At 67.0% G+C, this 41,254-nt stretch carries 49 protein-coding genes and 1 tRNA gene (1 of these 50 running past the window's edge); 47 read left to right on the forward strand and 3 right to left on the reverse strand.

Annotated elements, in window-relative coordinates; all coding sequences use genetic code 11:
- A protein-coding gene (locus JYK17_RS09675) for an NAD(P)-dependent oxidoreductase (RefSeq protein ID WP_222810185.1) crosses the window boundary here: on the reverse strand, positions 1–337 show its 5' portion. 296 nt of this gene lie to the left of the window's left edge; only the first 337 of its 633 coding nucleotides appear in the window; the start codon lies at positions 335–337; its stop codon lies off the left edge, out of view.
- Positions 338–443: 106 nt separating this feature from the next.
- On the opposite strand from JYK17_RS09675, the gene JYK17_RS09680 reads away from it, so the two are divergent.
- Together JYK17_RS09680 and JYK17_RS09685 are read left to right on the forward strand one after the other, a co-directional pair.
- Complete coding sequence (locus tag JYK17_RS09680) at positions 444–1,055, forward strand: TetR/AcrR family transcriptional regulator (RefSeq protein ID WP_222810186.1); 612 nt, start codon at positions 444–446, stop codon at positions 1,053–1,055.
- A gap of 591 nt (positions 1,056–1,646) precedes the next feature.
- Positions 1,647–2,378: a hypothetical protein gene (locus tag JYK17_RS09685; protein WP_234547952.1), complete on the forward strand. Its 732-nt coding sequence runs from the start codon at positions 1,647–1,649 to the stop codon at positions 2,376–2,378.
- Here the strand turns inward: JYK17_RS09685 and JYK17_RS09690 are convergent.
- Together JYK17_RS09690 and JYK17_RS09695 are read right to left on the reverse strand one after the other, a co-directional pair.
- The gene (locus JYK17_RS09690) at positions 2,359–3,399 is read right to left on the reverse strand and encodes an adenosine deaminase (protein ID WP_108014580.1); all 1,041 of its coding nucleotides are present in this window, start codon (positions 3,397–3,399) and stop codon (positions 2,359–2,361) included. The two genes, JYK17_RS09685 and JYK17_RS09690, sit on opposite strands and share 20 nt — an antisense overlap.
- Positions 3,400–3,514: 115 nt before the next feature.
- On the reverse strand, positions 3,515–4,741 hold the full coding sequence (locus JYK17_RS09695; protein WP_222810187.1) for a pyridoxal phosphate-dependent aminotransferase: 1,227 nt from the start codon (positions 4,739–4,741) through the stop codon (positions 3,515–3,517).
- Positions 4,742–5,023: 282 nt separating this feature from the next.
- Here JYK17_RS09695 and JYK17_RS09700 point away from each other — a divergent pair.
- From JYK17_RS09700 to rpsK, 45 genes are all read left to right on the forward strand, one after another.
- Positions 5,024–5,096: transfer RNA gene (locus tag JYK17_RS09700), tRNA-Trp, on the forward strand.
- A 103-nt stretch (positions 5,097–5,199) separates the two neighbouring features.
- Positions 5,200–5,484 carry a preprotein translocase subunit SecE gene (gene secE / locus JYK17_RS09705; protein WP_108014582.1) on the forward strand — a complete coding sequence of 95 codons (285 nt, stop codon included), beginning with the start codon at positions 5,200–5,202 and terminating at the stop codon, positions 5,482–5,484.
- An 80-nt stretch (positions 5,485–5,564) separates the two neighbouring features.
- Entirely contained in the window at positions 5,565–6,410 is an 846-nt protein-coding gene (gene nusG / locus JYK17_RS09710) for a transcription termination/antitermination protein NusG (protein ID WP_108014583.1), read from the forward strand.
- 186 nt (positions 6,411–6,596) lie between these two features.
- Positions 6,597–7,031, forward strand: a complete 435-nt coding sequence (gene rplK, locus JYK17_RS09715; RefSeq protein ID WP_108014584.1) for a 50S ribosomal protein L11 — start codon at positions 6,597–6,599, stop codon at positions 7,029–7,031.
- Between the two features lie 83 nt (positions 7,032–7,114).
- Complete coding sequence (gene rplA / locus JYK17_RS09720) at positions 7,115–7,840, forward strand: 50S ribosomal protein L1 (protein WP_108014585.1); 726 nt, start codon at positions 7,115–7,117, stop codon at positions 7,838–7,840.
- A gap of 142 nt (positions 7,841–7,982) precedes the next feature.
- On the forward strand, positions 7,983–8,891 hold the full coding sequence (locus tag JYK17_RS09725; RefSeq protein ID WP_108014586.1) for an SCO4651 family lipoprotein: 909 nt from the start codon (positions 7,983–7,985) through the stop codon (positions 8,889–8,891).
- A 110-nt stretch (positions 8,892–9,001) separates the two neighbouring features.
- Positions 9,002–9,862 (forward strand): SCO4651 family lipoprotein, encoded by an 861-nt coding sequence (locus tag JYK17_RS09730; protein ID WP_222810188.1) that lies wholly within the window; start codon positions 9,002–9,004, stop codon positions 9,860–9,862.
- Between the two features lie 279 nt (positions 9,863–10,141).
- Positions 10,142–10,672: a 50S ribosomal protein L10 gene (rplJ, locus tag JYK17_RS09735; protein WP_108014588.1), complete on the forward strand. Its 531-nt coding sequence runs from the start codon at positions 10,142–10,144 to the stop codon at positions 10,670–10,672.
- A 123-nt stretch (positions 10,673–10,795) separates the two neighbouring features.
- Positions 10,796–11,182 (forward strand): 50S ribosomal protein L7/L12, encoded by a 387-nt coding sequence (rplL, locus tag JYK17_RS09740; protein ID WP_108014624.1) that lies wholly within the window; start codon positions 10,796–10,798, stop codon positions 11,180–11,182.
- Positions 11,183–11,747: 565 nt separating this feature from the next.
- Entirely contained in the window at positions 11,748–15,233 is a 3,486-nt protein-coding gene (rpoB, locus tag JYK17_RS09745) for a DNA-directed RNA polymerase subunit beta (protein WP_108014589.1), read from the forward strand.
- Between the two features lie 96 nt (positions 15,234–15,329).
- Positions 15,330–19,229: a DNA-directed RNA polymerase subunit beta' gene (locus tag JYK17_RS09750; protein ID WP_108014590.1), complete on the forward strand. Its 3,900-nt coding sequence runs from the start codon at positions 15,330–15,332 to the stop codon at positions 19,227–19,229.
- A gap of 372 nt (positions 19,230–19,601) precedes the next feature.
- Positions 19,602–20,063, forward strand: a complete 462-nt coding sequence (locus tag JYK17_RS09755; protein WP_108014625.1) for a DUF1707 and DUF4190 domain-containing protein — start codon at positions 19,602–19,604, stop codon at positions 20,061–20,063.
- 347 nt (positions 20,064–20,410) lie between these two features.
- Positions 20,411–20,782 (forward strand): 30S ribosomal protein S12, encoded by a 372-nt coding sequence (gene rpsL, locus JYK17_RS09760; protein ID WP_003948652.1) that lies wholly within the window; start codon positions 20,411–20,413, stop codon positions 20,780–20,782.
- A gap of 2 nt (positions 20,783–20,784) precedes the next feature.
- A complete protein-coding gene (gene rpsG / locus JYK17_RS09765) occupies positions 20,785–21,255 on the forward strand; it encodes a 30S ribosomal protein S7 (RefSeq protein WP_003992340.1) in 471 nt (156 codons plus the stop codon).
- A 39-nt stretch (positions 21,256–21,294) separates the two neighbouring features.
- Complete coding sequence (fusA, locus tag JYK17_RS09770) at positions 21,295–23,421, forward strand: elongation factor G (protein WP_108014591.1); 2,127 nt, start codon at positions 21,295–21,297, stop codon at positions 23,419–23,421.
- A 169-nt stretch (positions 23,422–23,590) separates the two neighbouring features.
- Entirely contained in the window at positions 23,591–24,784 is a 1,194-nt protein-coding gene (gene tuf, locus JYK17_RS09775; protein ID WP_030839706.1) for an elongation factor Tu, read from the forward strand.
- Positions 24,785–24,986: 202 nt separating this feature from the next.
- Positions 24,987–26,123, forward strand: coding sequence for an acyltransferase family protein (locus tag JYK17_RS09780; protein ID WP_108014592.1), 1,137 nt, complete (start codon positions 24,987–24,989; stop codon positions 26,121–26,123).
- Positions 26,124–26,507: 384 nt separating this feature from the next.
- Positions 26,508–26,816, forward strand: a complete 309-nt coding sequence (gene rpsJ, locus JYK17_RS09785) for a 30S ribosomal protein S10 (RefSeq protein WP_003948644.1) — start codon at positions 26,508–26,510, stop codon at positions 26,814–26,816.
- A 17-nt stretch (positions 26,817–26,833) separates the two neighbouring features.
- Positions 26,834–27,478, forward strand: a complete 645-nt coding sequence (gene rplC / locus JYK17_RS09790) for a 50S ribosomal protein L3 (protein WP_046732368.1) — start codon at positions 26,834–26,836, stop codon at positions 27,476–27,478.
- Positions 27,479–27,486: 8 nt separating this feature from the next.
- A complete protein-coding gene (gene rplD / locus JYK17_RS09795) occupies positions 27,487–28,143 on the forward strand; it encodes a 50S ribosomal protein L4 (protein ID WP_108014593.1) in 657 nt (218 codons plus the stop codon).
- A complete protein-coding gene (gene rplW, locus JYK17_RS09800; RefSeq protein WP_108014594.1) occupies positions 28,143–28,562 on the forward strand; it encodes a 50S ribosomal protein L23 in 420 nt (139 codons plus the stop codon). Before rplD ends, rplW begins: the two co-directional genes overlap by 1 nt.
- A gap of 38 nt (positions 28,563–28,600) precedes the next feature.
- Positions 28,601–29,437, forward strand: a complete 837-nt coding sequence (rplB, locus tag JYK17_RS09805; protein ID WP_016434624.1) for a 50S ribosomal protein L2 — start codon at positions 28,601–28,603, stop codon at positions 29,435–29,437.
- A gap of 12 nt (positions 29,438–29,449) precedes the next feature.
- Positions 29,450–29,731 carry a 30S ribosomal protein S19 gene (gene rpsS / locus JYK17_RS09810; RefSeq protein WP_016434625.1) on the forward strand — a complete coding sequence of 94 codons (282 nt, stop codon included), beginning with the start codon at positions 29,450–29,452 and terminating at the stop codon, positions 29,729–29,731.
- A gap of 44 nt (positions 29,732–29,775) precedes the next feature.
- Positions 29,776–30,123, forward strand: a complete 348-nt coding sequence (gene rplV, locus JYK17_RS09815) for a 50S ribosomal protein L22 (protein WP_003974262.1) — start codon at positions 29,776–29,778, stop codon at positions 30,121–30,123.
- Positions 30,123–30,962, forward strand: coding sequence for a 30S ribosomal protein S3 (rpsC, locus tag JYK17_RS09820; protein ID WP_108014595.1), 840 nt, complete (start codon positions 30,123–30,125; stop codon positions 30,960–30,962). Before rplV ends, rpsC begins: the two co-directional genes overlap by 1 nt.
- A gap of 5 nt (positions 30,963–30,967) precedes the next feature.
- Complete coding sequence (gene rplP / locus JYK17_RS09825) at positions 30,968–31,387, forward strand: 50S ribosomal protein L16 (protein WP_009327094.1); 420 nt, start codon at positions 30,968–30,970, stop codon at positions 31,385–31,387.
- On the forward strand, positions 31,387–31,611 hold the full coding sequence (rpmC, locus tag JYK17_RS09830) for a 50S ribosomal protein L29 (protein WP_007494763.1): 225 nt from the start codon (positions 31,387–31,389) through the stop codon (positions 31,609–31,611). Before rplP ends, rpmC begins: the two co-directional genes overlap by 1 nt.
- The gene (gene rpsQ / locus JYK17_RS09835; RefSeq protein ID WP_016434628.1) at positions 31,611–31,898 is read left to right on the forward strand and encodes a 30S ribosomal protein S17; all 288 of its coding nucleotides are present in this window, start codon (positions 31,611–31,613) and stop codon (positions 31,896–31,898) included. Before rpmC ends, rpsQ begins: the two co-directional genes overlap by 1 nt.
- A gap of 125 nt (positions 31,899–32,023) precedes the next feature.
- On the forward strand, positions 32,024–32,392 hold the full coding sequence (gene rplN, locus JYK17_RS09840) for a 50S ribosomal protein L14 (protein WP_003998823.1): 369 nt from the start codon (positions 32,024–32,026) through the stop codon (positions 32,390–32,392).
- Positions 32,393–32,394: 2 nt separating this feature from the next.
- Positions 32,395–32,718: a 50S ribosomal protein L24 gene (gene rplX / locus JYK17_RS09845; RefSeq protein ID WP_053674523.1), complete on the forward strand. Its 324-nt coding sequence runs from the start codon at positions 32,395–32,397 to the stop codon at positions 32,716–32,718.
- The gene (gene rplE, locus JYK17_RS09850) at positions 32,718–33,275 is read left to right on the forward strand and encodes a 50S ribosomal protein L5 (protein ID WP_016434630.1); all 558 of its coding nucleotides are present in this window, start codon (positions 32,718–32,720) and stop codon (positions 33,273–33,275) included. Before rplX ends, rplE begins: the two co-directional genes overlap by 1 nt.
- Positions 33,276–33,280: 5 nt before the next feature.
- Complete coding sequence (locus tag JYK17_RS09855) at positions 33,281–33,466, forward strand: type Z 30S ribosomal protein S14 (RefSeq protein ID WP_003948630.1); 186 nt, start codon at positions 33,281–33,283, stop codon at positions 33,464–33,466.
- A gap of 209 nt (positions 33,467–33,675) precedes the next feature.
- The gene (rpsH, locus tag JYK17_RS09860; RefSeq protein ID WP_007384075.1) at positions 33,676–34,074 is read left to right on the forward strand and encodes a 30S ribosomal protein S8; all 399 of its coding nucleotides are present in this window, start codon (positions 33,676–33,678) and stop codon (positions 34,072–34,074) included.
- Between the two features lie 24 nt (positions 34,075–34,098).
- Positions 34,099–34,638 carry a 50S ribosomal protein L6 gene (gene rplF, locus JYK17_RS09865; RefSeq protein ID WP_108014596.1) on the forward strand — a complete coding sequence of 180 codons (540 nt, stop codon included), beginning with the start codon at positions 34,099–34,101 and terminating at the stop codon, positions 34,636–34,638.
- A 3-nt stretch (positions 34,639–34,641) separates the two neighbouring features.
- Positions 34,642–35,025, forward strand: a complete 384-nt coding sequence (gene rplR, locus JYK17_RS09870; RefSeq protein ID WP_108014597.1) for a 50S ribosomal protein L18 — start codon at positions 34,642–34,644, stop codon at positions 35,023–35,025.
- A gap of 36 nt (positions 35,026–35,061) precedes the next feature.
- On the forward strand, positions 35,062–35,667 hold the full coding sequence (gene rpsE / locus JYK17_RS09875; RefSeq protein WP_108014598.1) for a 30S ribosomal protein S5: 606 nt from the start codon (positions 35,062–35,064) through the stop codon (positions 35,665–35,667).
- A 2-nt stretch (positions 35,668–35,669) separates the two neighbouring features.
- The gene (gene rpmD, locus JYK17_RS09880; protein WP_016434634.1) at positions 35,670–35,852 is read left to right on the forward strand and encodes a 50S ribosomal protein L30; all 183 of its coding nucleotides are present in this window, start codon (positions 35,670–35,672) and stop codon (positions 35,850–35,852) included.
- 2 nt (positions 35,853–35,854) lie between these two features.
- A complete protein-coding gene (rplO, locus tag JYK17_RS09885) occupies positions 35,855–36,310 on the forward strand; it encodes a 50S ribosomal protein L15 (protein WP_003974249.1) in 456 nt (151 codons plus the stop codon).
- Positions 36,311–36,500: 190 nt separating this feature from the next.
- Positions 36,501–37,814 carry a preprotein translocase subunit SecY gene (secY, locus tag JYK17_RS09890; protein ID WP_108014599.1) on the forward strand — a complete coding sequence of 438 codons (1,314 nt, stop codon included), beginning with the start codon at positions 36,501–36,503 and terminating at the stop codon, positions 37,812–37,814.
- On the forward strand, positions 37,814–38,476 hold the full coding sequence (locus tag JYK17_RS09895; protein WP_108014600.1) for an adenylate kinase: 663 nt from the start codon (positions 37,814–37,816) through the stop codon (positions 38,474–38,476). The genes secY and JYK17_RS09895 overlap by 1 nt, the downstream gene beginning before the upstream one ends.
- A 97-nt stretch (positions 38,477–38,573) precedes the next feature.
- Positions 38,574–39,410: a type I methionyl aminopeptidase gene (map, locus tag JYK17_RS09900; protein WP_108014601.1), complete on the forward strand. Its 837-nt coding sequence runs from the start codon at positions 38,574–38,576 to the stop codon at positions 39,408–39,410.
- Between the two features lie 179 nt (positions 39,411–39,589).
- Positions 39,590–39,811, forward strand: a complete 222-nt coding sequence (gene infA / locus JYK17_RS09905; RefSeq protein WP_003948620.1) for a translation initiation factor IF-1 — start codon at positions 39,590–39,592, stop codon at positions 39,809–39,811.
- A gap of 59 nt (positions 39,812–39,870) precedes the next feature.
- The gene (rpmJ, locus tag JYK17_RS09910; protein ID WP_003998809.1) at positions 39,871–39,984 is read left to right on the forward strand and encodes a 50S ribosomal protein L36; all 114 of its coding nucleotides are present in this window, start codon (positions 39,871–39,873) and stop codon (positions 39,982–39,984) included.
- A gap of 194 nt (positions 39,985–40,178) precedes the next feature.
- Entirely contained in the window at positions 40,179–40,559 is a 381-nt protein-coding gene (gene rpsM, locus JYK17_RS09915) for a 30S ribosomal protein S13 (protein WP_108014602.1), read from the forward strand.
- Positions 40,560–40,629: 70 nt separating this feature from the next.
- Positions 40,630–41,034 carry a 30S ribosomal protein S11 gene (gene rpsK, locus JYK17_RS09920; protein WP_003956432.1) on the forward strand — a complete coding sequence of 135 codons (405 nt, stop codon included), beginning with the start codon at positions 40,630–40,632 and terminating at the stop codon, positions 41,032–41,034.
- Positions 41,035–41,254 lie beyond the last annotated feature (220 nt).

Raw genomic sequence — 41,254 nt, forward strand, 5'->3', positions numbered from 1 at the left:
GCGCGGGCCCGACCGGCGCGGCGCTCACCACGAGCAGCCGCCGCACCCCCTCGGCCTCCATGGCGCCCAGGACCGTACGCGTGAGCCGGGCCGCGACGCCCGCGTCCTTGCGGCTGCGCGCGCCGAGCCCGGACAGGACCACGTCCCGCCCGGCCACCGCGGGACGCACCGACGCCGGGTCGGCCAGGTCGTCGCGGACCACCTGAAGACGCTCGCCCGTCGCGGACAGCCGTGCGGGATCCCGTACGACCGCCGTGACCTCGTGCCCGGCCTCCAGGGCCTGGCGCACGATCTCCCGGCCGATGCCGCCGGTGGCGCCGAAAACGGTGAGTTTCATGGTTACTCCCGTGCTCGCAGTTGGTGGGTGAGTATTCACTCACCCCTGCCTCCCACTAGAGTGGGTAAGTACTCACCCACCCGTCAAGTCCGAACGGATGTATGCCATGGAGACGAAGCCCGCCCGGGTCCGCATCCTCGATGCCGCCCACGAGCTGATGCTCACCGTCGGGCTGGCCCGCACCACCACCAAGGAGATCGCCAGGGCGGCGGGCTGCTCCGAGGCGGCGCTCTACAAGTACTTCGCGAGCAAGGAGGAGCTGTTCATCCGGGTCCTGACGGAGCGACTGCCCCGCCTGACACCCCTGCTCAGCAGCCTCGCCGCCGAGCCCGGCCAGGGCACCCCGGAGGAGAACCTCACCGAGATCGCCCGCCAGGCCGCCCTCTTCTACGAGCAGAGCTTCCCGATCGCCGCCTCCCTGCACGCCGAGACCCAGCTCAAGCGGCGGCACGACGACGCGATGCGGCAGATGGGAACGGGCCCGCACAAGCCGATCCAGGGACTGGACGCCTATCTGCGGGCCGAACAGGAACTCGGCCGCATCCGCGCCGACGCCGACACCTTCGCCGCCGCCTCCCTGCTCCTGGGCGCCTGCGCCCAGCGCGCGTTCGCCTACGAGGCGACGGAGACCGGCGAGCTGCCGCCCGTCGACGACTTCGCCCGCCGCCTCGCCCGGACCCTGACCGCCGGAATCTGCGCTGCCGACGGCCCGGCGTGACCGCGAGGCTGGGGGCATGACACACCACGCCTCGCCGGACGGCCATATCGCTCAACCCGCCGCATGCGCCTGAGACTTCACGAGTTCCGTCGGCGATCTGCCGCCCGTCGAGGTTCGCCCGCCGCCTCGCCCGGACCCTGACCGCCGGAATCCGCGTTGCCGACGGCCCGGCGTGACCGCGAGGCTGGGCGCATGACACACCACGCCGCGCCGGACGGCCGTACCGCTCAACCCGCCGCATGCGCCTGAGCCTTCACGAGTTCCGTCGGCGATCTGCCGCCCGTCGAGGTTCGCCCGCCGCCGCGCCCGGACCCTGACCGCCGGAATCTGCGTTGCCGACGGCCCGGCGTGACGGCGAGGCTGGGGGCATGACACACCACGCCTCGCCGGACGGCCGTACCGCTCAACCCGCCGCATGCGCCTGAGACTTCACGAGTTCCGTCGGCGATCTGCCGCCCGTCGAGGTTCGCCCGCCGCCTCGCCCGGACCCTGACCGCCGGAATCCGCGTTGCCGACGGCCCGGCGTGACCGCGAGGCTGGGGGCATGACACACCACGCCTCGCCGGACGGCCGTACCGCTCAACCCGCCGCATGCGCCTGAGACTTCACGAGTTCCGCCCCCGCCTCGGCCCCCACGAACACCGCGTGGTCCAGCCCCGCCCGCCCCTGCGCCACACCTCGCTGACCGCCCCCGACCCGATCGGCCTGCTGCTGGGCGACCACGACGGACTGAGCCGGCTCTCGGGCCTGTTCTCCTTCGCCGCCCGCTCCCGCCGCACGATCGTGCATGTGCCGCTGCGCGACGGGGTCCCGCCCGACGAGGGATGCGGCGAACGGGTCGACCTCGTCCTGGCCCATCACACGAGCGGCCTGCGCCCCGGCATGTGGCCCGAACTGCGCCGCCGGCTGCGGCAGGAGACCCCCCTGACGGTCCGCACCGACGAGGCGCGCACCGCCCGCGACGCCGAGGCGTGGCGCGTGCGGTTCGGGCGGGCGGACTTCCGGGACGAGCTGCGGCACGCCACACACGCCCGGACCCTCTTCCTGTTCGGCAGCCGGGGCGTCTTCGCCGAGACCGCCACGAGCCTGGCCCACGCTGCGGGCTGGGGACCGCACCAGAAGCACGTCCACGCCGGGCACTCGGCACTGATGGCGGCCCTCCCGGCGCTGGTGCAGCCGCCCGGCGGCGGACACGACGTCGAGGTGCTGATCTGCTTCAAGCCCCACCCGCCCTACGCCCAATTCCAGCGGCACATCGAGCAGCACTTCGAGCGGGACCTCAAGCGGGACTTCCAGCGAACCCTCAATCCACCGGAGCGCTGAGCCAGTCGTCGACGCCCGACAGCAGCTTCGCCTTCACGTCCTCCGGCGCCGCCGAGGCGCGTACCGACTGGCGGGCCACTTCCGCCAGCTCCGCGTCGGTGAAGTTGTGGTGGTGCCGTGCGATCTCGTACTGGGCGGCCAGCCGCGAGCCGAACAGCAGCGGGTCGTCGGCGCCCAGGGCCATCGGGACGCCGGCGTCGAGGAAGGTCCGCAGCGGCACGTCCTCCGGCTTCTCGTACACACCCAGGGCCACGTTCGAGGCCGGGCACACCTCGCACGTCACGCCCCTGCGCGCGAGGCGCTCCATCAGCCGTGGGTCCTCCGCCGCCCGCACACCGTGCCCGATGCGGTGGGCGTCCAGGTCGTCCAGGCAGGCACGCACCGAGGCCGGACCCGTCAGCTCGCCGCCGTGCGGGGCCGACAGCAGCCCGCCCTCCCGCGCGATCGCGAACGCCCGGTCGAAGTCCCGCGCCATGCCCCGACGCTCGTCGTTGGACAGACCGAAGCCGACCACGCCCCGCTCCGCGTACCGCACGGCCAGCCGGGCCAGCGTGCGGGCGTCCAGCGGGTGCTTCATACGGTTCGCGGCGACCAGCACCCGCATCCCGAGGCCCGTCTCCCGCATCGTCGTCTCCACCGCGTCCAGGATGATCTCCAGCGCCGGGATCAGACCGCCCAGACGGGGCGCGTACGACGTCGGGTCCACCTGGATCTCCAGCCAGCCCGAGCCGTCCTTCAGGTCCTCCTCGGCGGCTTCGCGCACCAGGCGCCGGATGTCCTCGGGCTGCCGCAGGCACGAGCGGGCGGCGTCGTAGAGCCGCTGGAAGCGGAACCAGCCCCGCTCGTCCGTCGCCCGCAGTTTCGGCGGCTCCCCGCTGGTCAGTGCCTCGGTCAGCGTCTCGGGCAGCCGTACGCCGTACTTGTCGGCCAGCTCCAGGACGGTGGCGGGCCGCATCGACCCGGTGAAATGCAGATGCAGATGGGCCTTCGGCAGCTCAGAGACATCACGTACACGCTCCATCCCAGGATCCTGCCGTACGTCCCGGCCGTCCCGGTAGCCGATTCCCCGTACGTGGTCTTGCTCGCACGAAAAAACGGGCCACCCCGTGCGAGGTGGCCCGTCCAATGCGGCGGCGTCAGTCCCGCGCCTCCGCCAGCAGCTTCTGGATGCGGCTGACACCCTCGACGAGGTCCTCGTCACCCAGGGCGTACGACAGCCGCAGATAGCCCGGCGTGCCGAAGGCCTCGCCCGGGACGACCGCGACCTCGGCCTCCTCCAGGATCAGCGCGGCCAGCTCGACCGTGTCCTGCGGGCGCTTGCCGCGGATCTCCTTGCCGAGCAGGGCCTTGACCGACGGGTAGGCGTAGAAGGCGCCCTCGGGCTCGGGGCACAGCACGCCGTCGATCTCGTTGAGCATCCGCACGATGGTCTTGCGGCGCCGGTCGAAGGCCTCGCGCATCTTTGCCACGGCCTCCAGGTCACCGGAGACGGCGGCCTGGGCGGCGACCTGCGCGACGTTCGACACGTTCGACGTGGCGTGCGACTGCAGGTTGGTGGCCGCCTTGACGACGTCCTTGGGGCCGATGACCCAGCCCACGCGCCAGCCCGTCATCGCGTACGTCTTCGCCACGCCGTTGACGACGATGCACTTGTCGCGCAGCTCGGGCAGCAGCGCCGGAAGCGACACGGAGACGGCGTCGCCGTACACCAGGTGCTCGTAGATCTCGTCGGTCAGCACCCACAGGCCGTGCTCGACGGCCCAGCGGCCGATCGCCTCGGTCTCGGCCTCGGTGTGGACCGCGCCGGTCGGGTTGGAGGGGGAGACGAAGAGGACGACCTTCGTCTTCTCCGTGCGCGCCGCCTCCAGCTGCTCCACACTCACGCGGTAGCCGGTCGTCTCGTCCGCGACGACCTCCACCGGCACACCGCCGGCCAGCCGGATCGACTCCGGGTACGTCGTCCAGTACGGCGCCGGCACGATGACCTCGTCGCCCGGGTCGAGGATCGCGGCGAACGCCTCGTAGATGGCCTGCTTGCCGCCGTTGGTGACGAGGATCTGCGAGACGTCCGGCTCGTAGCCCGAGTCGCGCAGCGTCTTCGCGGCGATCGCGGCCTTGAGCTCGGGCAGACCGCCGGCCGGGGTGTACCGGTGGTACTTCGGGTTCGAGCAGGCCTCGATCGCGGCCTGCACGATGTAGTCCGGGGTCGGGAAGTCGGGTTCACCGGCGCCGAAGCCGATCACCGGACGCCCGGCGGCCTTGAGGGCCTTGGCCTTGGCGTCCACGGCGAGGGTGGCGGACTCGGAGATCGCGCCGACTCGGGCGGAGACCCGGCGCTCGGTGGGAGGGGTTGCAGCGCTCATGGGGCCCATCGTTTCAGACCGGAAACCCGCGCGGCACGCGGGTTTCACAGACTGAACATCCACGGGTCGGCCGTTGAACACCCGTCCGGAATCCACGCTCGGCCTGGGTGATCTTCCGTCCGCCGCCCGGAGCTCCTCCTGCCCCAAGGCCCCTACGGGCGCTTTCTGTTCGACGGGGCGCGTCGGACCACGTACACTCTCACCTCGTTGGCCATCAGCTGCCGCGCACGGACGGTGCACACCGAGCACTCGTCCGGATGCGGTACGTTGGGGGACACACAAAGGGTCGTAGCTCAATTGGTAGAGCACCGGTCTCCAAAACCGGCGGTTGGGGGTTCAAGTCCCTCCGGCCCTGCTACACACACCTTCGCCAGGTGTGCGCGTACGTACAGCAATGCACAGCCGTGCGGCTCAGACCGGGCGCGGCACGGCCACGACCCGGGAACAGGTGAGGACGAATGGCGGACGCCGTGGGCTCCATCGACACGCCTGATGCCCAGGACGAGGCACAGGAGCCCAAGAAGGCCCGCAAGGGCGGCAAGCGGGCCAAGAAGGGTCCGTTCAAGAGGCTTGCCCTCTTCTACCGCCAGGTGGTCGCCGAACTCCGCAAGGTCGTCTGGCCCACGCGCAACCAGCTGACGACGTACACCAGCGTGGTGATTGTCTTCGTCGTCATCATGATCGGCCTGGTGACCGTGATTGACTATGGGCTCAACCACGCGGCCAAGTACGTCTTCGGCTGAGCCGAGAGCGAAGGGCGCCGAGGTACCCGGCGCCCCTTTCGCGTGTTCCACCCCTATGTATCCAGGAAGAAGCAGCCACCGTGTCTGACACGAACCTGAACGACGACGCCATCGAGCCGAACGAGTCCGTGGACGACGAGCTCGACATCGTCGAGGGCGCGGACGAGCAGGACGAGTTCGAGGCTGCCGAGGCCGAGGCGGGCGCGCCCGCCGAGGAGGCCGCTGTGCAGGTCGTGGACGACGAGGAGGGTGCGGACGAGCAGTCCGCGCAGGAGCCCGTCGAGGAAGAGACCGAGCCGGCCGAACCGGTCGACCCGGTCGCGGCCCTCCGCGAGGAACTGCGCACGCTGCCCGGCGAGTGGTACGTCATCCACACCTACGCCGGCTACGAGAACCGCGTGAAGACCAACCTCGAACAGCGCGCCGTCTCGCTGAACGTCGAGGACTACATCTTCCAGGCCGAGGTGCCGCAGGAAGAGGTCGTCCAGATCAAGAACGGCGACCGCAAGACCATCAAGCAGAACAAGCTCCCGGGCTACGTCCTGGTCCGCATGGACCTGACGAACGAGTCCTGGGGCGTCGTGCGCAACACCCCCGGCGTCACCGGCTTCGTGGGCAACGCCTACGACCCGTACCCGCTGACCCTGGACGAGATCGTCAAGATGCTCGCCCCGGAGGCCGAGGAGAAGGCCGCCCGCGAGGCCGCCGAGGCCGAGGGCAAGCCCGCTCCGCAGCGCAAGGTCGAGGTCCAGGTGCTGGACTTCGAGGTCGGCGACTCGGTCACCGTCACCGACGGCCCGTTCGCCACGCTGCAGGCGACCATCAACGAGATCAACCCCGACTCGAAGAAGGTCAAGGGCCTGGTGGAGATCTTCGGCCGCGAGACGCCGGTCGAGCTCTCCTTCGACCAGATCCAGAAGAACTAGCTTCTTCCGCACTGAGCTTCACCGAGCTTCACAGAGCTTCCGACCAGGTCAGGCGAGCGCTCGATGCTTGTCTGACCTGCTCGGTTTTTGGCCGCGCATCCATACCCGTTATCGTTGTGCGGTATGCCTGCGTTCGGGTGGTCCCCGTAGGCAGGCAGGACCCGAACCGAAAGGACCCGGAGAGCAATGCCTCCCAAGAAGAAGAAGGTCACGGGGCTCATCAAGCTCCAGATCCAGGCCGGCGCCGCCAACCCGGCCCCGCCGGTCGGCCCCGCGCTGGGTCAGCACGGCGTCAACATCATGGAGTTCTGCAAGGCGTACAACGCCGCGACCGAGTCGCAGCGTGGCTGGGTGATCCCGGTGGAGATCACGGTCTACGAGGACCGTTCCTTCACCTTCATCACCAAGACGCCGCCGGCCGCCAAGATGATCCTCAAGGCCGCGGGCGTGGAGAAGGGCTCCGGCGAGCCGCACAAGACCAAGGTCGCCAAGATCACCCAGGCGCAGGTCCGCGAGATCGCCACCACCAAGATGGCCGACCTGAACGCCAACGACCTGGACGCCGCCGCGAAGATCATCGCCGGCACCGCGCGTTCCATGGGCGTCACGGTCGAGGGCTGAGCCCCAACCCCCCCGTACATCAGCAGAAGTGGCGGGGCCTGCTCGGCCCGGACCACGACTCCTAAGACTCACCAGGAGAAGCAGTGAGCAAGCGCAGCAAGTCTCTCCGCGCTGCGGACGAGAAGATCGACCGGGACAAGCTCTACGCCCCGCTCGAGGCCGTCCGTCTCGCCAAGGAGACCTCCACGACCAAGTTCGACGGCACCGTCGAGGTCGCCTTCCGTCTGGGTGTCGACCCGCGCAAGGCCGACCAGATGGTCCGTGGCACCGTGAACCTTCCGCACGGCACCGGTAAGACCGCCCGGGTCCTGGTCTTCGCGACCGGTGACCGTGCCGAGGCCGCGCGTGCCGCGGGCGCCGACATCGTCGGTGCCGACGAGCTGATCGACGAGGTGTCGAAGGGGCGTCTGGACTTCGACGCCGTCGTCGCCACCCCGGACCTCATGGGCAAGGTCGGCCGCCTCGGCCGCGTGCTCGGTCCCCGTGGTCTGATGCCGAACCCCAAGACCGGCACCGTGACCCCGGACACCGCCAAGGCCGTCACCGAGATCAAGGGCGGCAAGATCGAGTTCCGCGTCGACAAGCACTCGAACCTGCACTTCATCATCGGCAAGACGTCCTTCGAGGACGACAAGCTGGTGGAGAACTACGGCGCGGCCCTGGAGGAGATCCTCCGTCTGAAGCCGTCCGCCGCCAAGGGCCGCTACATCAAGAAGGCCGCGGTCAGCACCACCATGGGCCCCGGTATCCCGGTCGACCCGAACCGCACCCGCAACCTCCTCGTCGAGGAGGACCCGGCCGCCGTCTGATCCTGACGGCAGTCGCGCCTACGCGTGCTCGACGCGGGCCCCGCAACCTTCCGAGGTGCGGGGCCCGTCGCATTTCCCCGTACGGCTGTCGGTGCGCTGCGTTAGCGTGCAGGCACAGCAATCGCACAGGGGTGGGGGACGAATGAACAGCACGAGCGTGCGCCGGATCGGTCTCTTCGTCGCGGCGGTCGCCGCGCTGTCGGGGGCGACCGCCTGCTCCTCGGGCTCCTCGGGGGGCTCCGGCAAGGACGACAAGGCATCCGGCGGGGGCGCCTCGCATCTCAGCCCCATGGCGGCGCTGCGCACCGCGGAGAAGTCCACCGACGGCGCCGACTCCGCCAAGGTCGAGTCCACCACCACGATGGGCTCCCTGATGGCGATGAAGGCCGACGGCGCCCTCGGCTGGTCCGACGGCCTCACCGGCAACCTCACCATCACGTACACCGGCGGCACCATGGCCGACACCATGCGCCAGCTCGGCACCACGTCCATGCAGGCCCGCTATCTGCCCGACGCCTACTACGCCAGGATGGGCGAGAAGTTCGCCCAGCAGGCGGGCGGCAAGCACTGGATCCGGTACGGCTACGACGACCTCGCCGACCTCGGCGGCAACTCCGGCGCCTACCTCAAGGACCAGATGCAGAACACGACGCCCAACCAATCGGTGAAGCTCCTGCTGGCCTCCGGGGACGTCAAGAAGGTCGGCGCCGAGAAGGTGCGCGGGGTGAACACCACGCACTATGCGGGCACGGTGGACGTCGCCGACCTCGCCGGCAAGAACTCCAACCTCACGGCGAGCCAGCTGGCCGGCCTGAAGAAGCAGCTCACCCAGGCCGGAGTCACCACCGAGACCGTCGACATCTGGATCGACGACCAGGACCTGCTGGTCAAGAAGACCGAGAAGGGCCAGATGTCGGCCGGTGAGTACAGCCAGACCGCGTTCTACAGCGACTACGGCGTGAAGGTCGCCGCCCAGCAGCCCCCGGCGGGCGACACCGAGGACTTCAAGGCACTGCTGAAGAAGCAGGGCGGCGCCACCGCGACCCCCTGAGCCCGGAGTTGCTCCTGGTGAGCACGGGAATCGAGAAGACTTCCGAGGCGGGTGAGGTTAAGCTCACGGCTCACCTGTGAATTTGCCATGTGTTTCCTTGGGGGGAATCAATGCAGTCTCCCGTACGTGGTTCCGTGCGCCGCCACGCGACCGGCGCCGGCCTCGCCGCCCTGCTGCTCGCCGCGGGCGCCGTCGGCTGCCAGAAGGGCGACGACGCCGGCGCGGACAAGTCGCCGGCGATGACGCCCGCCGCGGCCGTCGCCAAGGCCGCGAAGAACAGCGAGAACATCACGTCCCTGCACTACCGCATGACGGGGAAGGTCCCGGAGGAGGGGCAGGTCACCGGCGAGGCCTCGATGAGCATGAAACCGCTCGCGATGAGCATGAAGATGAACGCGAAGGGCCAGGGCCCGGTCGAGATCCGGCTCGTCGACAACGCCATGTACATCGGCGGCAGCGCCGAGATGTCCAAGGAGATGGACGGCAAGAGCTGGATCAAGTTCGACATGTCCGCGGCCGGCGCCGACAAGGCGCTGAACACCGACGAGCTGGGCGCCGGCCAGACAGGCAAGAACCCGGCGAGCGACTCCACTTTCCTCACCGGCTCAAAGGACGTGAAGAAGGTCGGCACCGAGACCGTCGAGGGCGTGAAGACCACCCACTACAAGGGCACGGTCACGCTCGCCGACCTCAAGTCCTCCTTCAAGGACGACAGCAAGGCGGTCCGCGAGCAGCGCGAGAAGAGCCTTCAGGAGTACGAGAAGATGGGCATCGACTCGATGACCATGGACATGTGGATCGACGGCGCCGACCACACCAAGCAGTTCCGGATGCGCGGCGACGCCGACAAGGGCCCGATGGACGTGACCATCACGTTCCTCGACTACAACAAGCCGGTGACCGTCACGGCCCCGCCCGCCAAGGACACCGCCGACCTGGCCGAGATGATGAAGGGCGCCCAGAGCGGCTGAGTCCCGTAGGACCGGATTTGCCTGACGGCGATCCGGTCACGTACTCTCCTGAAGAAGCCAAAGACCGCTGGTCGTTGCTGTGCGCTCACAAGAGGGCTCGGTGGCCGAAGGATCCGCTGAACTGCGGACGACCCGCGCAGGTGACTGTGGAAGTGCTCCCGGCAAGCCCCTGTCCAAGGGGATTCCGGTCGAGCTACGCCCCGAGCGCCTGCGCCGGGGCGTTTCGTTTTCCCCAGCCCCTTCCGAGCGGTCTCATCACCCGGAAGGAGGCCGACGCTTATGGCAAGGCCCGACAAGGCTGCCGCGGTGGCCGAGCTGACGGAGCAGTTCCGCAGCTCGAACGCCGCCGTGCTGACCGAGTACCGGGGTCTCACCGTGGCGCAGCTCAAGACGCTGCGTCGTTCGCTCGGTGAGAACGCCCAGTACGCCGTGGTGAAGAACACGCTGACCAAGATTGCGGCCAACGAGGCCGGGATCTCTACGCTCGACGACCTGTTCAACGGTCCGACGGCGGTCGCCTTCGTCACCGGTGACCCGGTGGAGTCGGCGAAGGGTCTTCGTGACTTCGCCAAGGACAACCCGAATCTCGTCATCAAGGGCGGTGTCCTTGACGGCAAGGCGATGTCCGCCGACGAGATCAAGAAGCTTGCGGACCTCGAGTCCCGCGAGGTTCTGCTCGCCAAGCTGGCGGGCGCCATGAAGGGCAAGCAGACGCAGGCTGCTCAGGTCTTCCAGGCGCTCCCGTCGAAGCTCGTCCGCACCGTGGACGCTCTTCGCGCCAAGCAGGACGAGCAGGGCGGTGCCGAGTAACTCGGCTCGCGAAATGACCGCCGCCTGAAGGCTTCGGCCCCGAGGCAGCGGTCGTAGCGGGCCGACAGTACGCCCGCCATACATGTACATCCGGCACCAGCCGAATTGAATGGAAGGAAAGCCATCGTGGCTCTCACCCAGGACGAACTGCTCGCCGAGTTCGAGGGCATGACCCTCATCCAGCTCTCCGAGTTCGTGAAGGCGTTCGAGGAGAAGTTCGACGTCACCGCCGCCGCCGCGGCCGTCGCCGTTGCCGCCCCCACCGGTGGTGGCGCTGCCGCCGAGGCCGTCGAGGAGAAGGACGAGTTCGACGTCATCCTCACCGGCGCCGGCGACAAGAAGATCCAGGTCATCAAGGTCGTGCGTGAGCTGACCTCCCTCGGCCTGAAGGAGGCCAAGGACCTGGTGGACGGCGCCCCGAAGCCCGTCCTCGAGAAGGTTGCCAAGGACGCCGCCGACAAGGCGAAGGAGTCCCTCGAGGGCGCCGGCGCCTCGGTCGAGGTCAAGTAAGACCTCACGGCTCCACCGGGCGTGTAACGCCTGAGCATTGAAGAGCGATCATCCATCCGGGTGGTCGCTCTTCGGCGTTCCGGGGCGTCGGGCGGCGGCTGCCTTGCGGCGAACGGTGCGCGGAGTATGGTGATCTTCGTCGTGCCGCAGAATGCCAAGGCCCCCCAGTTGACATGTGGTTTGGGCCATGGGGGCCTTGACGAACCGCACGCAGCGCGCAATTCTCAGGACGCGTCGTCACAACGATCCGAATCCGAGGCATGGATCGGCGACGAAGAGGGCAGTATCAACGTGCATCGAGGGCAGGCATGCCGAGGGCGTTGAGGACAACGAGGGTCACAGAAAATCGGGGCTGGACATCAGTGTGCCAAGTGGCTACACTGACCCTTTGCGCTGCCTGTTAGCTGTCCCCTGCCCGTCACCAGGGGTCTGCCCTCGCCCCAGCACCGACGATCAGACCGTCCCTGACCTGGCCCAAAAGCCGTCTCAGGGAAATCTGTCCTCGTGCGCTGGATGAGGGACCGGTACGCGCGTAGTGAGTCCGAGCCCTCGGAAGGACCCCCTCTTGGCCGCCTCGCGCAATGCCTCGACCGCGAATACGAACAACGGCGCCAGCACCGCCCCGCTGCGCATCTCTTTTGCAAAGATCAAGGAGCCTCTCGAGGTTCCCAACCTGCTCGCGCTGCAGACCGAGAGCTTTGACTGGCTGCTCGGCAACACCGCCTGGCAGAGTCGGGTCGAGGAGGCTCTGGAATCCGGTCAGGATGTCCCCACCAAGTCCGGCCTCGAAGAGATCTTCGAGGAGATCTCCCCGATCGAGGACTTCTCCGGGTCGATGTCGCTGACGTTCCGCGACCACCGTTTCGAGCCGCCGAAGAACTCGATCGACGAGTGCAAGGAGCGCGACTTCACGTACGCGGCTCCGCTCTTCGTCACGGCCGAGTTCACCAACAACGAGACCGGCGAGATCAAGTCCCAGACGGTCTTCATGGGCGACTTCCCGCTCATGACCAACAAGGGCACCTTCGTCATCAACGGCACCGAGCGTGTCGTGGTGTCGCAGCTGGTCCGTTCGCCGGGTGTCTACTTCGACTCCTCCATCGACAAGACGTCCGACAAGGACATCTTCTCCGCGAAGATCATCCCGTCCCGGGGTGCCTGGCTGGAGATGGAGATCGACAAGCGCGACATGGTCGGTGTCCGCATCGACCGCAAGCGCAAGCAGTCCGTCACCGTGCTCCTGAAGGCTCTCGGTTGGACGACCGAGCAGATCCTCGAGGAGTTCGGCGAGTACGAGTCGATGCGCGCCACCCTGGAGAAGGACCACACCCAGGGCCAGGACGACGCGCTGCTCGACATCTACCGCAAGCTGCGTCCGGGCGAGCCCCCCACGCGTGAGGCCGCGCAGACGCTGCTCGAGAACCTCTACTTCAACCCCAAGCGCTACGACCTCGCCAAGGTCGGCCGCTACAAGGTCAACAAGAAGCTGGGTGCGGACGCTCCGCTGGACGCGGGCATCCTGACCGTCGAGGACATCATCTCGACGATCAAGTACCTGGTGAAGCTGCACGCCGGCGAGATCGAGACGACCGCCGACAACGGCCAGACGATCGTCGTCGAGACCGACGACATCGACCACTTCGGCAACCGCCGTCTGCGCAGCGTCGGCGAGCTCATCCAGAACCAGGTCCGTACGGGCCTGGCGCGTATGGAGCGAGTCGTCCGCGAGCGCATGACGACCCAGGACGTCGAGGCGATCACGCCGCAGACCCTGATCAACATCCGGCCGGTCGTCGCCTCCATCAAGGAGTTCTTCGGCACCAGCCAGCTGTCGCAGTTCATGGACCAGAACAACCCGCTGTCGGGTCTCACCCACAAGCGCCGCCTGTCGGCTCTTGGCCCGGGTGGTCTCTCCCGTGAGCGGGCCGGCTTCGAGGTCCGTGACGTGCACCCCTCGCACTACGGCCGCATGTGCCCGATCGAGACGCCCGAAGGCCCGAACATCGGTCTGATCGGCTCGCTCGCCTCCTACGGCCGGGTCAACGCGTTCGGTTTCGTCGAGACGCCGTACCGCAAGGTCGTCGACGGCCAGGTCACCGACGAGGTCGACTACCTGACCGCCGACGAGGAGGACCGCTTCGTCATCGCGCAGGCCAACGCCACGCTGACGGACGACCTGCGCTTCGCCGAGAACCGCGTCCTGGTCCGCCGCCGTGGCGGCGAGGTCGACTACGTCGCCGGTGACGACGTGGACTACATGGACGTCTCCCCGCGCCAGATGGTGTCGGTCGCGACCGCCATGATCCCGTTCCTGGAGCACGACGACGCCAACCGTGCCCTGATGGGCGCGAACATGATGCGTCAGGCCGTGCCGCTCATCAAGAGCGAGGCCCCGCTCGTCGGCACCGGCATGGAGTACCGCTCCGCGGTCGACGCCGGCGACGTGGTCAAGGCCGAGAAGGCGGGTGTGGTCCAGGAGGTCTCCGCGGACTACATCACCACCGCCAACGACGACGGCACGTACATCACGTACCGCCTGGCCAAGTTCGCCCGCTCCAACCAGGGCACCTCGGTCAACCAGAAGGTCATCGTCAGCGAGGGCGACCGCCTCGTCGAGGGCCAGGTCCTCGCCGACGGTCCCGCCACGCAGGAGGGCGAGATGGCCCTCGGCAAGAACCTGCTGGTCGCGTTCATGCCGTGGGAGGGTCACAACTACGAGGACGCGATCATCCTGTCGCAGCGCCTCGTGCAGGACGACGTCCTCTCCTCGATCCACATCGAGGAGCACGAGGTCGACGCCCGTGACACCAAGCTCGGCCCCGAGGAGATCACCCGGGACATCCCGAACGTCTCCGAGGAGGTCCTCGCCGACCTCGACGAGCGCGGCATCATCCGCATCGGTGCCGAGGTCATCGCCGGCGACATCCTCGTCGGCAAGGTGACCCCCAAGGGCGAGACCGAGCTGACCCCCGAGGAGCGCCTGCTGCGCGCGATCTTCGGTGAGAAGGCCCGTGAGGTCCGTGACACCTCGCTGAAGGTGCCGCACGGCGAGACCGGCAAGGTCATCGGTGTGCGCGTCTTCGACCGCGAGGAGGGCGACGAGCTTCCACCCGGTGTGAACCAGCTGGTGCGCGTGTACGTGGCGCAGAAGCGCAAGATCACCGACGGTGACAAGCTCGCCGGCCGGCACGGCAACAAGGGCGTCATCTCCAAGATCCTGCCGATCGAGGACATGCCGTTCCTGGAGGACGGCACCCCGGTCGACATCATCCTCAACCCGCTGGGTGTCCCGTCCCGAATGAACCCGGGACAGGTCCTGGAGATCCACCTCGGCTGGCTCGCCAGCCGCGGCTGGGACGTCTCCGGCCTCAGCGAGGAGTGGGCGCAGCGCCTGCAGGCGATCGGCGCCGACCAGGTCGACCCGGGCACGAACGTCGCGACCCCCGTCTTCGACGGTGCGCGCGAGGACGAGCTCGCGGGTCTGCTGCAGCACACCATCCCGAACCGGGACGGCGAGCGCATGGTGCTCCCGTCCGGCAAGGCGCGGCTGTTCGACGGCCGCAGCGGTGAGCCGTTCCCGGAGCCGATCTCGGTCGGCTACATGTACATCCTCAAGCTCCACCACCTTGTCGACGACAAGCTGCACGCCCGCTCCACCGGTCCGTACTCGATGATCACCCAGCAGCCGCTGGGTGGTAAGGCCCAGTTCGGCGGCCAGCGGTTCGGCGAGATGGAGGTGTGGGCGCTGGAGGCCTACGGCGCCGCCTACGCCCTCCAGGAGCTGCTGACCATCAAGTCCGACGACGTGACCGGCCGCGTGAAGGTGTACGAGGCCATCGTCAAGGGCGAGAACATCCCCGAGCCCGGCATCCCCGAGTCCTTCAAGGTGCTCATCAAGGAGATGCAGTCGCTCTGCCTGAACGTGGAGGTGCTGTCCAGCGACGGTATGTCCATCGAGATGCGTGACACCGACGAGGACGTCTTCCGCGCTGCGGAGGAGCTCGGCATCGACCTGTCCCGGCGCGAGCCGAGCAGCGTCGAAGAGGTCTGACGGGAGTCCGGCGGGCCCTGACCGACCAGGGCCCGCCGACCCCCAGGCCCCCGTTTCAGACCACAGACTCACGACCCTGAGAGGGATTGACGCATAGTGCTCGACGTCAACTTCTTCGACGAGCTCCGGATCGGCCTGGCCACCGCTGACGACATCCGTCAGTGGAGCCACGGCGAGGTCAAGAAGCCCGAGACCATCAACTACCGCACCCTCAAGCCCGAGAAGGACGGACTCTTCTGCGAGAAGATCTTCGGTCCGACCCGGGACTGGGAGTGCTACTGCGGCAAGTACAAGCGTGTCCGCTTCAAGGGCATCATCTGTGAGCGCTGCGGCGTCGAGGTGACCCGCGCCAAGGTGCGCCGTGAGCGGATGGGCCACATCGAACTGGCCGCGCCCGTCACGCACATCTGGTACTTCAAGGGCGTCCCGTCGCGGCTGGGCTACCTGCTCGACCTGGCTCCCAAGGACCTCGAGAAGGTCATCTACTTCGCGGCGTACATGATCACGTACGTCGACGAGGAGCGCCGTACCCGCGACCTGCCCTCCCTGGAGGCGCACGTCTCCGTGGAGCGTCAGCAGGTGGAGAACCGCCGGGACGCCGACCTGGAGGCCCGCGCCAAGAAGCTCGAGACCGACCTGGCCGAGCTGGAGGCCGAGGGCGCCAAGGCCGACGTGCGCCGCAAGGTGCGCGAGGGTGCCGAGCGCGAGATGAAGCAGCTGCGCGACCGTGCGCAGCGCGAGATCGACCGTCTCGACGAGGTGTGGACCCGGTTCAAGAACCTCAAGGTCCAGGACCTCGAGGGCGACGAGCTGCTCTACCGCGAGCTGCGCGACCGCTTCGGCACGTACTTCGACGGTTCGATGGGTGCCGCGGCGCTGCAGAAGCGCCTGGAGTCCTTCGACCTCGAGGAGGAGGCCGAGAAGCTCCGCGAGATCATCCGCACCGGCAAGGGCCAGAAGAAGACCCGCGCCCTGAAGCGGCTGAAGGTGGTGTCCGCGTTCCTGCAGACCTCCAACAGCCCCAAGGGCATGGTTCTCGACTGCGTCCCGGTCATCCCGCCGGACCTCCGCCCGATGGTGCAGCTGGACGGTGGCCGCTTCGCGACCTCCGACCTGAACGACCTGTACCGCCGTGTGATCAACCGCAACAACCGCCTCAAGCGCCTTCTCGACCTCGGTGCGCCCGAGATCATCGTGAACAACGAGAAGCGCATGCTCCAGGAGGCCGTCGACGCGCTCTTCGACAACGGCCGCCGCGGCCGCCCGGTCACGGGCCCCGGCAACCGTCCGCTGAAGTCGCTGTCCGACATGCTCAAGGGCAAGCAGGGCCGCTTCCGCCAGAACCTGCTCGGCAAGCGCGTGGACTACTCCGCGCGTTCCGTCATCGTCGTCGGCCCGCAGCTGAAGCTGCACCAGTGCGGTCTGCCGAAGGCGATGGCGCTGGAGCTGTTCAAGCCGTTCGTGATGAAGCGGCTCGTGGACCTCAACCACGCGCAGAACATCAAGTCCGCCAAGCGCATGGTCGAGCGCGGCCGCACCGTCGTGTACGACGTCCTCGAAGAGGTCATCGCCGAGCACCCGGTGCTGCTCAACCGTGCTCCCACCCTGCACCGCCTCGGCATCCAGGCCTTCGAGCCGCAGCTGGTCGAGGGCAAGGCCATCCAGATCCACCCGCTCGTGTGCACCGCGTTCAACGCGGACTTCGACGGTGACCAGATGGCCGTGCACCTGCCGCTGTCCGCGGAGGCGCAGGCCGAGGCCCGCATCCTGATGCTGTCCTCGAACAACATCCTCAAGCCGGCCGACGGCCGTCCGGTGACGATGCCGACCCAGGACATGGTCCTCGGTCTGTTCTTCCTCACCACCGACGGCGAGATGCGGAACGTGAAGGGCGAGGACCGCTCCTTCGCGTCCGTGGCCGAGGCGATCATGGCGTTCGACGCCGGCGACCTCTCGCTGCAGTCGAAGGTGGACATCCGCTTCCCGGTGGGCACCATCCCGCCGCGCGGCTGGACGCCTCCGGCGCAGGAGGAGGGCGAGCCCGAGTGGCAGCAGGGTGACACCTTCCGGCTGAAGACCACGCTGGGCCGCGCGCTCTTCAACGAGCTGCTGCCCGAGGACTACCCGTTCGTCGACTACGAGGTCGGCAAGAAGCAGCTCTCCGAGATCGTCAACGACCTCGCCGAGCGCTACCCCAAGGTCATCGTGGCGGCGACGCTCGACAACCTGAAGGCGGCCGGCTTCTTCTGGGCGACCCGTTCCGGCGTCACCGTGGCCATCTCCGACGTCGTCGTTCCCGAGGCGAAGAAGGAGATCGTCAAGGGTTACGAGGCGCAGGACGAGAAGGTCCAGAAGCAGTACGAGCGCGGTCTGATCACCAAGGACGAGCGCACGCAGGAGCTCATCGCGATCTGGACCAAGGCGACCAACGAGGTCGCCGAGGCGATGAACGACAACTTCCCGAAGACCAACCCGATCTTCATGATGGTGAACTCGGGTGCACGAGGCAACATGATGCAGATGCGTCAGATCGCCGGTATGCGTGGTCTGGTGTCGAACGCGAAGAACGAGACGATCCCGCGTCCGATCAAGGCGTCGTTCCGCGAGGGCCTGTCCGTGCTGGAGTACTTCATCTCCACGCACGGTGCCCGTAAGGGTCTGGCGGACACCGCCCTGCGTACCGCCGACTCCGGTTACCTCACCCGTCGTCTGGTCGACGTCTCCCAGGACGTCATCATTCGCGAGGAGGACTGCGGTACCGACCGCGGTCTGCGCCTCAAGATCGCCGACCGGGGCGCCGACGGCGTCCTGCGCAAGGCGGACGACGTCGAGACCAGCGTGTACGCGCGCTGCCTCGCCGAGGACATCGTGGTCGACGGCAAGGTGCTCGCCCCGGCGGGCGTCGACCTCGGTGACGTGCTCATCGACCAGCTGGTCGCCAACGGCATCGAAGAGGTCAAGACCCGCTCGATCCTGACCTGCGAGTCCCAGGTCGGCACCTGCGCCATGTGCTACGGCCGCTCGCTGGCCACCGGCAAGCTGGTCGACATCGGTGAGGCGGTCGGCATCATCGCCGCCCAGTCCATCGGTGAGCCCGGCACCCAGCTGACGATGCGTACCTTCCACACCGGTGGTGTGGCCGGTGACGACATCACCCAGGGTCTGCCGCGTGTCGTCGAGCTCTTCGAGGCCCGTACGCCCAAGGGTGTCGCCCCGATCTCCGAGGCCTCCGGCCGCATCCGGATCGAGGAGACCGAGAAGACCAAGAAGATCGTCGTCACCCCGGACGACGGCAGCGACGAGACGGCGTTCCCGATCTCGAAGCGCGCCCGTCTCCTGGTCAGCGAGGGCGAGCACGTCGAGGTGGGCCAGAAGCTCACCGTGGGTGCCACCAACCCGCACGACGTGCTGCGCATCCTGGGCCAGCGTGCCGTCCAGGTCCACCTGGTCGGCGAGGTCCAGAAGGTCTACAACTCGCAGGGTGTGTCGATCCACGACAAGCACATCGAGATCATCATCCGGCAGATGCTGCGCCGTGTGACGATCATCGAGTCCGGCGACGCCGAGCTGCTGCCCGGCGAGCTGGTCGAGCGCTCGAAGTTCGAGACCGAGAACCGTCGTGTGGTCCAGGAGGGCGGTCACCCGGCCTCCGGCCGGCCGCAGCTCATGGGCATCACCAAGGCCTCGCTGGCCACGGAGTCCTGGCTGTCGGCGGCGTCCTTCCAGGAGACGACGCGAGTCCTCACGGACGCGGCGATCAACGCCAAGTCCGACTCGCTCATCGGCCTCAAGGAGAACGTCATCATCGGTAAGCTCATCCCGGCCGGTACGGGCCTGTCCCGCTACCGCAACATCCGGGTCGAGCCGACCGAGGAGGCCAAGGCCGCGATGTACTCGGCCGTCGGCTACGACGACATCGACTACTCGCCGTTCGGCACCGGCTCCGGCCAGGCCGTCCCGCTGGAGGACTACGACTACGGTCCGTACAACCAGTAAGCGAGCAGCTTGAGCGGTCGAAGGGCGGTCACCCCGTGGGGTGGCCGCCCTTCGGCGTCCGTACGGGTACGCACAGCGGATCAGGGTGGATCGGGGGGTGACGCGCCCTGTGCCGGAAATGCCGGTTCGGCGCATCATGGAAGGACTCGGGGGTTCGGGGAGGTACTCGTGTCCAATCCGTCATGGCAACCCTGGCAGCCGGAGCAGAGCGAACCACAGCGGGCGCAGGACGTCCCGCGGTCGGGGCAGGACGCGCCGCGGCCCTGGCAGAAGACCTCGCGCCACGGCGAGCAGCTCCCGCGGCCCTGGGACGGCGCCGTGCCCGCTGGGCGGGACCTCGGGCAGCCCTGGCAGGCGCAGGGCGTCCCGGCCATGCTCGCCTCGCACGCGGACCGTGAGCGGGCGGTGGACGTGCTCAGGGCGGGGTACGGGGAAGGGCGGCTGGAGCACGCCGAGTTCGAGAAGCGGGTCGAGCGGGCCTATGCGGCGCGGACCGTGGGGGAGCTGGCCCTGCTCGTCGCCGACCTGCCGCAGGGTCCGGTACCCGTCACCCGGCTCGTCGCGCCCGTCCCGGCGACCTTCCTGCCGGCCCCCGCGCCCACGAACGGCAAGGCGGTCGGCTCCATGGTGTGCGGGCTGCTCACCCTCTTCACCGTCGGCCTGACCGGCATCCCCGCGGTCATCCTCGGCCACACCGCGCGCACCGAGATGCAGCGCACCGGCGAGCGGGGCGAGGGCTTCGCGGTGACCGGGCTGGTGCTCGGCTGGCTGTCGGTCGCGGGCTGGGCGCTCGTCATCACGATCCTCATCGCGGCGGGGCTGGCGACCTCATGAGATGAGCACGGGACGAGCTGCGGCGACGTGGCCACCGGCGGGGTCTGAACGTGAATTCGAAGATCATGTACGGCGTAGGGTCTTGACATCCTGTGCGGTCCGGTGCGGGTGCGGCCCATTTGTTTTGACCACAGCGAATGAGGTAGGTACGCTCAGACCTTGTGCCTGGGGTGTGCCCTGGCTCTCGTGCGTGCCTTCAACCGCATCGCGAGCTGTAAGCGGCCACCGTGATCTGTGCTCTTTCCTGCCTAGCGGCGGGGGTCCACCGGATTCGACACACCCGACCGCGTGGGTCGGCGACGTTCCAGGTTAGCTTCACCATTCGGCACACAGAAACCGGAGAAGTAGTGCCTACGATCCAGCAGCTGGTCCGCAAGGGCCGGCAGGACAAGGTCGAGAAGAACAAGACGCCCGCACTCGAGGGTTCCCCTCAGCGTCGCGGCGTCTGCACGCGTGTGTTCACGACCACCCCGAAGAAGCCGAACTCGGCCCTGCGTAAGGTCGCGCGTGTGCGTCTGACCAGCGGGATCGAGGTCACCGCTTACATTCCGGGTGAGGGACACAACCTGCAGGAGCACTCCATCGTGCTCGTGCGCGGCGGCCGTGTGAAGGACCTGCCGGGTGTTCGCTACAAGATCATCCGTGGTTCGCTCGACACCCAGGGTGTCAAGAACCGCAAGCAGGCCCGCAGCCGCTACGGCGCCAAGAAGGAGAAGTAAGAATGCCTCGTAAGGGCCCCGCCCCGAAGCGCCCGGTCATCATCGACCCGGTCTACGGTTCTCCTCTGGTGACCTCCCTCATCAACAAGGTGCTGCTCAACGGCAAGCGCTCCACCGCCGAGCGCATCGTCTACGGCGCCATGGAGGGTCTGCGTGAGAAGACGGGCAACGACCCGATCATCACGCTGAAGCGCGCGCTGGAGAACATCAAGCCGACCCTCGAGGTCAAGTCCCGCCGTGTCGGTGGTGCGACGTACCAGGTTCCGATCGAGGTCAAGCCCGGTCGCGCCAACACGCTCGCGCTGCGCTGGCTGGTCGGTTACTCGCGCGCCCGTCGCGAGAAGACCATGACCGAGCGTCTGCTCAACGAGCTTCTCGACGCCTCCAACGGCCTCGGTGCCGCTGTGAAGAAGCGCGAGGACACCCACAAGATGGCCGAGTCCAACAAGGCCTTCGCGCACTACCGCTGGTAGTCGCTTCCCCTATCGAGACCGAGAGAAGACTGAAGCCTTATGGCTACCACTTCACTTGACCTGGCCAGGGTCCGCAACATCGGGATCATGGCCCACATCGACGCGGGCAAGACGACCACCACCGAGCGGATCCTCTTCTACACCGGCGTCAGCTACAAGATCGGTGAAGTCCACGACGGTGCCGCCACCATGGACTGGATGGAGCAGGAGCAGGAGCGTGGCATCACGATCACCTCTGCTGCCACCACCTGTCACTGGCCGCTCGAGGACAACGACTACACGATCAACATCATCGACACCCCCGGGCACGTCGACTTCACGGTCGAGGTGGAGCGTTCGCTCCGCGTCCTCGACGGTGCCGTCACGGTGTTCGACGGTGTCGCCGGTGTCGAGCCGCAGTCCGAGACGGTGTGGCGTCAGGCCGACCGTTACGGCGTGCCGCGCATCTGCTTCGTGAACAAGCTGGACCGTACCGGCGCCGAGTTCCACCGCTGCGTGGACATGATCTCGGACCGCCTGGGCGCCCAGCCGCTCGTCATGCAGCTCCCGATCGGCGCCGAGGCCGACTTCAAGGGCGTCGTGGACCTGGTCCGCATGAAGGCGCTCGTGTGGTCCGCCGAGGCCGCCAAGGGCGAGATGTACGACGTCGTCGACATCCCGGCCACGCACACCGAGGCCGCCGAGGAGTGGCGCGGCAAGCTGGTCGAGGCCGTCGCGGAGAACGACGAAGAGATCATGGAGCTGTACCTGGAGGGCCAGGAGCCCACCGAGGAGCAGCTGTACGCCGCGATCCGTCGCATCACCATCGCGTCCGGCAAGTCCAGCGACACCACGGTCACCCCGGTGTTCTGCGGTACCGCGTTCAAGAACAAGGGCGTTCAGCCCCTGCTCGACGCGGTCGTGCGCTACCTGCCGACCCCGCTCGACGTCGAGGCCATCGAGGGCCACGACGTCAAGGACCCCGAGGTCGTCGTCAAGCGCAAGCCGTCCGACGACGAGCCGCTGTCCGCGCTGGCGTTCAAGATCATGAGCGACCCGCACCTCGGCAAGCTCACCTTCGTCCGGGTCTACTCGGGCCGCCTGGAGTCCGGCACCGCCGTGCTGAACTCCGTCAAGGGCAAGAAGGAGCGCATCGGCAAGATCTACCGCATGCACGCGAACAAGCGTGAGGAGATCGACTCGGTGGGCGCCGGCGACATCATCGCCGTCATGGGCCTGAAGCAGACCACCACCGGTGAGACGCTGTCCGACGACAAGAACCCGGTGATCCTGGAGTCCATGGACTTCCCGGCGCCGGTCATTCAGGTCGCCATCGAGCCCAAGTCCAAGGGTGACCAGGAGAAGCTGGGTGTCGCCATCCAGCGTCTCGCGGAGGAGGACCCCTCCTTCCAGGTTCACTCGGACGAGGAGACCGGCCAGACCATCATCGGCGGCATGGGCGAACTGCACCTCGAGGTGCTGGTCGACCGCATGCGCCGTGAGTTCAAGGTCGAGGCGAACGTCGGCAAGCCGCAGGTCGCCTACCGCGAGACGATCCGCAAGGCCGTCGAGCGCGTGGACTACACCCACAAGAAGCAGACCGGTGGTACCGGTCAGTTCGCCAAGGTGCAGATCGCGATCGAGCCCATCGAGGGCGGCGACGCCTCGTACGAGTTCGTGAACAAGGTGACCGGTGGCCGTATCCCGAAGGAGTACATCCCTTCGGTCGACGCCGGTGCGCAGGAGGCCATGCAGTTCGGCATCCTCGCGGGCTACGAGATGACGGGCGTGCGCGTCACGCTCATCGACGGTGGCTACCACGAGGTCGACTCCTCCGAGCTCGCCTTCAAGATCGCCGGCTCGCAGGCCTTCAAGGAGGCCGCCCGCAAGGCCAGCCCCGTGCTGCTCGAGCCGATGATGGCCGTCGAGGTCACCACGCCCGAGGACTACATGGGCGAGGTCATCGGCGACATCAACTCCCGCCGTGGCCAGATCCAGGCCATGGAGGAGCGGGCCGGTGCCCGCGTCGTGAAGGGCCTCGTGCCCCTCTCGGAGATGTTCGGTTACGTCGGCGACCTGCGCAGCAAGACGTCCGGCCGCGCCAGCTACTCCATGCAGTTCGACTCCTACGCCGAGGTTCCGCGGAACGTCGCCGAGGAGATCATCGCGAAGGCCAAGGGCGAGTAACGCACTGCGTTAACGCACTGCGTCCACACGCCTTAGGCTTGACTCCGGAGCCTGCCGGGGCATTCCTCCCCATTCGTGGGGGAGTGCCCCGGGGCCCGGGCCATGACAGCAAAGATCACCTGGCGCCGATGAAGTAAGGCGTACCAGAACCACTCCCAGGAGGACCCCAGTGGCGAAGGCGAAGTTCGAGCGGACTAAGCCGCACGTCAACATCGGCACCATCGGTCACATCGACCACGGTAAGACGACCCTCACGGCCGCCATTACCAAGGTGCTGCACGACGCGTACCCGGACCTGAACGAGGCCTCGGCGTTCGACCAGATCGACAAGGCTCCCGAAGAGCGCCAGCGCGGTATCACCATCTCCATCGCGCACGTCGAGTACCAGACTGAGACGCGTCACTACGCCCACGTCGACTGCCCCGGTCACGCGGACTACATCAAGAACATGATCACGGGTGCGGCGCAGATGGACGGCGCCATCCTCGTGGTCGCCGCCACCGACGGCCCGATGCCGCAGACCAAGGAGCACGTGCTCCTGGCCCGCCAGGTCGGCGTTCCGTACATCGTCGTCGCCCTGAACAAGGCCGACATGGTGGACGACGAGGAGATCCTGGAGCTCGTCGAGCTCGAGGTCCGTGAGCTGCTCTCCGAGTACGAGTTCCCGGGCGACGACCTGCCGGTCGTCAAGGTCTCCGCGCTCAAGGCCCTCGAGGGCGACAAGGAGTGGGGCAACTCCGTCCTCGAGCTGATGAAGGCCGTGGACGAGAACATCCCGCAGCCCGAGCGCGACGTCGACAAGCCGTTCCTGATGCCGATCGAGGACGTCTTCACGATCACCGGTCGCGGTACGGTCGTCACCGGCCGTATCGAGCGTGGTGTCCTCAAGGTCAACGAGACCGTCGACATCGTGGGCATCAAGCAGGAGAAGACCACCACCACGGTCACCGGCATCGAGATGTTCCGCAAGCTGCTCGACGAGGGCCAGGCCGGTGAGAACGTCGGTCTGCTCCTCCGTGGCATCAAGCGCGAGGACGTCGAGCGCGGCCAGGTCATCATCAAGCCCGGTTCGGTCACGCCGCACACCGAGTTCGAGGCCCAGGCCTACATCCTGTCGAAGGACGAGGGTGGCCGTCACACCCCCTTCTTCAACAACTACCGCCCGCAGTTCTACTTCCGCACGACGGACGTGACCGGCGTGGTGACCCTCCCCGAGGGCACCGAGATGGTCATGCCGGGTGACAACACCGAGATGAAGGTGGAGCTCATCCAGCCCGTCGCCATGGAAGAGGGCCTGAAGTTCGCCATCCGTGAGGGTGGCCGGACGGTCGGCGCCGGCCAGGTCACCAAGATCAACAAGTGATCTTGGCCCGCAAGGGCTGACCAGGCAGGTTTGGGAAGGGCCCGTACGACTCCGGTCGTACGGGCCCTTTCGCACGTCCGGTGAAGGCTGGGCGAACTCTGCGGGACGCGCTGTCCGGAGCATTCCTGTATGTCCACTTCGGGGCTGAAGTGACGCCCTAGCGTGAGGGAGTTCCGAGCAGCCAGACAGGGGATGATCCTTGATGTCCGTGATGGTCGACCGGCCGACGCGGCAGTTGCGAACGGTGCGGGTCCACCGTCCCCCACGCCGCCCCGAGCGCCCGCGGCTGTACGCCATCGACGGACTGCGCCTGCTCGCCGCCCTGATGGTGGCCGTGCACCACTACGCGGGCAGTTGGCGCGTCGACCAGCCGGGCAACGCGGTCTGGGGCCGGCCGGTCTCCGAGACCATGCCGACGGTGTTCCGTCTCGCCGCCTACGGCTGGATCGGCGTCGAGGTCTTCTTCGTGATCAGCGGCTTCGTCATCTGCATGTCGTGCTGGGGGCGCACTCCGCGGCAGTTCTTCGTCTCGCGGGTCATCCGGCTCTATCCGGCGTACTGGTTCGGCATCGTGTTCACCACCGTCTTCGTGGTGGCGATGCCCGGCGTCTGGCAGCGGCTGAAGGTGCGCGACATCCTGCTCAACCTCACGATGCTGCAGTCCGGTTCGGGCGTGGACAGCGTCGACGGCGTGTACTGGACACTCTGGTCGGAGCTGCGCTTCTACCTGCTCTTCATGGCCGTGGTCGCCACCGGACTGACGTACCGCAAGGTGGTCGTCTTCTGCTGCGTCTGGGGCGCGGCGGCCATGCTCGCCCCCGTGGCGGACTTCCGGCTGCTGACGCTGGCCGCGAACCCGGACGGCGCCTGGTTCTTCATCGCCGGCCTCGCCCTCCACCTCATGCACCGCTTCGGGCAGGACCTGCTGCTGTGGGGCATTCTCGCGCTGGCCTGGCTGATGGGGCAGCGCCAACTGGGCGTCAGGATCGACGACTTCGAGCATGTCTCCGGCTGGCGGGGCTGCACGGCGCTCTTCACCGTCTTCCTGCTCGCCCTGGTCGCGATCGCGCTCGGCGCCACGGACCGCGTCCGCTGGAGGTGGCTGGTCACCGCCGGCAGCCTGACCTATCCGCTGTATCTGATCCACTACGTGGCCGGTACGACGCTGATCAACCGGCTCGACGGCACCATGGACCCGCGGCTGCTGGTGGCCCTGGTGATCGCCGGCTTCCTGGCCCTGAGTTGGCTGGTGCACCGGTTCGTGGAACGGCCGGTGGCGCGGCTGCTGAAACGGGGCCTGGACGCGTCGTTCGCGCGGCTGCGGAACGCGGAGGCGTAGGGCGGGTGTTTGACCTGCGTCACCTTCGGGGTATTCTCTCCGGCTCGATTGGCCAGGCCCCTGCCCCATATGGCAGACTGTCGGAGTTGCTCGGTCGAGTGTTGATGCTGCGCGCCTCCCGCCGGGAGGACTGGAAGCGAGTCCCACAGTACTCGTCGCCCTAACTGCCGTAAGGCAGCGCTGGGGCGGACGTACGGGAATCTTCCGGGAAGTGCGGTGCGGCACTGGCCAGGCACCCGGTGAATCTCTTTCTCTGACAAGGGATGTTCGAACAAGGGACATCTGTGTCAGCGAAAGCGCGACACGCCCGACCGCGTGGGTCGGAGGTGGAGCGCATGGAAACCGGGTCCAGAGCGTGAACAGACAAGGGACTACTGAGTAGCCATGGCGGGACAGAAGATCCGCATCCGGCTCAAGGCCTACGACCACGAGGTCATCGACTCCTCGGCGAAGAAGATCGTCGAGACGGTGACGCGTACTGGTGCGTCGGTCGCGGGCCCGGTGCCGCTGCCCACTGAGAAGAACGTGTACTGCGTCATCAAGTCGCCGCACAAGTACAAGGACTCGCGCGAGCACTTCGAGATGCGTACCCACAAGCGCCTGATCGACATCCTCGACCCGACGCCCAAGACCGTTGACTCTCTGATGCGACTCGACCTCCCGGCCGGTGTCGACATCGAGATCAAGCTCTGAGGGCCGGTGATCTGAGAATGGCTAAGCAGATCAAGGGCATCCTGGGCGAGAAGCTCGGCATGACGCAGGTGTGGGACGAGAACAACCGTGTTGTTCCGGTCACCGTCGTCAAGGCCGGCCCCAACGTCGTCACCCAGGTCCGTACGAACGACGTCGACGGCTACGAGTCGGTCCAGATCGCCTTCGGCGAGATCGACCCGCGCAAGGTGAACAAGCCCCTCAAGGGCCACTTCGCCAAGGCCGACGTCACCCCGCGCCGTCACCTCGTCGAGATCCGTACCGCTGACGCCGCCGAGTACACGCTCGGCCAGGAAGTCACGGCCGAGGTCTTCGAGGCGGGCGTGAAGGTCGACGTCACCGGCAAGAGCAAGGGCAAGGGCTTCGCCGGCGTCATGAAGCGTCACAACTTCAAGGGCCTCGGCGCCGGTCACGGCACCCAGCGCAAGCACCGCTCGCCCGGTTCCATCGGTGGCTGCGCCACCCCGGGCCGTGTGTTCAAGGGCCTCCGCATGGCGGGTCGCATGGGCAACGAGCGGGTCACCACCCAGAACCTGACCGTCCACGCCGTTGACGCGGAGAAGGGTCTGCTGCTCATCAAGGGCGCGGTTCCCGGTCCGAACGGCGGCCTCGTCCTGGTCCGCACCGCGGCCAAGGGGGCCTGAGGTAACCGATGAGCACTGTTGACATCCTTTCGCCTGCCGGCGACAAGGCCGGTTCCGTCGAGCTCCCCGCGGAGATCTTCGACGTCGAAAAGGTCAGCATCCCGCTGATCCACCAGGTCGTCGTCGCCCAGCTGGCCGCTGCCCGTCAGGGCACGCACAAGACCAAGACCCGTGGCGAGGTCCGCGGTGGCGGCAAGAAGCCGTACCGCCAGAAGGGCACCGGCCGCGCCCGTCAGGGCTCGACCCGCGCCCCGCAGTTCGCCGGCGGTGGCGTCGTCCACGGCCCGCAGCCGCGTGACTACTCGCAGCGGACCCCGAAGAAGATGAAGGCTGCCGCTCTGCGTCACGCCCTCACCGACCGGGCCCGTCACAACCGCATCCACGTCGTCTCCGGCGTGGTCGAGGGCGAGACCCCCAGCACCAAGGCCGCCAAGGGCCTGTTCGGCAAGATCAGCGAGCGCAAGAACCTGCTCCTGGTCGTCGAGCGCGCCGACGAGGCCGCGTGGCTGTCCGCCCGCAACCTGCCCCAGGTCCACATCCTGGAGCCGGGCCAGCTGAACACGTACGACGTTCTCGTCTCGGACGACGTGGTCTTCACCCAGGCCGCTTTCGAGTCCTTCGTGTCCGGCCCGAAGGCCAATGACACCGAAGGGAGCGAGGCCTGATGGCTACGCGTCACCCGAGCATCGCCTCCAAGGCTGCGAAGGCCGCCAAGGCCGCGCGCGTCGCCAAGGCGCGCCGCCACGAGGCCGAGGGCAAGAACACCGTCGAGACCCCGCTCAGCAAGTCGTACACGGACCCCCGTGACGTCCTGCTGAAGCCGGTCGTCTCCGAGAAGAGCTACGCGCTCCTCGACGAGAACAAGTACACGTTCGTCGTCGACCCGCGTGCCAACAAGACCCAGATCAAGGAGGCCGTCCAGGCGGTCTTCTCGGTCAAGGTCACCGGGGTCAACACGATCAACCGCATCGGCAAGCGCAAGCGGACCCGCACCGGCTTCGGCCAGCGTGCGGCGACCAAGCGCGCGATCGTGACCCTCGCCGAGGGCGACCGTATCGACATCTTCGGCGGTCCGACCGCGTAAGCGGGTCGGATCGTCCGATATCGGACGAGGACTGAGAAATGGGAATCCGCAAGTACAAGCCGACTACGCCGGGCCGTCGTGGCTCCAGCGTCGCCGACTTCGTCGAGGTCACGCGGTCCACGCCGGAGAAGTCGCTGGTCCGTCCCCTGCACAGCAAGGGCGGCCGTAACAATTCCGGTCGTGTGACCGTCCGCCACCAGGGCGGTGGCCACAAGCGCGCCTACCGAGTGATCGACTTCCGTCGTCACGACAAGGACGGCGTGCCGGCGAAGGTCGCGCACATCGAGTACGACCCCAACCGCACCGCGCGCATCGCGCTGCTCCACTACGCGGACGGCGAGAAGCGCTACATCCTGGCGCCCCGGGGTCTGAACCAGGGCGACCGGATCGAGAACGGTCCCGGCGCCGACATCAAGCCCGGCAACAACCTGGCGCTGCGCAACATCCCGGTCGGTACGACGATCCACTCCGTGGAGCTTCGTCCGGGCGGCGGCGCCAAGTTCGCCCGCTCCGCCGGTGCCTCCGTGCAGCTGCTCGCGAAGGAGGGCTCGATGGCCCACCTGCGCATGCCGTCCGGTGAGATCCGCCTGGTCGACCAGCGCTGCCGCGCCACGGTCGGCGAGGTCGGCAACGCCGAGCAGAGCAACATCAACTGGGGCAAGGCCGGCCGCAAGCGCTGGCTGGGCGTCCGCCCGACCGTTCGCGGTGTGGCGATGAACCCGGTTGACCACCCCCACGGTGGTGGTGAGGGCAAGACCTCCGGTGGTCGCCACCCGGTCAGCCCCTGGGGCCAGAAGGAAGGTCGTACTCGTTCGCCCAAGAAGGCGTCGAACAAGTACATCGTCCGCCGCCGCAAGACGAACAAGAAGCGCTAGGAGCGGGTTTAGATGCCGCGCAGTCTCAAGAAGGGGCCCTTCGTCGACGACCACCTGATCAAGAAGGTGGAAGTCCAGAACGAAGCGGGCACCAAGAACGTCATCAAGACCTGGTCCCGTCGCTCGATGATCGTCCCGGCCATGCTCGGCCACACGATCGCGGTGCACAACGGCAAGACCCACATCCCGGTGTTCGTCACCGAGTCGATGGTCGGCCACAAGCTCGGCGAGTTCTCGCCGACGCGCACCTTCCGGGGTCACGTCAAGGACGACCGGAAGTCGAAGCGCCGCTAGCAGCGGATCGCATTCAGACACGTAAGTAACTGAGAGGGACAACCATGGAAGCCAGGGCCCAGGCGCGGTACATCCGCGTTACGCCCATGAAGGCCCGCCGCGTGGTGGACCTTATCCGTGGCATGGACGCCACGGAGGCTCAGGCTGTTCTGCGATTCGCTCCGCAGGCAGCCTCCGTGCCCGTCGGCAAGGTGCTCGACAGCGCCATCGCCAACGCCGCGCACAACTACGACCACACCGACGCCGACAGCCTCTTCATCTCCGAGGCGTACGTCGACGAGGGCCCGACCCTGAAGCGCTTCCGTCCGCGTGCCCAGGGCCGTGCCTACCGGATCCGCAAGCGGACCAGCCACATCACCGTGGTCGTCAGCAGCAAGGAAGGAACCCGGTAATGGGCCAGAAGGTTAACCCGCATGGGTTCCGGCTCGGTGTCACCACGGACTTCAAGTCCCGGTGGTACGCCGACAAGCTGTACAAGGACTACGTCAAGGAAGACGTCGCCATCCGTCGGATGATGACGTCCGGCATGGAGCGCGCCGGCATCTCGAAGGTGGAGATCGAGCGCACCCGTGACCGCGTGCGGGTGGACATCCACACCGCTCGTCCGGGCATCGTCATCGGCCGCCGTGGCGCCGAGGCCGACCGCATCCGCGGTGACCTCGAGAAGCTCACGGGCAAGCAGGTCCAGCTGAACATCCTCGAGGTGAAGAACCCCGAGACCGACGCTCAGCTGGTCGCCCAGGCCGTCGCCGAGCAGCTCTCCTCCCGCGTCTCCTTCCGCCGTGCCATGCGCAAGAGCATGCAGTCGGCGATGAAGGCCGGCGCCAAGGGCATCAAGATCCAGTGCGGTGGCCGCCTCGGCGGCGCCGAGATGTCCCGCTCGGAGTTCTACCGCGAGGGCCGCGTGCCCCTGCACACGCTCCGCGCGAACGTGGACTACGGCTTCTTCGAGGCCAAGACGACCTTCGGCCGCATCGGCGTGAAGGTCTGGATCTACAAGGGCGACGTCAAGAACATCGCCGAGGTCCGCGCCGAGAACGCCGCGGCCCGTGCGGGTAACCGCCCGGCCCGTGGTGGTGCCGACCGCCCGGCCCGTGGTGGCCGCGGTGGCGAGCGGCGCGGTCGCAAGCCGCAGCAGGCTGCCGGCGCCGAGGCCCCCAAGGCCGAGGCTCCCGCAGCCGCCGCTCCGGCTGAGGCGCCGTCCTCTTCTACTGGCGGAACGGAGGCCTGACCGAAATGCTGATCCCCCGTAGGGTCAAGCACCGCAAGCAGCACCACCCGAAGCGCAGCGGCGCTGCCAAGGGCGGTACCCAGGTTGCGTTCGGCGAGTACGGCATCCAGGCGCTCACCCCGGCGTATGTGACGAACCGTCAGATCGAGGCCGCTCGTATCGCCATGACGCGTCACATCAAGCGTGGTGGCAAGGTCTGGATCAACATCTACCCGGACCGTCCCCTCACCAAGAAGCCTGCCGAGACCCGCATGGGTTCCGGTAAGGGTTCGCCGGAGTGGTGGATCGCCAACGTCAAGCCCGGACGCGTGATGTTCGAGCTGTCGTACCCCAACGAGAAGATCGCCCGTGAGGCGCTGACCCGTGCGGCCCACAAGCTGCCGATGAAGTGCCGGATCGTCAAGCGCGAGGCAGGTGAAGCGTGATGTCGGCCGGTACCAAGGCGTCCGAGCTGCGCGAGCTGGGCAACGAGGAGCTTCTGGCGAAGCTCCGCGAGGCCAAGGAAGAGCTGTTCAACCTCCGCTTCCAGGCGGCGACCGGGCAGCTCGAGAACCATGGCCGTCTGAAGGCGGTCCGCAAGGACATCGCGCGGATCTACACCCTGATGCGCGAGCGTGAGCTGGGCATCGAAACGGTGGAGAACGCCTGATGAGCGAGAGCAATGTGACTGAAGAGACGAAGGCCGCGCGCGGCTTCCGCAAGACCCGTGAGGGTCTCGTCGTCAGCGACAAGATGGACAAGACCGTCGTCGTCGCCGTCGAGGACCGCGTCAAGCACGCGCTGTACGGCAAGGTCATCCGCCGTACCAACAAGCTCAAGGCGCACGACGAGCAGAACGCCGCGGGCGTCGGCGACCGTGTCCTCCTCGCGGAGACCCGGCCGCTGTCCGCGACGAAGCGCTGGCGCGTCGTCGAGATCCTCGAGAAGGCCAAGTAGGTAATTCCCGCAAGGGAATTCCAACATGTACGCCTGCGAGGCACCCCTCGCAGGACAGTTCCGCCAGGCTCCGGGGGCCGTTCTGAACGGCCCCCGGGGAACCGGCAGACAAACAGGAGATAGACGTGATCCAGCAGGAGTCGCGACTGCGTGTCGCCGACAACACTGGTGCGAAGGAAATCCTTTGCATCCGTGTGCTCGGTGGCTCCGGTCGCCGCTACGCGGGCATCGGTGACGTCATCGTCGCCACCGTCAAGGACGCGATCCCCGGTGGCAACGTGAAGAAGGGTGACGTCGTCAAGGCGGTCATCGTTCGCACCGTCAAGGAGCGCCGCCGTCCGGACGGCTCGTACATCCGCTTCGACGAGAACGCCGCCGTCATTCTGAAGAACGACGGCGACCCTCGCGGCACCCGCATCTTCGGCCCGGTCGGGCGTGAGCTGCGCGAGAAGAAGTTCATGAAGATCATCTCGCTGGCTCCGGAGGTGCTGTAAGCATGAAGATCAAGAAGGGCGACCTGGTCCAGGTCATCACCGGCAAGGACAAGGGCAAGCAGGGCAAGGTCATTGCCGCTTACCCGCGCGACGAGCGCGTCCTGGTCGAGGGTGTCAACCGGGTCAAGAAGCACACCAAGGCCGGCCCCACCGCTCGCGGTTCGCAGGCCGGCGGCATCGTCACGACCGAGGCGCCGATCCACGTCTCCAACGTCCAGCTGGTCGTTGAGAAGGACGGCAACAAGGTTGTCACGCGTGTCGGTTACCGCTTCGACGACGAAGGCAACAAGATCCGCGTTGCCAAGCGGACGGGTGAGGACATCTGATGGCTACCACCACCACTCCGCGTCTGAAGCAGAAGTACCGCGAGGAGATCGCGGGCAAGCTGCGTGACGAGTTCAAGTACGAGAACGTCATGCAGATCCCCGGTCTCGTCAAGATCGTGGTCAACATGGGTGTCGGCGACGCCGCCCGTGACTCGAAGCTGATCGAGGGCGCGATCCGCGACCTGACCACCATCACCGGTCAGAAGCCGGCCGTCACCAAGGCCCGCAAGTCCATCGCGCAGTTCAAGCTGCGCGAGGGACAGCCGATCGGTGCCCACGTCACGCTCCGTGGCGACCGCATGTGGGAGTTCCTGGACCGCACCCTGTCGCTCGCGCTGCCGCGCATCCGCGACTTCCGTGGTCTGTCCCCCAAGCAGTTCGACGGCCGTGGCAACTACACCTTCGGTCTCACGGAGCAGGTCATGTTCCACGAGATCGACCAGGACAAGATCGACCGCGTCCGGGGTATGGACATCACCGTGGTCACCACGGCGACCAACGACGCTGAGGGCCGCGCGCTCCTTCGTCACCTCGGCTTCCCCTTCAAGGAGGCGTGAGCGAGATGGCGAAGAAGGCTCTGATCGCGAAGGCTGCTCGCAAGCCCAAGTTCGGCGTGCGTGGTTACACGCGCTGCCAGCGCTGCGGCCGTCCCCACTCCGTGTACCGCAAGTTCGGCCTGTGCCGCGTGTGCCTTCGTGAGATGGCTCACCGTGGCGAGCTGCCGGGCGTGACCAAGAGCTCCTGGTAATCCCGTAGTTCGGGATTCCGGAAGCTCTCGGTAAGCAAAGGGTTTGGTCAGGTGCCCACCCCTCCATGGCTTAGGCTGGGAGGGTTGGGCGCCTGACGCCCAGACGACTTACTACGCCGTAGGTCCACCGCACCGCACCCGCCTCGTCTCGGATCGAGGAGAGGGATGGGCACCTGGAAACCCCGGCGAGAGAGGCCGAAGGCCAATTCATGACCATGACTGATCCGATCGCAGACATGCTTACGCGTCTGCGGAACGCGAACTCGGCATACCACGACTCCGTGACGATGCCGGCATCGAAGATCAAGTCGCACATCGCGGAGATCCTCCAGCAGGAGGGCTTCATCACGGGCTGGAAGGTCGAGGACGCCGAGGTCGGCAAGAACCTCGTCCTGGAGCTGAAGTTCGGCCCCAACCGTGAGCGCTCCATCGCGGGCATCAAGCGGATCTCCAAGCCCGGTCTCCGGGTGTACGCGAAGTCCACCAACCTGCCCAAGGTCCTCGGCGGCCTCGGCGTGGCGATCATCTCCACGTCGCACGGTCTCCTGACCGACAAGCAGGCCGGCAAGAAGGGCGTGGGTGGGGAAGTCCTCGCCTACGTCTGGTAACGGAAGGGAACGGAGGAAACAGCTATGTCGCGTATTGGCAAGCTCCCCATCACGGTTCCCGCCGGCGTGGACGTCACCATCGACGGCCGTACGGTCTCGGTCAAGGGCCCCAAGGGCACGCTGACCCACACCGTCGCATCGCCGATCGACATCGCCAAGGGTGAGGACGGCGTTCTCAACGTCACCCGCCCCAACGACGAGCGTCAGAACAAGGCCCTGCACGGCCTGTCCCGCACGCTGGTGGCGAACATGATCACCGGCGTGACCCAGGGTTACGTGAAGAAGCTCGAGATCAGCGGTGTCGGTTACCGCGTGACGGCCAAGGGCTCGAACCTCGAGTTCGCGCTCGGCTACAGCCACCCGATCACCGTCGAGGCGCCCGAGGGGATCACCTTCAAGGTGGAGAACCCGACCCGCTTCTCGGTCGAGGGCATCGACAAGCAGAAGGTCGGCGAGGTTGCGGCCAACATCCGCAAGCTGCGCAAGCCCGACCCGTACAAGGCCAAGGGCGTCAAGTACGAGGGCGAAGTCATCCGCCGCAAGGTCGGAAAGGCGGGTAAGTAAGCCATGGCATACGGGCAGAAGATCCTCAAGGGCGACGCCTACAAGCGCGCCGCGATCAAGCGCCGTCACGTCCGGATCCGCAAGAGGGTGTCCGGTACGGCGGAGCGTCCCCGTCTGGTTGTGACCCGCTCCAACCGCCACATCGTGGCGCAGGTGATCGACGACCTGAAGGGCCACACCGTGGCGTCGGCGTCCACGCTGGACACGTCGATCCGTGGTGGCGAGGGCGACAAGTCCGCGCAGGCCAAGCAGGTCGGCGCCCTGGTCGCCGAGCGTGCCAAGGCCGCCGGTGTCGAGGCCGTGGTGTTCGACCGTGGTGGCAACCAGTACGCCGGGCGCATCGCCGCCCTGGCGGACGCCGCCCGCGAGGCCGGGCTCAAGTTCTGAGCCGCTTGTAGCTAGCGGAAAGAGAGAGGTAATCCAATGGCTGGACCCCAGCGCCGCGGAAGCGGTGCCGGTGGCGGCGAGCGGCGGGACCGGAAGGGCCGTGACGGCGGCGCTGCTGCCGCCGAGAAGACCGCGTACGTTGAGCGCGTCGTCGCGATCAACCGCGTCGCCAAGGTTGTGAAGGGTGGTCGTCGCTTCAGCTTCACCGCGCTGGTCGTGGTGGGCGACGGTGACGGCACCGTGGGTGTCGGATACGGCAAGGCCAAGGAGGTGCCGGCCGCCATCGCCAAGGGCGTTGAGGAGGCCAAGAAGCACTTCTTCAAGGTCCCCCGCATCCAGGGCACCATCCCGCACCCCATCCAGGGTGAGAAGGCTGCCGGCGTCGTACTGCTCAAGCCCGCGTCCCCCGGTACCGGTGTTATCGCCGGTGGCCCGGTGCGTGCCGTGCTCGAGTGCGCCGGTATCCACGACATCCTGTCGAAGTCGCTCGGCTCCGACAACGCGATCAACATCGTGCACGCGACCGTGGCGGCCCTCAAGGGCCTGCAGCGTCCCGAGGAGGTCGCGGCCCGCCGCGGTCTGCCGCTCGAGGACGTCGCCCCCGCGGCTCTGCTGCGTGCGCGTGCGGGAGCGGGTGCGTAATCATGGCGCAGCTCAAGATCACGCAGACGAAGTCGTACATCGGCAGCAAGCAGAACCACCGCGACACCCTTCGTTCCCTGGGCCTCAAGCGCCTGGGTGACGTGGTCGTCAAGGAGGACCGCCCCGAGTTCCGCGGAATGGTGCACACCGTCCGCCACCTCGTGTCGGTCGAGGAGGTCGACTGATCATGGCGGAGAACAACCCGCTCAAGATCCACAACCTCCGTCCCGCCCCGGGCGCCAAGACCGCCAAGACCCGTGTCGGTCGTGGTGAGGCGTCGAAGGGTAAGACGGCCGGTCGTGGTACCAAGGGCACGAAGGCCCGCTACCAGGTTCCGGAGCGCTTCGAGGGTGGGCAGATGCCCCTCCACATGCGTCTTCCGAAGCTGAAGGGCTTCAAGAACCCGTTCAAGACCGAGTTCCAGGTCGTGAACCTCGACAAGCTGGCCGCGCTCTACCCCGAGGGTGGCGAGGTCACCGTCGAGGGTCTGGTGGCCAAGGGTGCCGTTCGCAAGAACAGCCTCGTCAAGGTCCTCGGCCAGGGCGAGATCTCCGTGGCGCTGCAGGTGACGGTCGACGCCGTCTCCGGCTCCGCCAAGGAGAAGATCACCGCCGCCGGCGGCACCGTCACCGAGCTCGTCTGAGCCTTACGGGCGATGACTCGATGACCTGAACGATCCCGACCGGGGATATCCCACAAAGGGGTATCCCCGGTTGGTCGTTCCACGGGAAGCTGTGCCGCCGGTAAGGTAGCCAGCACTGTTCTCGTTTGTATCCGTCGAACCTCAAGACCGTCACCCTTGACGCAGTTGCGCGGGGGTCGCAGGAGGCACCGTGCTCACCGCGTTCGCCCGGGCGTTCAGGACGCCCGACCTGCGCAAGAAGCTGCTCTTCACGCTCGGCATCATCGTGGTGTACCGGGTCGGTACCCACATCCCGATCCCCGGCGTCAACTACCAGGCCGTCCAGAGTTGTGTCGATCAGGCGTCCGGCAACCAGGGCCTGTTCGGTCTGGTCAACATGTTCAGCGGCGGCGCGCTGCTGCAGATCACGGTCTTCGCGCTCGGCATCATGCCGTACATCACGGCGAGCATCATTCTCCAGCTGCTGACCGTGGTGATCCCGCGTCTGGAAGCCCTCAAGAAGGAGGGGCAGGCGGGTACGGCGAAGATCACGCAGTACACCCGCTACCTGACGGTGGCGCTCGCCATCCTGCAGGGCACCGGCCTGGTGGCCACCGCCCGCAGCGGCGCCCTCTTCTCGGGCTGCACCGTCGCCTCCAGCATCGTCCCGGACCAGGCGATCTTCACGACCATCACCATGGTCGTCTGCATGACCGCCGGTACGGCCGTGGTGATGTGGCTCGGCGAGCTGATCACCGACCGCGGCATCGGCAACGGCATGTCGATCCTGATGTTCATCTCGATCGCCGCCACCTTCCCCTCCGCGCTGTGGGCCATCAAGAAGCAGGGCACCCTGGCCGGCGGCTGGATCGAGTTCGGCACCGTCATCCTGGTCGGCCTGGTCATGGTCGGCCTGGTGGTCTTCGTCGAGCAGGCCCAGCGCCGCATCCCCGTGCAGTACGCGAAGCGGATGATCGGCCGCCGTTCCTACGGCGGCACCTCGACGTACATCCCGCTGAAGGTCAACCAGGCGGGTGTGATCCCGGTCATCTTCGCCTCGTCGCTGCTCTACATCCCGGCACTGATCGCTCAGTTCTCCGGCAGCAAGGCCGGCTGGAAGACCTGGGTCGAGCAGAACCTGACCAAGGGCGACCACCCGATCTACCTGGTCAGCTACTTCTTGCTGATCGTTTTCTTCGCGTTCTTCTACGTGGCGATCTCCTTCAACCCCGAAGAAGTCGCCGACAACATGAAGAAGTATGGTGGCTTCATCCCGGGCATCCGGGCTGGCCGACCGACCGCTGAGTACCTCAGCTACGTACTCAACCGGATCACCTGGCCGGGTTCGCTGTATCTGGGTCTGATCGCTCTCGTGCCAACGATGGCGTTGGTCGGGTTCGGGGCAACCGGTAACTTCCCCTTCGGCGGGACGAGCATCCTGATCATCGTGGGTGTGGGTCTTGAGACGGTGAAGCAGATCGAGAGCCAGCTCCAGCAGCGCAATTACGAAGGGTTCCTCCGCTGATGCGAATCGTCCTCGTCGGGCCGCCGGGTGCTGGGAAGGGCACTCAGGCCATGCGCCTCGCCGGGAAGCTCTCGATCCCGCACATCTCCACGGGCGATCTGTTCCGGGCCAACATCAGCCGGCACACGGAGCTCGGGAAGCTCGCGAAGTCCTACATGGACGCCGGCAACCTCGTCCCCGACGAGGTGACCATCGCGATGGCCAAGGACCGCATGGAGCAGCCGGACGCCGAGAACGGCTTCCTGCTCGACGGTTTCCCCCGCAACGTCTCGCAGGCCGAGGCGCTCGACGAGCTGCTGAAGACCGAGGGCATCAAGCTGGATGCGGTCCTCGACCTCGAAGTCCCCGAGGAAGAGGTCGTCAAGCGGATCGCCGGCCGGCGCATCTGCCGCAACAAGGCAGAGCACGTGTTCCACGTGACGTACAGCCCGCCGAAGAAGGAAGGCGTCTGCGACGTCTGCGGCGGCGAGCTCTACCAGCGCGACGACGACTCCGAGGACACCGTCCGCACCCGCCTCGAGGTCTACCACACGCAGACCGAGCCGATCATCGACTACTACAAGGCACAGGGTCTGGTCGCCACGATCTCCTCCCTGGGCCCGGTGGAAGAGATCACGCAGCGGGCGCTGGAGGCTCTCAAGCGCGAGGACGACGGCAAGTAGCCGTCAGCCTGTTACGGCCGTGGCACCCGCAGGGGCGTCACGGCCGTAGTGTTGTGTCGGTAACCGGTTGACGTTGTGACGGAGAGCGCAGGACCCCATGGTGCAGATCAAGAGCCCCGAGCAGATCGCCAAGATGCGGGAGGCGGGGCTGGTGGTGGCCGCCATCCACGCGGCGACCCGTGAGGCGGCCGTGCCCGGCGCCTCGACGAAGGACCTGGACCAGGTCGCGCGCAAGGTCCTCGCCGAGCACAACGCCAAGCCCAACTTCCTGGGCTACGGCGGCTTCCCGGCCACGATCTGCACCTCCGTGAACGAGGTCGTCGTGCACGGCATCCCGTCCGACGAGGTCGTCCTCAAGGACGGCGACATCATCTCCATCGACTGCGGCGCGATCATCGACGGCTGGCACGGCGACGCGGCGTACACCGCCTTCGTGGGCTCCGGGCACGCCCCCGAGCTGATCGAGCTCTCCCGGGTGACCGAGGAGTCGATGTGGGCCGGCATCGCGGCGATGAAGCAGGGCAACCGGCTGGTCGACGTCTCCCGCGCCATCGAGACCTACATCCGCCGCCAGCCCAAGCCGGGCGGCGGCAAGTACGGGATCATCGAGGACTACGGCGGCCACGGCATCGGCACCGAGATGCACATGGACCCGCATCTGCTGAACTACGTCGACCGCCGCCGCGGCAAGGGCCCCAAGCTGGTCCCCGGCTTCTGCCTCGCGATCGAGCCGATGGTCTCCCTCGGCACCCCGAAGACCGAGGTCCTCTCCGACGACTGGACCGTGATCACGACGGACGGCACCTGGTCCTCGCACTGGGAGCACTCCATCGCCCTGACCGAGCAGGGCCCCCTGGTCCTGACGGCCCCGGACGGCGGCCGGGCGAAGCTGGCGGAGCTCGGCATCACCGCCGCTCCCGACCCGCTCGGATAGGGCTGCGAGCGGTCTGCGGGTGCTTAACGATCTGCCTGCTGGGGCAGACTCACTCGATTCGTCTTTCAGGGTGCGCTGACGTAGACTGACTCGTCGGCTCTCGTGCACCCGCATGTCCGCATGCGCCCGTAAGGGAAAGTGCGAGAGTCGATCAAGGTAGTCGATTCGAAGGGCGAAGCGTGGCCAAGAAGCAAGGTGCCATCGAGATCGAGGGCACTGTCGTCGAGTCTCTTCCGAACGCCATGTTCAAGGTCGAGCTCCAGAACGGCCACCAGGTCCTGGCACACATCAGCGGCAAGATGCGCATGCACTACATCCGCATCCTCCCTGACGACCGGGTCGTGGTGGAGTTGTCTCCGTACGACCTGACGCGTGGCCGGATCGTCTACCGCTACAAGTAGATCTTGCCCGCATCCCGCTTCGGTGGGGTGGTGGCACTGACCCGGAGAACCTCAATCCCATGAAGGTCAAGCCGAGCGTCAAGAAGATCTGCGACAAGTGCAGGGTGATCCGCCGTCACGGTCGGGTCATGGTCATCTGCGAGAACCCGCGCCACAAGCAGCGCCAGGGCTGACGCAGGACCGAACCCTCTGCATCGACATCGCAGAGATTCGCGCGACGCAAGCTGAATTGTTCATACGCAGAACCCGGACGGCATACGTCGTCTGACACCCCCGGTTCGGAGGCCGGGGACCCAGTTCGTACCTGGTACGGCGGCTGGGAACCGGTTCTGCGGAAGACCTCCGAAGATCACCAGGAGCCATAGAAGTGGCACGCGTTTCCGGTGTTGACATCCCGCGCGAAAAGCGCGTGGAGGTCGCCCTGACCTACGTGTTCGGTATTGGCCGGACTCTCGCCCAGCAGACGCTGGCGGAGACCGGTGTCGACCCGAACACCCGAGTTCGTGACCTGAGCGAAGAGCAGCTCGTCGCGATCCGCGAGTACGTCGACAACAACATCAAGACCGAGGGTGACCTCCGTCGCGAGATCCAGGCCGACATCCGCCGCAAGGTCGAGATCGGCTGCTACCAGGGTCTCCGTCACCGTCGCGGTCTGCCTGTCCGCGGTCAGCGCACCAGCACGAACGCTCGTACCCGCAAGGGCCCGCGTCGCGCCATCGCCGGCAAGAAGAAGCCGGGCAAGAAGTAGTCCTCAGCGGACAACGCTTCATCAGCGGTCTTCGCTGTAGGACCGACCACCTCCCCGTAGGAGTTTGTAGATGCCCCCCAAGGGTCGTCAGGGCGCTGCCAAGAAGGTGCGCCGCAAGGAAAAGAAGAACGTCGCTCACGGCCACGCGCACATCAAGAGCACGTTCAACAACACGATCGTCTCCATCACGGACCCGTCGGGCAACGTGATCTCCTGGGCCTCCGCCGGCCACGTCGGCTTCAAGGGCTCCCGGAAGTCCACGCCGTTCGCCGCGCAGATGGCTGCCGAGTCGGCCGCCCGCCGCGCTCAGGAGCACGGCATGCGCAAGGTCGACGTGTTCGTCAAGGGCCCGGGTTCCGGTCGTGAGACCGCCATCCGTTCCCTGCAGGCCACGGGCCTCGAGGTCGGCTCCATCCAGGACGTCACCCCGACCCCGCACAACGGCTGCCGTCCGCCGAAGCGTCGTCGCGTCTGACGTACGGCTGCTTCCCAGCAGGCTTCGGGTTCGGGCGGTACGGCTCTGCAAGGGCCGTATCGCCCTTACCCTTGCAGTACCCGTCCCTTTTGCCGGGGACGGCTCCGTCGGACGTCAAATAGCGGGCGTCCACGAAAGAAGGATCTGATCCACACATGCTGATCGCTCAGCGTCCCTCGTTGACCGAAGAGGTCGTCGACGAGTTCCGCTCCCGGTTCGT

Source organism: Streptomyces plumbidurans, assembly GCF_019857225.1.
In the GTDB taxonomy this organism is placed as follows: domain Bacteria; phylum Actinomycetota; class Actinomycetes; order Streptomycetales; family Streptomycetaceae; genus Streptomyces; species Streptomyces plumbidurans.

Excerpts from the sequence above, each read along its gene's own strand:
- rplC (WP_046732368.1), top strand. The coding sequence starts at position 26,834 with ATGGCTAAGCAGATCAAGGGCATCCTGGGCGAGAAGCTCGGCATGACG.
- JYK17_RS09895 (WP_108014600.1), top strand. The coding sequence starts at position 37,814 with ATGCGAATCGTCCTCGTCGGGCCGCCGGGTGCTGGGAAGGGCACTCAG.
- rpsS (WP_016434625.1), top strand. The coding sequence starts at position 29,450 with ATGCCGCGCAGTCTCAAGAAGGGGCCCTTCGTCGACGACCACCTGATC.
- rpsE (WP_108014598.1), top strand. The coding sequence starts at position 35,062 with ATGGCTGGACCCCAGCGCCGCGGAAGCGGTGCCGGTGGCGGCGAGCGG.
- fusA (WP_108014591.1), top strand. The coding sequence starts at position 21,295 with ATGGCTACCACTTCACTTGACCTGGCCAGGGTCCGCAACATCGGGATC.
- rpmD (WP_016434634.1), top strand. The coding sequence starts at position 35,670 with ATGGCGCAGCTCAAGATCACGCAGACGAAGTCGTACATCGGCAGCAAG.
- map (WP_108014601.1), top strand. The coding sequence starts at position 38,574 with ATGGTGCAGATCAAGAGCCCCGAGCAGATCGCCAAGATGCGGGAGGCG.
- JYK17_RS09755 (WP_108014625.1), top strand. The coding sequence starts at position 19,602 with ATGCTCGCCTCGCACGCGGACCGTGAGCGGGCGGTGGACGTGCTCAGG.
- rplW (WP_108014594.1), top strand. The coding sequence starts at position 28,143 with ATGGCTACGCGTCACCCGAGCATCGCCTCCAAGGCTGCGAAGGCCGCC.
- rpsK (WP_003956432.1), top strand. The coding sequence starts at position 40,630 with ATGCCCCCCAAGGGTCGTCAGGGCGCTGCCAAGAAGGTGCGCCGCAAG.
- rplB (WP_016434624.1), top strand. The coding sequence starts at position 28,601 with ATGGGAATCCGCAAGTACAAGCCGACTACGCCGGGCCGTCGTGGCTCC.
- rplE (WP_016434630.1), top strand. The coding sequence starts at position 32,718 with ATGGCTACCACCACCACTCCGCGTCTGAAGCAGAAGTACCGCGAGGAG.
- secE (WP_108014582.1), top strand. The coding sequence starts at position 5,200 with ATGGCGGACGCCGTGGGCTCCATCGACACGCCTGATGCCCAGGACGAG.
- rplO (WP_003974249.1), top strand. The coding sequence starts at position 35,855 with ATGGCGGAGAACAACCCGCTCAAGATCCACAACCTCCGTCCCGCCCCG.
- JYK17_RS09685 (WP_234547952.1), top strand. The coding sequence starts at position 1,647 with ATGCGCCTGAGACTTCACGAGTTCCGCCCCCGCCTCGGCCCCCACGAA.
- rplX (WP_053674523.1), top strand. The coding sequence starts at position 32,395 with ATGAAGATCAAGAAGGGCGACCTGGTCCAGGTCATCACCGGCAAGGAC.
- rpsC (WP_108014595.1), top strand. The coding sequence starts at position 30,123 with ATGGGCCAGAAGGTTAACCCGCATGGGTTCCGGCTCGGTGTCACCACG.
- JYK17_RS09695 (WP_222810187.1), bottom strand. The coding sequence starts at position 4,741 with ATGAGCGCTGCAACCCCTCCCACCGAGCGCCGGGTCTCCGCCCGAGTC.
- rpmJ (WP_003998809.1), top strand. The coding sequence starts at position 39,871 with ATGAAGGTCAAGCCGAGCGTCAAGAAGATCTGCGACAAGTGCAGGGTG.
- rplK (WP_108014584.1), top strand. The coding sequence starts at position 6,597 with ATGCCTCCCAAGAAGAAGAAGGTCACGGGGCTCATCAAGCTCCAGATC.
- rplF (WP_108014596.1), top strand. The coding sequence starts at position 34,099 with ATGTCGCGTATTGGCAAGCTCCCCATCACGGTTCCCGCCGGCGTGGAC.
- JYK17_RS09690 (WP_108014580.1), bottom strand. The coding sequence starts at position 3,399 with ATGGAGCGTGTACGTGATGTCTCTGAGCTGCCGAAGGCCCATCTGCAT.
- JYK17_RS09680 (WP_222810186.1), top strand. The coding sequence starts at position 444 with ATGGAGACGAAGCCCGCCCGGGTCCGCATCCTCGATGCCGCCCACGAG.
- JYK17_RS09780 (WP_108014592.1), top strand. The coding sequence starts at position 24,987 with ATGTCCGTGATGGTCGACCGGCCGACGCGGCAGTTGCGAACGGTGCGG.
- rplR (WP_108014597.1), top strand. The coding sequence starts at position 34,642 with ATGGCATACGGGCAGAAGATCCTCAAGGGCGACGCCTACAAGCGCGCC.
- rplP (WP_009327094.1), top strand. The coding sequence starts at position 30,968 with ATGCTGATCCCCCGTAGGGTCAAGCACCGCAAGCAGCACCACCCGAAG.
- rpsH (WP_007384075.1), top strand. The coding sequence starts at position 33,676 with ATGACCATGACTGATCCGATCGCAGACATGCTTACGCGTCTGCGGAAC.
- rpsQ (WP_016434628.1), top strand. The coding sequence starts at position 31,611 with ATGAGCGAGAGCAATGTGACTGAAGAGACGAAGGCCGCGCGCGGCTTC.
- rpmC (WP_007494763.1), top strand. The coding sequence starts at position 31,387 with ATGTCGGCCGGTACCAAGGCGTCCGAGCTGCGCGAGCTGGGCAACGAG.
- rplJ (WP_108014588.1), top strand. The coding sequence starts at position 10,142 with ATGGCAAGGCCCGACAAGGCTGCCGCGGTGGCCGAGCTGACGGAGCAG.
- JYK17_RS09730 (WP_222810188.1), top strand. The coding sequence starts at position 9,002 with ATGCAGTCTCCCGTACGTGGTTCCGTGCGCCGCCACGCGACCGGCGCC.
- rplV (WP_003974262.1), top strand. The coding sequence starts at position 29,776 with ATGGAAGCCAGGGCCCAGGCGCGGTACATCCGCGTTACGCCCATGAAG.
- rplD (WP_108014593.1), top strand. The coding sequence starts at position 27,487 with ATGAGCACTGTTGACATCCTTTCGCCTGCCGGCGACAAGGCCGGTTCC.
- JYK17_RS09725 (WP_108014586.1), top strand. The coding sequence starts at position 7,983 with ATGAACAGCACGAGCGTGCGCCGGATCGGTCTCTTCGTCGCGGCGGTC.
- rpsG (WP_003992340.1), top strand. The coding sequence starts at position 20,785 with ATGCCTCGTAAGGGCCCCGCCCCGAAGCGCCCGGTCATCATCGACCCG.
- JYK17_RS09855 (WP_003948630.1), top strand. The coding sequence starts at position 33,281 with ATGGCGAAGAAGGCTCTGATCGCGAAGGCTGCTCGCAAGCCCAAGTTC.
- rpsJ (WP_003948644.1), top strand. The coding sequence starts at position 26,508 with ATGGCGGGACAGAAGATCCGCATCCGGCTCAAGGCCTACGACCACGAG.